At 69.6% G+C, this 57,671-nt stretch carries 46 protein-coding genes and 8 tRNA genes (1 of these 54 running past the window's edge); 26 read left to right on the top strand and 28 right to left on the bottom strand.

Features of this window, described 5'->3' with window-relative positions; genetic code table 11:
- From ACIP6U_RS20815 to ACIP6U_RS20795, 5 genes are all read left to right on the top strand, one after another.
- Positions 1-678, top strand: partial view of a DNA polymerase III subunit gamma and tau gene (locus tag ACIP6U_RS20815; RefSeq protein ID WP_401719748.1) — the 3' end only. It extends 1,737 nt beyond the left edge of the window; only the last 678 of its 2,415 coding nucleotides appear in the window; the start codon falls outside the window, past its left edge; its stop codon occupies positions 676-678.
- A gap of 155 nt (positions 679-833) precedes the next feature.
- Entirely contained in the window at positions 834-2,090 is a 1,257-nt protein-coding gene (gene purD / locus ACIP6U_RS20810) for a phosphoribosylamine--glycine ligase (protein WP_401719745.1), read from the top strand.
- 564 nt (positions 2,091-2,654) lie between these two features.
- Positions 2,655-4,826 carry a hypothetical protein gene (locus ACIP6U_RS20805; protein WP_401720571.1) on the top strand — a complete coding sequence of 724 codons (2,172 nt, stop codon included), beginning with the start codon at positions 2,655-2,657 and terminating at the stop codon, positions 4,824-4,826.
- Positions 4,827-5,079: 253 nt separating this feature from the next.
- Positions 5,080-6,615, top strand: a complete 1,536-nt coding sequence (locus ACIP6U_RS20800; protein ID WP_401719743.1) for a N,N-dimethylformamidase beta subunit family domain-containing protein — start codon at positions 5,080-5,082, stop codon at positions 6,613-6,615.
- Positions 6,616-6,709: 94 nt separating this feature from the next.
- On the top strand, positions 6,710-7,609 hold the full coding sequence (locus ACIP6U_RS20795) for a phosphoribosylaminoimidazolesuccinocarboxamide synthase (protein ID WP_401719741.1): 900 nt from the start codon (positions 6,710-6,712) through the stop codon (positions 7,607-7,609).
- Positions 7,610-7,674: 65 nt separating this feature from the next.
- On the opposite strand, the gene ACIP6U_RS20790 is transcribed toward ACIP6U_RS20795, so the two are convergent.
- From ACIP6U_RS20790 to ACIP6U_RS20755, 8 genes are all read right to left on the bottom strand, one after another.
- A tRNA-Gly gene (locus tag ACIP6U_RS20790) sits at positions 7,675-7,747 on the bottom strand.
- A 37-nt stretch (positions 7,748-7,784) separates the two neighbouring features.
- Positions 7,785-8,396 carry a response regulator gene (locus ACIP6U_RS20785; protein WP_401720569.1) on the bottom strand — a complete coding sequence of 204 codons (612 nt, stop codon included), beginning with the start codon at positions 8,394-8,396 and terminating at the stop codon, positions 7,785-7,787.
- 11 nt (positions 8,397-8,407) lie between these two features.
- Positions 8,408-9,832, bottom strand: coding sequence for a sensor histidine kinase (locus tag ACIP6U_RS20780; protein WP_401719738.1), 1,425 nt, complete (start codon positions 9,830-9,832; stop codon positions 8,408-8,410).
- 19 nt (positions 9,833-9,851) lie between these two features.
- Positions 9,852-10,631: an ABC transporter permease gene (locus ACIP6U_RS20775; protein WP_401720566.1), complete on the bottom strand. Its 780-nt coding sequence runs from the start codon at positions 10,629-10,631 to the stop codon at positions 9,852-9,854.
- A 44-nt stretch (positions 10,632-10,675) separates the two neighbouring features.
- Complete coding sequence (locus tag ACIP6U_RS20770) at positions 10,676-11,623, bottom strand: ABC transporter ATP-binding protein (RefSeq protein WP_401719735.1); 948 nt, start codon at positions 11,621-11,623, stop codon at positions 10,676-10,678.
- Between the two features lie 143 nt (positions 11,624-11,766).
- Positions 11,767-11,839, bottom strand: a tRNA-Gly gene (locus ACIP6U_RS20765).
- Between the two features lie 98 nt (positions 11,840-11,937).
- Positions 11,938-12,009: transfer RNA gene (locus ACIP6U_RS20760), tRNA-Gly, on the bottom strand.
- 127 nt (positions 12,010-12,136) lie between these two features.
- Positions 12,137-12,454 (bottom strand): Lsr2 family protein, encoded by a 318-nt coding sequence (locus tag ACIP6U_RS20755; RefSeq protein WP_123999134.1) that lies wholly within the window; start codon positions 12,452-12,454, stop codon positions 12,137-12,139.
- 291 nt (positions 12,455-12,745) lie between these two features.
- On the opposite strand from ACIP6U_RS20755, the gene purS reads away from it, so the two are divergent.
- Genes purS through purL form a run of 3 tightly spaced genes read left to right on the top strand, consistent with a single transcriptional unit; the run spans position 12,746 to position 15,941 of the window.
- Positions 12,746-13,009: a phosphoribosylformylglycinamidine synthase subunit PurS gene (purS, locus tag ACIP6U_RS20750; protein WP_123999135.1), complete on the top strand. Its 264-nt coding sequence runs from the start codon at positions 12,746-12,748 to the stop codon at positions 13,007-13,009.
- Complete coding sequence (purQ, locus tag ACIP6U_RS20745) at positions 13,006-13,686, top strand: phosphoribosylformylglycinamidine synthase subunit PurQ (RefSeq protein ID WP_123999136.1); 681 nt, start codon at positions 13,006-13,008, stop codon at positions 13,684-13,686. The genes purS and purQ overlap by 4 nt, the downstream gene beginning before the upstream one ends.
- A complete protein-coding gene (purL, locus tag ACIP6U_RS20740) occupies positions 13,683-15,941 on the top strand; it encodes a phosphoribosylformylglycinamidine synthase subunit PurL (protein WP_401719731.1) in 2,259 nt (752 codons plus the stop codon). Before purQ ends, purL begins: the two co-directional genes overlap by 4 nt.
- A gap of 64 nt (positions 15,942-16,005) precedes the next feature.
- Here purL and ACIP6U_RS20735 read toward each other — a convergent pair whose 3' ends face one another.
- Positions 16,006-17,139, bottom strand: a complete 1,134-nt coding sequence (locus tag ACIP6U_RS20735; protein ID WP_401719729.1) for an FAD-dependent oxidoreductase — start codon at positions 17,137-17,139, stop codon at positions 16,006-16,008.
- Positions 17,140-17,359: 220 nt separating this feature from the next.
- On the opposite strand from ACIP6U_RS20735, the gene ACIP6U_RS20730 reads away from it, so the two are divergent.
- Entirely contained in the window at positions 17,360-17,959 is a 600-nt protein-coding gene (locus ACIP6U_RS20730; RefSeq protein ID WP_401719726.1) for an O-methyltransferase, read from the top strand.
- Here the strand turns inward: ACIP6U_RS20730 and ACIP6U_RS20725 are convergent.
- Positions 17,903-19,405 (bottom strand): MFS transporter, encoded by a 1,503-nt coding sequence (locus ACIP6U_RS20725; protein ID WP_401719724.1) that lies wholly within the window; start codon positions 19,403-19,405, stop codon positions 17,903-17,905. The genes ACIP6U_RS20730 and ACIP6U_RS20725 overlap by 57 nt on opposite strands.
- Before the next feature lie 95 nt (positions 19,406-19,500).
- Between ACIP6U_RS20725 and ACIP6U_RS20720 the strand changes: the two genes are divergently transcribed.
- The 5 genes from ACIP6U_RS20720 (at position 19,501) to purM (ending at position 24,224) form a co-directional block, all read left to right on the top strand.
- Positions 19,501-20,145, top strand: coding sequence for a TetR/AcrR family transcriptional regulator (locus ACIP6U_RS20720; protein ID WP_401719721.1), 645 nt, complete (start codon positions 19,501-19,503; stop codon positions 20,143-20,145).
- Positions 20,146-20,212: 67 nt separating this feature from the next.
- Entirely contained in the window at positions 20,213-21,010 is a 798-nt protein-coding gene (locus ACIP6U_RS20715; protein WP_401719718.1) for a sterol carrier family protein, read from the top strand.
- 68 nt (positions 21,011-21,078) lie between these two features.
- On the top strand, positions 21,079-21,525 hold the full coding sequence (locus tag ACIP6U_RS20710; protein ID WP_401719715.1) for an META domain-containing protein: 447 nt from the start codon (positions 21,079-21,081) through the stop codon (positions 21,523-21,525).
- Positions 21,526-21,586: 61 nt separating this feature from the next.
- The gene (purF, locus tag ACIP6U_RS20705) at positions 21,587-23,113 is read left to right on the top strand and encodes an amidophosphoribosyltransferase (protein ID WP_401719712.1); all 1,527 of its coding nucleotides are present in this window, start codon (positions 21,587-21,589) and stop codon (positions 23,111-23,113) included.
- 34 nt (positions 23,114-23,147) lie between these two features.
- Positions 23,148-24,224 carry a phosphoribosylformylglycinamidine cyclo-ligase gene (gene purM / locus ACIP6U_RS20700; protein WP_401719710.1) on the top strand — a complete coding sequence of 359 codons (1,077 nt, stop codon included), beginning with the start codon at positions 23,148-23,150 and terminating at the stop codon, positions 24,222-24,224.
- Positions 24,225-24,318: 94 nt separating this feature from the next.
- Here purM and ACIP6U_RS20695 read toward each other — a convergent pair whose 3' ends face one another.
- Complete coding sequence (locus ACIP6U_RS20695) at positions 24,319-24,573, bottom strand: DUF3073 domain-containing protein (RefSeq protein ID WP_401719707.1); 255 nt, start codon at positions 24,571-24,573, stop codon at positions 24,319-24,321.
- A 281-nt stretch (positions 24,574-24,854) separates the two neighbouring features.
- Entirely contained in the window at positions 24,855-25,958 is a 1,104-nt protein-coding gene (locus tag ACIP6U_RS20690) for a Leu/Phe/Val dehydrogenase (protein ID WP_401719704.1), read from the bottom strand.
- A gap of 406 nt (positions 25,959-26,364) precedes the next feature.
- Here ACIP6U_RS20690 and ACIP6U_RS20685 point away from each other — a divergent pair, with 406 nt between their 5' ends.
- Together ACIP6U_RS20685 and bldC are read left to right on the top strand one after the other, a co-directional pair.
- Positions 26,365-27,207, top strand: coding sequence for a hypothetical protein (locus ACIP6U_RS20685; protein ID WP_401719701.1), 843 nt, complete (start codon positions 26,365-26,367; stop codon positions 27,205-27,207).
- 533 nt (positions 27,208-27,740) lie between these two features.
- Positions 27,741-27,947 carry a developmental transcriptional regulator BldC gene (gene bldC / locus ACIP6U_RS20680; protein WP_003949541.1) on the top strand — a complete coding sequence of 69 codons (207 nt, stop codon included), beginning with the start codon at positions 27,741-27,743 and terminating at the stop codon, positions 27,945-27,947.
- A gap of 424 nt (positions 27,948-28,371) precedes the next feature.
- On the opposite strand, the gene ACIP6U_RS20675 is transcribed toward bldC, so the two are convergent.
- The 11 genes from ACIP6U_RS20675 to ACIP6U_RS20625 form a co-directional block, all read right to left on the bottom strand.
- The gene (locus tag ACIP6U_RS20675; RefSeq protein WP_401719698.1) at positions 28,372-28,563 is read right to left on the bottom strand and encodes a DUF6274 family protein; all 192 of its coding nucleotides are present in this window, start codon (positions 28,561-28,563) and stop codon (positions 28,372-28,374) included.
- Between the two features lie 331 nt (positions 28,564-28,894).
- Positions 28,895-28,969: transfer RNA gene (locus ACIP6U_RS20670), tRNA-Asp, on the bottom strand.
- Positions 28,970-29,063: 94 nt separating this feature from the next.
- The gene (hrpA, locus tag ACIP6U_RS20665; RefSeq protein ID WP_401719696.1) at positions 29,064-33,008 is read right to left on the bottom strand and encodes an ATP-dependent RNA helicase HrpA; all 3,945 of its coding nucleotides are present in this window, start codon (positions 33,006-33,008) and stop codon (positions 29,064-29,066) included.
- Positions 33,009-33,095: 87 nt separating this feature from the next.
- Entirely contained in the window at positions 33,096-33,446 is a 351-nt protein-coding gene (locus tag ACIP6U_RS20660; RefSeq protein ID WP_401719693.1) for a hypothetical protein, read from the bottom strand.
- A 146-nt stretch (positions 33,447-33,592) separates the two neighbouring features.
- Positions 33,593-33,666: transfer RNA gene (locus tag ACIP6U_RS20655), tRNA-Phe, on the bottom strand.
- A gap of 27 nt (positions 33,667-33,693) precedes the next feature.
- Positions 33,694-33,768: transfer RNA gene (locus tag ACIP6U_RS20650), tRNA-Asp, on the bottom strand.
- 231 nt (positions 33,769-33,999) lie between these two features.
- Complete coding sequence (locus ACIP6U_RS20645; RefSeq protein ID WP_401719690.1) at positions 34,000-36,873, bottom strand: glycosyl hydrolase family 95 catalytic domain-containing protein; 2,874 nt, start codon at positions 36,871-36,873, stop codon at positions 34,000-34,002.
- Between the two features lie 26 nt (positions 36,874-36,899).
- Positions 36,900-39,593: a hypothetical protein gene (locus ACIP6U_RS20640; RefSeq protein ID WP_401719688.1), complete on the bottom strand. Its 2,694-nt coding sequence runs from the start codon at positions 39,591-39,593 to the stop codon at positions 36,900-36,902.
- A complete protein-coding gene (locus ACIP6U_RS20635; protein WP_401719685.1) occupies positions 39,590-40,471 on the bottom strand; it encodes a carbohydrate ABC transporter permease in 882 nt (293 codons plus the stop codon). Before ACIP6U_RS20635 ends, ACIP6U_RS20640 begins: the two co-directional genes overlap by 4 nt.
- A gap of 23 nt (positions 40,472-40,494) precedes the next feature.
- Positions 40,495-41,400 carry a carbohydrate ABC transporter permease gene (locus ACIP6U_RS20630; protein WP_401719683.1) on the bottom strand — a complete coding sequence of 302 codons (906 nt, stop codon included), beginning with the start codon at positions 41,398-41,400 and terminating at the stop codon, positions 40,495-40,497.
- Positions 41,401-41,410: 10 nt separating this feature from the next.
- Positions 41,411-42,682 carry an ABC transporter substrate-binding protein gene (locus ACIP6U_RS20625; protein WP_401719680.1) on the bottom strand — a complete coding sequence of 424 codons (1,272 nt, stop codon included), beginning with the start codon at positions 42,680-42,682 and terminating at the stop codon, positions 41,411-41,413.
- A 191-nt stretch (positions 42,683-42,873) separates the two neighbouring features.
- Between ACIP6U_RS20625 and ACIP6U_RS20620 the strand changes: the two genes are divergently transcribed.
- Positions 42,874-43,896, top strand: coding sequence for a LacI family DNA-binding transcriptional regulator (locus ACIP6U_RS20620; protein ID WP_401719677.1), 1,023 nt, complete (start codon positions 42,874-42,876; stop codon positions 43,894-43,896).
- Between the two features lie 100 nt (positions 43,897-43,996).
- Here ACIP6U_RS20620 and ACIP6U_RS20615 read toward each other — a convergent pair whose 3' ends face one another.
- On the bottom strand, positions 43,997-44,650 hold the full coding sequence (locus tag ACIP6U_RS20615; protein ID WP_401719674.1) for a TetR/AcrR family transcriptional regulator: 654 nt from the start codon (positions 44,648-44,650) through the stop codon (positions 43,997-43,999).
- A gap of 103 nt (positions 44,651-44,753) precedes the next feature.
- Here ACIP6U_RS20615 and ACIP6U_RS20610 point away from each other — a divergent pair, with 103 nt between their 5' ends.
- Both ACIP6U_RS20610 and ACIP6U_RS20605 read left to right on the top strand, forming a co-directional pair.
- Positions 44,754-45,521 (top strand): MBL fold metallo-hydrolase, encoded by a 768-nt coding sequence (locus tag ACIP6U_RS20610; RefSeq protein WP_401719672.1) that lies wholly within the window; start codon positions 44,754-44,756, stop codon positions 45,519-45,521.
- A 44-nt stretch (positions 45,522-45,565) separates the two neighbouring features.
- Positions 45,566-46,084: a cupin domain-containing protein gene (locus ACIP6U_RS20605; protein WP_401719669.1), complete on the top strand. Its 519-nt coding sequence runs from the start codon at positions 45,566-45,568 to the stop codon at positions 46,082-46,084.
- Positions 46,085-46,190: 106 nt separating this feature from the next.
- Here the strand turns inward: ACIP6U_RS20605 and ACIP6U_RS20600 are convergent.
- Together ACIP6U_RS20600 and ACIP6U_RS20595 are read right to left on the bottom strand one after the other, a co-directional pair.
- Positions 46,191-46,263 (bottom strand) — tRNA-Glu (locus tag ACIP6U_RS20600).
- An 81-nt stretch (positions 46,264-46,344) separates the two neighbouring features.
- Positions 46,345-47,931, bottom strand: coding sequence for a metallophosphoesterase (locus tag ACIP6U_RS20595; RefSeq protein ID WP_401719666.1), 1,587 nt, complete (start codon positions 47,929-47,931; stop codon positions 46,345-46,347).
- An 85-nt stretch (positions 47,932-48,016) separates the two neighbouring features.
- Between ACIP6U_RS20595 and ACIP6U_RS20590 the strand changes: the two genes are divergently transcribed.
- The 5 genes from ACIP6U_RS20590 (at position 48,017) to ACIP6U_RS20570 (ending at position 53,229) form a co-directional block, all read left to right on the top strand.
- Complete coding sequence (locus ACIP6U_RS20590; RefSeq protein WP_185146159.1) at positions 48,017-48,367, top strand: metallopeptidase family protein; 351 nt, start codon at positions 48,017-48,019, stop codon at positions 48,365-48,367.
- A gap of 76 nt (positions 48,368-48,443) precedes the next feature.
- A complete protein-coding gene (locus ACIP6U_RS20585) occupies positions 48,444-48,965 on the top strand; it encodes a hypothetical protein (RefSeq protein WP_401719662.1) in 522 nt (173 codons plus the stop codon).
- Positions 48,966-49,201: 236 nt separating this feature from the next.
- Complete coding sequence (locus ACIP6U_RS20580) at positions 49,202-51,331, top strand: DEAD/DEAH box helicase (RefSeq protein WP_401719659.1); 2,130 nt, start codon at positions 49,202-49,204, stop codon at positions 51,329-51,331.
- Between the two features lie 181 nt (positions 51,332-51,512).
- Positions 51,513-53,048, top strand: coding sequence for an amino acid permease (locus ACIP6U_RS20575; protein WP_401719656.1), 1,536 nt, complete (start codon positions 51,513-51,515; stop codon positions 53,046-53,048).
- A gap of 108 nt (positions 53,049-53,156) precedes the next feature.
- Positions 53,157-53,229 (top strand) — tRNA-Lys (locus tag ACIP6U_RS20570).
- 175 nt (positions 53,230-53,404) lie between these two features.
- Here ACIP6U_RS20570 and ACIP6U_RS20565 read toward each other — a convergent pair.
- Positions 53,405-53,986, bottom strand: a complete 582-nt coding sequence (locus tag ACIP6U_RS20565) for a DUF4352 domain-containing protein (protein WP_401719654.1) — start codon at positions 53,984-53,986, stop codon at positions 53,405-53,407.
- A gap of 155 nt (positions 53,987-54,141) precedes the next feature.
- Between ACIP6U_RS20565 and ACIP6U_RS20560 the strand changes: the two genes are divergently transcribed.
- Positions 54,142-54,309 (top strand): hypothetical protein, encoded by a 168-nt coding sequence (locus tag ACIP6U_RS20560; protein ID WP_401719651.1) that lies wholly within the window; start codon positions 54,142-54,144, stop codon positions 54,307-54,309.
- 92 nt (positions 54,310-54,401) lie between these two features.
- Here ACIP6U_RS20560 and ACIP6U_RS20555 read toward each other — a convergent pair whose 3' ends face one another.
- Positions 54,402-54,752, bottom strand: coding sequence for a hypothetical protein (locus ACIP6U_RS20555; protein ID WP_401719649.1), 351 nt, complete (start codon positions 54,750-54,752; stop codon positions 54,402-54,404).
- A gap of 423 nt (positions 54,753-55,175) precedes the next feature.
- Here ACIP6U_RS20555 and ACIP6U_RS20550 point away from each other — a divergent pair, with 423 nt between their 5' ends.
- Positions 55,176-57,626: an N-6 DNA methylase gene (locus ACIP6U_RS20550; RefSeq protein ID WP_401719646.1), complete on the top strand. Its 2,451-nt coding sequence runs from the start codon at positions 55,176-55,178 to the stop codon at positions 57,624-57,626.
- The last annotated feature ends 45 nt before the right edge of the window (positions 57,627-57,671 follow it).

Here is a 57,671-nt window from a genome sequence, read left to right as displayed (position 1 = left end):
GCCCCCACCCCGCACCACCAGCCCGCAGCCCCAGCCGCCGCCTCCTACGCTCCCCCGACCGGCGGCCTCGACCCCCGCATGCTCTGGCCGAACATCCTGGAAGCGGTCAAGAACCGGCGCCGTTTCACCTGGATCCTGCTCAGCCAGAACGCCCAGGTCGCCGGCTTCGACGGCACGACCCTCCAACTGGGCTTCGTCAACGCGGGTGCGCGGGACAACTTCGTCAGCAGCGGCAGCGAGGACGTGTTGAAGCAGGCGCTGGCGGAGCAGTTCAGCGTGCAGTGGAAGGTCGAGGCGATCGTCGATCCGTCCGGCGGCTCGGCCCCCTTGCCGCCCACCGCTCCTCCCGGCCCCTCCGGTTACAACGGCGCCGGCGGTACGGGTGGCACAGGCGGCGGAGGATACGGGGCGGGTACGTCCCCCACCGCACAGCGCCCCGCGTCCCCGGCGCCCTCGTCCACCTCGACGCCCCCCGCGCCCTCCTCGTCGACAAGCCAGTCGACTCAGGCCTCACCCCCCCGGCAGCCCGCCCCGGAACCACCCCCGCCCCCCGTCTCCCCGGAGGACGACACCCCGGAGGACGACGACCCCGACCTCGTCGACTCGGCCCTCTCCGGTCACGAACTGATCGTGCGGGAGCTGGGCGCGACGGTGATGGAGGAGTTCACGAACGAGTAGCGGCCGCCTCCTCGATGCCGGTCCGCATCTGTGTTTTCAGCCCGTCCGGCGTTTGAGGACGAGGCCGTTCAGGCCGAAGCGGGGGCGTGGGGGCGGCAGCCCCCACAACGGACGCCCGCATCAGCACCCCGCACAACCCAGTTAGGCTGACCCCCGTGAAGGTCCTCGTCATCGGCAGCGGTGCCCGCGAACACGCCCTGTGCCGTTCTCTGTCCCTCGATCCCGACGTCACCGCGCTGCACTGCGCCCCTGGCAACGCCGGCATCGCCGAGGTCGCCGAGCTGCACCAGGTCGACGCGCTCGACGGCACGGCCGTAGCGGCGCTGGCCAAGGCGCTGGAGGCCGACCTCGTGGTGGTCGGCCCGGAGGCTCCGCTGGTCGCCGGGGTCGCCGACGCCGTGCGCGAGGTGGGCATCCCGGTCTTCGGCCCCTCCGGGGAGGCCGCACAGATCGAGGGTTCCAAGGCTTTCGCGAAGGACGTCATGGCGGGAGCCGAGGTCCCCACCGCGCGCTCGTACGTCTGTACGACGCCCGCGGAGGTCGACGTGGCCCTCGACGCGTTCGGCGCCCCGTACGTCGTCAAGGACGACGGGCTCGCCGCCGGCAAGGGCGTCGTCGTCACCGACGACATCGAGGCGGCCAGGGCGCACGCGAACTCCTGCGAGCGGGTCGTCATCGAGGAGTTCCTGGACGGTCCCGAGGTCTCCCTCTTCGCCATCACCGACGGCCGGACGGTCCTCCCGCTCCAGCCGGCCCAGGACTTCAAGCGCGCCCTGGACGGCGACGAGGGCCCCAACACCGGCGGCATGGGCGCGTACTCCCCCCTCCCGTGGGCGGACCCCAAGCTGGTCGACGAGATCCTGCAGACCGTGCTCCAGCCGACGGTCGACGAGATGCGCCGCCGCGGCACGCCCTTCTCGGGCCTGCTGTACGCCGGTCTCGCGATCACTTCGCGCGGGGTACGGGTCATCGAGTTCAACGCCCGCTTCGGCGACCCGGAGACCCAGGTCGTCCTGGCCCGCCTGAAGACCCCGCTGGCCGGCGTCCTGCTCGCCGCCGCGAACGGCACGCTCGCCGACCTGCCGCCCCTGCGCTGGAGCGACTCCGCCGCGGTCACCGTGGTCGTGGCCTCGCACAACTACCCCGGCACCCCGCGCACCGGCGACCCGATCACCGGCCTCGACGAGGTGGCCGCCGAGGATGCCCCGCACGCGTACGTGCTGCACGCCGGCACCCGGCACGACGGTGACGCCGTCGTCAGCGCCGGTGGCCGCGTCCTGTCCGTCACGGCAGCCGGCAAGGACCTCACCGAGGCCCGCGACCGCGCCTACCGAGCGGTCTCCCGCATCCGCCTGGACGGCTCCCAGCACCGCACGGACATCGCGGCGAAGGCGGCGGGCGCGGACGCCTGACCCCTGACCGGTCGGGCGAGGACGCCTGACCCCTGACCGGTCGGCACGGACGTCTGACCGGCGACTCGGCCGGACCCGGACCCGGTACTGGCCCACCCCACCCCACTGGCCCGCCCCCATTGGCGCGCCCCCCACTGGCCCGCCCCCATCGGCCCGCCCCCGCTCACCCGCACCCACCCGGGTTCACCCACCCCTCGGATGAACCCCCCAGGCCCCGGATCCGTCTTCGGATGCGGGGCCCAGCGCCGTGTGCCCACCTCTCAGAACCCTGCAGAACGGCCGCCCGTCTCTTAGAACTTGGGTCAGTAATCGGGGCCTGATCATCGCTGTCCGTCATCCACCTCTCCCCAAAGCCATTCCATCGAGTGACCGCTGCCCTATCCGGCTGACGGGGGCCGGGGCCCCAACTAGGGTGCGGCGCAAGCGTTCGGGCACTTGGCCCACCGGCATTGCGATGTCAGTGGCGGGTGCCACAGTGGGGGAGTGAGCAACGCCAGGACAGCGACGCTGTCAGGACAGCCAGGGAGGGGGTGAGGACCGACCGTGACCGGTACCGGTACGGGTATGGGTGTCGAGGTGGGCGCGCAGGCCGCGCGCTCCCGGGCCCTCGCTGTGCTGCGCATCCGCAGCCGCGCACTTGCCGTGGCCCTGCTGCCCGCGGCTGTCGCCGTGGTGCTGCTGGCCGGCGGTTCCACGGGCCACTTGGTGGGCTCGTTCTGGCACGCCGCCCGGTGGGTCGTGACGCCCGTCGCGGTGGTCGTCCTGCTCGCCGCCGGCGCCATCGGCCTGGTCGTCGCCCGAGCCCGTCCCGCGGTCACTCCGACGGTCGCGATCGCCGAGGAGTCGGCCCCGGACCTGTACCGGATGGTGCGCGACCTGGCCGACCGCCTGGACGTCCCGGCCCCGTCCGCGATAGCGCTCACCCCGGACTGCGACAGCTGGCTGGAGGACCGTACCCACCCGGCCCACGGCCCGCCCCCGGCGGAGGACCGCGACGAGATAGCGGGCGCCGGCGCCCCGCACCGCCGCAGCACCGCCGCGCCCGTCCTCGTGATCGGCTCCCCGTTCCTGTGGTGGATGCGCGTCGGCGAACTGCGCGCGGTTCTCGCCCCGGTGGTCGCCGGTACGGGACCGTCGGCGCAGCCGGACATAGCCGCGGCCCGCCGTTTCGTGCGGGGTCTGGACGCCGCTGTCGCCGTCGCCTCGACGGCCGGCCGCTGTCCGCTGACCCGTGTGGTGTGTGCGGGCGTGGGCTGGGTGGCGAGGCTGCTGCTGCGCAGTTGCCGGGAGCACGCGGCCCTGATGGAGCGGGGCGTCGCGGCTGCCGCCGCCGAGCGTGCACAGGCTGTGGACTACGGTCTGCGGATCGTCGCGCAGGAACAGGTGGGGCTGGCGTACGCGGGTTGGGACCGTCTCCTGACCCGGGTCGCGCTTCCCGCCTGGCGGATGGGCCGCTGGCCGTCCCGGCTGGACGCGGGCGTGGTCGCCGCGCTCACGGAGCTGTCCCGCCGCGACCGCCTGGCCGAGGGCTTCGCGTCCCGGCTCGGCGAGCGCCCCGCCTGTGACCTGCTCGAAGAGCCCGGCGCGATCGACGAGGCCACCTCCCTGCTCGCCGCCCGCCTCTTCCACGGCGGCCCCGCCGAACCGAGCCCCGACTGGTCCCCAGTGGACTGGCAGGAGTACCCGGACGAGGTCGTCGACCGCAAATGGCGCACCGACGCGGCCCGCCTCCACCGCGTCCTGGACACGATGGGCGCGACCCGCTCCACCACCCGGACGCCCCCGTCTCCCAACGCCCCGACCCTGGCCCGAATCCTGGACCACCTGTCGACTCCGTCGGTTCAGCAGCCCCTGCCGGACCCGGCATCACCCCTGAGGTACGACACCTCAGACCTCGACAGCACGCCTGACGCCCCGACCGGAAGCGATGTCACACCCGAGGCCCCGAGCCCCGCCTCGACGGTCACCAACAGCGAGAGCCCGGCCTCCCCAACAGCCGAGTCCGCCGACGACAAGAGGCCAGTCACGCCGTCTGCCGAAGGCACCCCCCTCCGGCCGATCGCCGAAGGCACCCCCCTCCGGCCGATCGCCGAAGGCACCCCTGCTCCACTCCTGCCGATCGCCGAAGGCGCCGCCGCTCCTCTCCCGCCGATTGCCGAAGACACCGCAGCTCCCTTCTCACCCATCGCCGAAGGCGCCGCTGGCCCCCCTCCCAACCCCCAAGCCGCCGACGGCGATTCAGCCCCACAGGGGCCGCCCGCACCCGACGACGAAATCTGCACGGGTGGTGCGGGTGGGAACGAAAAAGCCGACGGCGAAGCCGAGGCGGACGAGCCGCCGATCAACGAACGCGCCGCCACCCTCGCCGCAGCCCTCACCACCGAGCTGGCCCGAGAGGGCACCCGCACCACCGCCGCCGCCAACCCCGCCCGCCCCGACAACCCCCTCTGGGACGACGCCACCTTCCCCCTCTTCCCGCTCCAACCCCCGCGCACAGCCCGGGAGTTGCTCACCGACCACGTCACCGCGATGGTCTGCTGCGCCGCCATGGACACCGCAGGCGCCACCCCGGGCCTGGACTGGCTGGACGGCCCCACCCTCCTGGTCAACGGCGAACGCGCCACCGACCTGACCCCCCGAGTCCTCAGCCTCGTGGAAGAAGGCGACCCGGCCCCGCTGTACGCCTGGCTGATCACATCCGGCATACGCCCCGAGAAGCCGGTCAGACTCGTGTGAAGCCGGCCCCGGCCACCACCCCGGACCTGCGCCCCCAGCCCTCCCCGTCACCCGCCAAACCAGGCGGAGCCCCCCGTTCCACTTTCGGCCAATTCGCAACGAGGTGTGACCGCATGGGTGCGTAATGTGATGTGCTGGGACCGATCGCGCACATGGCAACCGCATACGCCACCCAACGGCCACCCAGGGCCACCCACAGCGGCCGACATCGGCCACCCACGGCGGAGCAGACGCGCGAGGGAGGGGACCGACCATGGCACCGGAGCAGATCCGTCGCTGGGAGTCCGGCGCCCTGGCGCACGCCGTCAGCGACCCCTTCGGCCAGGGCCCCGTCCCCTGGCTGCGCGGTGCCGAGACGTACTTCGACGACACCGGACAGGTGGTCCCCTGGTACGTCGACCCGTCCGTGGAGCCGGACCACGCCGCCCCCGACGGCATCCCAAGGGTCCCCGCTCCCCGAACGACCGCCCCCCGGACCACCGCATCCCCGCGAACCGCCGGAGGCCCCCGCTCGGCCGACGACGTCCGCCGCCAGATCAAGGGCTTCATCTCCACCGGCGCCGTCGCCCCCGGCGAGGCCGTCGACTTCCACGTCACGGTCGACCCGCCCCAGGAGTTCGGCGTCGACATCTACCGCATCGGCCACTACGGCGGTGACGGCGCCGCGAAGATCACCACCAGCCCCCGCCTCTCGGGCATCGTCCAGCCCCCGCCGCTGACCGCGGACCGTACGGTCTCCTGCCACCACTGGTGGCTGTCCTGGCGGCTGCAGATCCCGAGCTACTGGAGCATCGGCGCGTACGTCGCCGTCCTCACCACCGCCGACGGCTACCGCTCGCACATCCCCTTCACCGTCCGCGACGACCACCCCGCCGACCTGCTCCTCCTCCTGCCCGACGTGACGTGGCAGGCGTACAACCTTTATCCGGAGGACGGCCGCACGGGCGCGAGTCTCTACCACGCGTGGGACGACGACGGCCGGCTGCTCGGCGAGTCCGACGCCGCCACGACCGTCTCCTTCGACCGCCCGTACGCGGGCGCCGGACTCCCCCTCCACGTCGGCCACGCCTACGACTTCATCCGCTGGGCCGAGCGCTACGGCTACGACCTCGCCTACGCCGACGCCCGCGACCTGCACGCCGGCGAGGTGGACCCCACCCGGTACCGCGGCCTGGTCTTCCCGGGCCACGACGAGTACTGGTCGGCCAACATGCGCCGCACGGTGGAGACGGCCCGCGAACACGGCACGTCTCTCGTCTTCCTCTCCGCCAACACCATGTACTGGCAAGTGGAGTTGGGCCCGTCCCCGTCCGGCGTACCCGACCGGCTGCTCACCTGCCGCAAGCGCCGGGGCCCTGGCCGGCCCGTCCTGTGGCGTGAAGTCGACCGCCCCGAACAGCAGTTGGTCGGCATCCAGTACGCGGGCCGGGTTCCCGAGCCGCACCCTCTGATCGTCCGCAACGCCGACCACTGGCTGTGGGACGCGACCGGCGCGCACGAGGGCGACGAGATCGACGGCCTGGTCGCCGGCGAGGCCGACCGCTACTTCCCGCGCACCCCGCTCCCCGAGCACGACAACCGCATCCTGCTCGCCCACTCCCCGTACGCCGACGCCCAAGGCGCCCTCCGCCACCAGGAGACGTCCCTCTACCGAGCCCCCTCCGGCGCCCTCGTCTTCGCGTCCGGGACGTTCGCGTGGACCCCGTCCCTGGACCGCCCCGGCCATGTGGACACCCGGATCCAGCGCGCCACCGCGAACCTCCTGGACCGCATCTGCAAGCGCGACTGACCCGGCGGCAGACTCCTCCCGCCGACCCCCGTCCTGAAGCCGCTCGCGCATACGGGACAATCAAGCCAGTTGGACAGATCCACTGGAGGAACCCGTGTCCGGATTCGTAGAAAAGCCCGAGCCGCTCCAGGTTCCGGGCCTGACGCACCTCCACACCGGCAAGGTGCGGGAGCTGTACCAGAACGAGGCGGGCGAGCTCGTGATGGTCGCCAGCGACCGTATGTCCGCGTTCGACTGGGTGCTGCCGACCGAGATCCCCGACAAGGGCCGCGTCCTCACCCAGCTCTCGATCTGGTGGTTCGACCAGCTCGCCGACCTGATCCCCAACCACGTCCTCGGCACCGACCTCCCGCCCGGCGCCCCCGCCGAGTGGGCGGGCCGCACCCTCATCTGCAAGTCCCTCCAGATGGTCCCGGTCGAGTGCGTGGCCCGCGGCTACCTCACCGGCTCCGGCCTGCTGGAGTACAACGCCTCCCGCACGGTCTGCGGCCTCGCCCTCCCCGAGGGCCTGGTCGACGGCAGCGAACTCCCCGCCCCGATCTTCACCCCGGCCACCAAGGCCGCCGTGGGCGAGCACGACGAGAACGTGTCGTACGAGGAGGTCGCCCGCCAGGTCGGCGCCGACACCGCCGCGCAGCTGCGCCAGGCGACCCTCGCGATCTACTCCCGCGCCCGTGACATCGCCCGCGAGCGGGGCATCATCCTCGCGGACACCAAGTTCGAGTTCGGCTTCGAGGGCGAGACCCTGGTCGTCGGGGACGAGGTCCTCACCCCGGACTCCTCCCGCTTCTGGCCGACCGAGGAGTGGCAGCCGGGCCGCGCGCAGCCGTCGTACGACAAGCAGTTCGTGCGCGACTGGCTGACCGGCCCGGAGTCGGGCTGGGACCGAAAGAGCGAGCAGCCCCCGCCGCCGCTGCCGCAGCAGGTCGTGGACGCGACCCGGTCGAAGTACATCGAGGCGTACGAGCGCCTCACCGGCCTGAGCTGGAGCTAGCCCTCGGCTCGGCGCGCTCGGCGCACGAAAAAGCCCCGGTCCGGTGGACCGGGGCTTTTCTCCCGAGCGGACGACCAGGTTCGAACTGGCGACCTCAACCTTGGCAAGGTTGCGCTCTACCAACTGAGCTACGTCCGCGTCGCGCCGTGGCGACTGTGCCGTGGCGCGAGAGCAACTATACCCAACCTCGCTCCCGTGCGAGACGCACTGCCGAGTGCCGGTTCTCCGCCCCGAGTTTCGAGACGGCCGACGACAGGTAGTTCCGTACGGTCCCCTGGGACAGCGCGGCCCGTTCGGCGATCTCCGCGACGGGCGCCCCGTCGGCGGCGAGTTCCAGTACCTCGGCCTCGCGGGCGGTCAGCGGTGAGTCCCCGGAGGCGATGGCGTCGGCGGCCAACTCGGGGTCGACGTAACGGTTTCCGGCGTGCACCGTGCGGATGATCTCCGCGAGCCGCTGCGCGCTCACCGTCTTCGGGACGAACCCGCGCACACCCGCCGCGAGCGCCCGTTTCAGATGCCCGGGCCGGCCGTGGCTGGTGACGATCAGGACCTGGCAGCCGGGCAGTTCGGTCCGCAGGGATGTGGCGACCTTCACACCGTCCGCGCCGGGCATCTGGAGATCCAGGACGGCCACGTCCGGCCGGTGCGCCCGTGCCATCGCCAGCGCCTCGGGCCCGCTCGCGGCCTCGGCGACGATCACCAGGTCGTCCTCCAGCGAGAGCAGCGCGGCGAGCGCGCCCCGGATCAGATGCTCGTCGTCGGCGAGCAGCAGCCGTACCGGAGTCATGCCCATGGGCGTCACGCGGTGACCTCGCTCACGTTCAGGGGCACTTCGGCCACCACCCGGAACACATCCCCTTCGGCCGGCCCCGCCGCCAGTGTCCCGCCCACCGCGGCCAGCCGCTCGCGCAGCCCGGTCAGTCCCGACCCGATGCCCCCGTCAGTGACCGTTCGCCCGGCGGACCTCCCGCCGTCAGCCGGTCCCGAACCGCTTCCGCCATCGGCCTCCGGTCCCGAGCCTCTCCTCCCACCAGCCCCCGGCCCCGAAGCGCCTCTCCCGTCAACTGCCGTTCCCGCCCCGCTCCTTCCGACGACGGCCCTGTTCGACCCTCCGCCCCCGCCGGCGGCTTTCGCACCGTCGTTCTCCACCGTGAGCACCACCCGCCCCTCCGCCACCCGCAGCAGCACCTCGCACCGTCGGGCGTCCCCGTGGCGCAGCACATTGGTCGTCGCCTCGCGGACCACCCACGCGAGCACCGACTGCACCTCACCCGGCAGTCCGCCCGCCTCCCCGGTCACCTCGCAGGTGATTCCGGCCGCGCTCAACACGCCCTGCGCACCGGCGAGTTCGATGTCCAGGTCGGCCTCCCGATATCCCCGTACGACCGCCCGTACCTCCCGTTGCGACTCCTGCGCGATCCGCTGCACCTCGGTCATCTGGTCCACGGCCTCGGGCCGGCCGCGCCGGGCGAGCTGCACGGCGAGTTCGCTCTTCAGCGCGATCACCGCGAGGTTGCGCCCCATCACGTCGTGGATATCCCGCCCGAACCGCAGCCGTTCCTCGGCGACGGCGAGCCGGGCGCGGGTCTCGCGGGCCGCGTCGAGTTCGTAGACGGCGTTCATCAGCCAGACGGAGAAGACGGCGGTGAAGGCGAGGAACCCGGCGCCGAGGAGCACGCCCAGCGCGGTGACCAGGGCGCCGGGCGCGGGGACGCCCAGCGGCAGCGAGAGGAGACCCGCGCCGACCGCGAAGCCGCCCACGATCAGGCAGACGCGCCGCCGGTCCGCCACACCGAGCGCGATCACCCCGGCGCCGGCGATCAGCATGATCGCGAAGATCGCGCTGCCCGTGCCCTCGGCGCCGTCGCCGTCCGGGCCCAGGTCCGCGATCAGCATGGCCGCGACCGCGGTCACCGCGCTGAGGGCGGCCAGCGCCCACAGCAGGCGCACGGGCTGCGGGTTCCGTCCCCGGGTCCAGTCCAGCGCCCGGGACACCGTCACCGTGCACAGCGCGGCATGTGCCGTGACCAGGCCCAGCACCACCGCGCCGAGCCCGACCCCCAGCGTGCCGAAGGCCGGCAGTCCGACCGCCACGAACTCGCTCACCCCGATGGTGTGGAACGACCACCGGGTGTACGTCTCGACCTTCGCCGGCGTGCTCTTGCGCCGCCACCAGCCGCCCGTCCGTCCGACCACCGTCGGGCCCGTCACCGTGCCGCCCATCTCCACGTGCCCCCGTAGGTCACCGCCGCGGTTCCCACCGGAACCACCGCCGTACAGCAAACACCGCGAGCACGGTCCAGGCCAGCGCGGTCGCCGCCGTGCCCAGCGCCTCGTACCCGCTCAGTTCACCGGTGAAGCCGCCGCGGACCAGCCGGATCACGGGGGAGAGCGGCAGATACGCGCACACCGCCCCCACGCGGTCCGGCAGGGCCTCCAGGGGGATCGCGATGCCCGAGCCGAGCATGGAGAGGAACAGCAGCGGCAAGGCGGTGACCTGCGCGCTCTCCACGGTCCGTGTGTAGATCGCGGTGAGCGCGGCCAGCGCCGCGCACAGCACCAGGCCGAGCAGCAGCCCCAGAACGGTGAGATACGGCGCCCGGGGCGCCCCCGTGTCGAAGAGCACCACGCAGGCGACGACGAGGACGAGGGACTGGGCGAGGCCGAGGCACACGGCCGGCAGTCCGGTGCCGACGAGGATCTCGGCGTCACCGACCTCGCCGGTGCGCAGCCGCTTGAGGACGAGCTCCTCGCGGCGGGCCACATAGGCGCTGACCAGGGACGAGTAGACGGCGAACAGGAGGGAGAAGCCGACGGCGGCCGTCAGCAGCACCGTGCCGACGCTCAGTCCCTCGGCCTTGAGGTCCATCTGGTCGAGCGTGGGCCGCACGCTGAACGGCAGCGCGAGCGGCACCAGCAGCGCCGTGACCACCGCACTGCGGTTGCGGCCGAGCAGCGTCAGCTCGGCCCGCGCCAGCGCCCGCAACCGCTGCCCGACGGGAGCGAGATCGAGGGCATTCATGCCGCGACGTCCGGTGGCGCTCGGGCCGTCACTTTCCAGGGCACTCATGCCGCCACCTCTTCCTTTTCCTTCTCGCGCGCGATCCCCAGGAACGCCTCCTCCAGCGAGGCCGACCGCACATCGAGGTTCCGCAACTCGACCCCCGCCCGCTCGGCCCACATCAGCAGCCCGGTGGCCGCCCGCTGCAGTTCCCTCGTCCGCAGCCGTACGACCCTGCCGTCCACCTCGTGACCGGTCACCCCGAGCCCGGCCAGCGGTGGCAGGTCGCCCAGGAAGTAGCCGTCCGGCAGCCGGAAGGAGATCCGGGAGGGCTGGGCGGCGGTCACCTCGGCCGGCGTCCCGGCCACCGCGATACGCCCCTCGCGCATGATCGCGAGCCGGTCGGCGAGATCCTCGGCCTCCTCCAGGTAGTGCGTGGTGAGCAGCACGGTCGTGCCGCCGTCGCTCAGCGAGCGCACCAGCTCCCAGGTGTCCCGCCGCCCTTCGGCGTCCAGACCGGTCGTCGGCTCGTCGAGGAACAGCACCTCGGGCCGCCCGAGCACCGCGAGCGCGAGGTCGAGGCGGCGCCGTTCACCGCCGGACAGCTGCTTCACCCGTACGTCGGCCCGCCGGTGGAGGCCGACCAGTTCCAGCGCCTCCTCCGGTGGCCGGGGCCGGCTCACGCATCCCGCCCACATCCGGGCGGTCTCGGTGACGGTCAGCTCGGACGGGAAGCCGCCCTCCTGGAGCATCACCCCGGTGAAGGGCCGTACGGCGGACCGCTCCTCGTAGGGGTCGTGCCCGAGCACCCGCACCCGTCCCGCGGCCGGCTTGGCGAGCCCCTCCAGCACCTCGACCGTCGACGTCTTGCCGGCGCCGTTGGTCCCGAGCAGCGCGAAGACCTCACCCCGGTCCACATGGAAGGAGACCCCGCGTACGGCCTCGAACCCGCCCCCGTAGACACGTCGTAGGTCAGTGACCTCAATCACGTGTTCGTGTTCGTTGTTGTCCATGCCTCCAGCGTTCCGGCGATCCGGAGGCGGGAGCAGTGCGCGCTGTCATCGCCGCGCATGACAAATGTCAGTAGGGCCGCGGCCGGTGATCCGCCGGAGACACGACGAAGGCCCCGGTCATTGACCGGGGCCTTCGTGAAGTGAGCGGACGACCAGGTTCGAACTGGCGACCTCAACCTTGGCAAGGTTGCGCTCTACCAACTGAGCTACGTCCGCACTGCCTCCGACCGGCTCCCACCGATCGGCGCGGGCATCAGCTTACCTGATCCACCGGAGTGAATCCGATCCGCCGAAGTGGATCTGAAGCGATGCAGAGCGGGTGACAGGAATTGCACACTGCGCCTTCCCCCTGGAAGGGGGATGTTCTGCTACTGAACTACACCCGCGTGTACCTCGGGGGTTCGGCCTTTCGGCCTCGCCCCTCGGCGTGCTCCGAACTCTAGCTGACCATCAGGGGTGCAGCGCAAGTCGGGTCTCCCGAGGGGCGGATGACCCGTCGTCGGGCGCGGCGGCTCACTGTGCCGCGCTGAACGCCTCGTAGACCTTCTTGGGGATCCGGCCGCGCGCGGGCACGTCCATCTTGTTCGCCTGGGCCCAGGCGCGGACGGCCGCCGGGTCGGGGGCCACCTCCGTCTGCCGGTACGCCTTGCCCGACTTCGAGCGCTTGCGGCCGGCGTCCACGTAGGGCGCGAGCGCCTTACGCAGTTTCTTGGCATTGGATTCATTCAGGTCGATCTCGTACGACTTGCCATCCAGTCCGAAGGCGATCGTTTCCGCCGCTTCCGAGCCGTCGATGTCGTCAAAGAGAGTGACCACGACCTTCTGCGCCACGAATATCGGTCCCTTCGTACGGCACGTTGCCAATTCATTTGTACAGTGCTCAGCAATGCAATGTGAAGCTTGACTAAATCCTCCCGCGCGTCCTGAGCGCAATAGGTATCGGGTGTCGATCTGGGATCTTTCCTGGATCTTTTCGTGAACGGGCGTCGGCGCGCCGGGCCGTGACGGCCATCACGTAGCTTCCTCCAACGCTACCCGCGTAGAAATTTTGTGCGGGTAGTCTGAAGCCACCTGTCGAAGACCCGCAGGAACCTGCTCAGCACCACAACACCGGGAGTGCCAGTGGCACGCGTCGTAGTCGACGTCATGCTCAAGCCGGAGATCCTCGACCCCCAGGGCCAGGCGGTCCAGCGTGCCCTGCCGCGCCTGGGTTTCGAAGACATCTCCGATGTACGTCAGGGAAAGCGATTCGAACTGGAAGTTGACGGACCGGTCGACGAGGCCGTGCTCGCCCGCATCCATGATCTTGCGGAATCCTTCCTCGCCAACACGGTGATCGAGGACTTCACGGTCAAGGTCGAAGAAGTGGCGGAGGCCGCGAAGTGACCGCTCGTATTGGCGTCGTCACTTTCCCGGGAAGTCTCGACGACCGCGACACCCAGCGCGCGATCCGCCTCGCGGGTGCCGAACCGGTCGCTCTCTGGCACAAGGACAAGGACCTTCACCAGGTCGACGCGGTTGTCCTTCCCGGCGGTTTCTCCTACGGCGACTATCTGCGCGCCGGAGCCATCTCCCGGTTCTCGCCGGTGATGGAGACGGTCATCGAGCAGGCGAAGTCGGGACTCCCGGTCCTGGGCATCTGCAACGGTTTCCAGATCCTCACCGAGGCCCACCTCCTCCCGGGCGCGATGCTCGGCAACAACCACCTCCACTTCATCTGCCGCGACCAGAAGCTGCGGGTGGAGAACGCGGGCACGGCCTGGACCAGCGACTACGCGTCCGGCCAGGAGATCCACATCCCGCTGAAGAACATGGACGGCCGGTACGTCGCCGACGAGCGCACGCTGGACGAGCTGGAGGCGGAGGGGCGGGTCGTCTTCCGCTACCTCGACTTCAATCCCAACGGTTCGCTCCGCGACATCGCCGGCATCACGAACGCTGCCGGGAACGTCGTAGGCCTCATGCCGCACCCGGAGCACGCCGTCGAGCCGCTCATCGGCTCCGGCCGCACCGACGGCCTGCCCTTCTTCACCTCGATCCTCAAGAAGCTGGTCAACGCATGAGCAGGACGCCTCTGGACACGGTCGAGCACGCGGCCGAGACCCCCGACGTCGAGCTGCCCTGGGCCGAACTCGGCCTGAAGAAGGACGAGTACGAGCGGGTCGTGGAGATCCTCGGCCGCCGGCCCACCGGTGCCGAGCTCGCCATGTACTCCGTCATGTGGTCCGAGCACTGCTCGTACAAGTCCTCCAAGGTCCACCTCCGCCAGTTCGGCGAGAAGGCGCCCCAGTCGGACGCCCTGCTCGTCGGCATCGGCGAGAACGCCGGTGTCGTCGACGTCGGCCAGGGCTACGCGGTCACCTTCAAGGTCGAGTCGCACAACCACCCCTCGTACGTCGAGCCCTACCAGGGCGCGGCCACGGGCGTCGGCGGCATCGTGCGCGACATCATCGCGATGGGCGCGCGGCCGGTGGCGGTCGTGGACCCCCTGCGCTTCGGTGCGGCCGACCACCCCGACACCAAGCGTGTGCTGCCCGGTGTCGTCGCCGGCATCGGCGGCTACGGCAACTGCCTCGGTCTGCCCAACATCGGCGGCGAGGTCGTCTTCGACGCCTGCTACCAGGGCAACCCGCTGGTCAACGCCGGTGCCATCGGCGTGATGCGGCACGAGGACATCCACCTCGCGAAGGCGTCCGGCGCGGGCAACAAGGTCATCCTGTACGGGGCCCGGACCGGCGGCGACGGTATCGGCGGCGCCTCGATCCTCGCGTCCGAGACCTTCGACGACGCGAAGCCCTCGAAGCGCCCCGCCGTCCAGGTGGGCGACCCCTTCCAGGAGAAGCTCCTCATCGAGTGCACCCTGGAGGCCTTCAAGGAGAAGCTGGTCGTCGGCATCCAGGACCTCGGCGCGGCCGGACTGTCGTGCGCCACAAGCGAGTTGGCGTCCAACGGCTCCGGCGGCATGACGGTCACCCTGGACGACGTACCGTTGCGCGACTCCACGCTCTCGCCCGAGGAGATCCTCATGAGCGAGTCGCAGGAACGGATGTGCGCGGTCGTCGAGCCGGCGAAGGTCGAGCGCTTCCTGGAGATCTGCGAGAAGTGGGACGTCATCGCCACGGTCATCGGTGAGGTGACCGACGGCGACCGCCTGGAGATCTTCTGGCACGGCGGCAAGATCGTCGACGTCGACCCGCGGACCGTGGCCCACGACGGCCCGGTCTACGAGCGCCCGTACGCCCGTCCGGAGTGGCAGGACGCGCTCCAGGCGGACGACGCCAACAAGCTTGCCCGGCCCGCGACTTCGGAGGAACTGAAGTCCCAGGTCCTGGCCCTGGTGTCGTCCCCGAACCAGGCCTCCAAGAAGTGGATCACCTCTCAGTACGACCACTTCGTGCAGGGCAACACGGTGCTGGCGCAGCCCGAGGACTCGGGCATGATCCGCATCGACGAGGAGACCGGGCTCGGGGTCGCCATCGCGACGGACGGCAACGGCCGGTACGCGAAGCTGGACCCGTACACGGGTGCGCAGTTGGCGCTGTCCGAGGCGTACCGGAACGTGGCGACGACCGGCGCGAAGCCGCTCGCCGTCTCCGACTGCCTGAACTTCGGTTCGCCCGAGGACCCGGCGGTGATGTGGCAGTTCGCGGAGGCGATCCGTGGACTGGCCGACGCCTGCCAGCAGTTGGGCACGCCGGTCACGGGCGGCAACGTCTCCCTCTACAACCAGACGGGCGAGGCGGCCATCCACCCGACGCCGGTCGTCGCGGTGCTGGGCGTCATCGACGACGTGGCGCGGCGCACGCCGGTCGCCTTCCAGGAGGAAGGCCAGCTGCTCTACCTCCTCGGCGACACCTGTGAGGAGTTCGGCGGTTCGGCCTGGTCGCAGGTCGTCCACGACCACCTCGGCGGGCTGCCGCCGAAGGTCGACCTGGAGCGGGAGCGGCTGCTGGCCGAGATCCTGATCTCCGCGTCCCGCGACGGCATGATCGACTCCGCGCACGACCTGTCCGACGGCGGTCTGATCCAGGCGGTCGTGGAGTCGGCGCTGCTGGGCGAGAAGGGCGCGCGCCTGGTCGTCCCGGACGGGCTCGACGCGTTCACCTTCCTCTTCTCGGAGTCGGCCGGCCGCGCGGTCGTCGCGATCCCGCGCTCGGAGGAACTGCGCTTCAACGACATGTGCGGCGCGCGAGGGCTGCCGGTCACGCGCATCGGTGTCGTGGACGGCGACTCCGTGGAGGTCCAGGGCGAGTTCGCACTGTCCCTGGCAGAGCTGCGCGAGGCCCACGAGGCGACGATCCCGGCGCTGCTGGCATAACACCCGAGTACGGAGAAGGCGTTCGTGGGACGGTCACGGTGACCGTCCCACGAACGCTTCTTTGTTATGCGGTCTGTTCGTTCTGGGTGAAGAAGCCGATCAGGTCCTGTCCGATGGCTTCGTTGGTGGCCACCGCCGCGGTGGCGGCCGCGGCGCTACGGGGGAACAGCACATCCTCGTACGCGGTGAGCGCGGCCTCGATGTCGTCGGGGTGCGCGGCGATGGCCAGACCGAGTTCGGCGCCGTCCTGCATGGCCAGGTTGGCGCCTTCGCCGTCCGGCGGTGAGAGATGGGCGGCGTCGCCGACCAGGGTCGCGCCGGGCACTCGGTCCCAACGGTGGCCGATCGGCAGCGAGTTGAGGGGGCGCACGACCGGGGCGGTGTCGCTGTCGGTGATCAGGGCGGTGATCTCGGGGGCCCAGCCGTCGAACTCCGCGGCGATCCGGGCGGTGGCCGCGGCGGAGTCGGTGAAGTCGATGCCGGCGAACCACTCCTGCGGCTTGGCCAGCGTCACATAGGCGTGCAGCGTTTCGCCGCTCTCGCGGTGCGCCCCGATCCACTTCCCGCTCGCTCCCGTGTCCGGGGCGAGCACGAACAGCGACCCGCCGCCGACCGTCTTCGCGGCGGTCGGGTGCCTGGTCTCGCTGTCGAACAGATAGGTCTCGACGAACGACCGCCCGACATACTCGGGAGTGGCGTCGGACAGCAGCGGCCGGACCCGCGACCAGGCGCCGTCCGCGCCGACGAGCAGGCCGGTGACGACGATGCCGCCGTCGGCGAAGGTGACTTCGTGCCGGCCGTCGTCGAGGGTGCGGGTGCCGCTGACCTTGTGGCCCCAGCGGACGGTGCCGGCCGGGAGCGAGTCGAGCAGGATCTGCCGCAGCTCGCCGCGCTGCACCTCGGGGCGGCCCCCTGTGCCGTCGTCGGGCTCGTCCATCAGGAGGGTGCCGTCCCGGTCGAGGACGCGGGTCGCCTGGCGGCCCTCCAGGACGATGGCGCGGAACTCGTCCATCAAGTCCGCTGCCTGTAGAGCGAGTTGGCCGTTGTAGTCGTGGATGTCGAGCATCCCGCCCTGCAACCGGGCCATCGGTGAGTCCTCCGCCTCGTAGACCGTGGCCGGGATGCCGTTCACGTGCAGGACGCGGGCGAGGGTCAGTCCGCCGAGTCCGGCGCCGATGATCGTGACGTGCGTGGTCATGACGACTCCTTGTGTGCCTTGCGTGTGGCGGGCCTGCCGGACGGTCGCCCGGCGGGTACTCCGAAACGGTTCCAGCGCGCACCGACAGTCCGCCGACGCACGATCGACACGGCCGACAACCGTCCGACAGCCGACCGACACCGACGACAACCCGCCGGACACGGCCGACAATCGCCCGACCGCTGTTGCACGCGAGGCGAGGCGCTTGCATCATCCCTGGATGGACGACACCCCGATCACCTCGCCAACTGCCCTTCCCGCGTTGCGTGTTGCGGCCCAGGAGGCGGGCTTCACCATGTCGTGCGAGGAGCGGACCGGCAGTCTGCTGGCCGTGCTCGCGGCGGCCCGTCCCGGTGGCCGCGTTCTCGAACTCGGCACCGGCGTCGGCGAGGGCACCGCCTGGCTCCTGAGTGGGATGGACGGAGCCTCCCGACTGGTCACGGTCGAACTCGACGCCGGCGTCCAGGCGATCGCCCGTGAGCAATTGGGGTCCGATCCGAGAGCGACCTTCGTGACGGCGAACGCGGGGCAGTGGCTGGAGGAGTACGACGGGGAGCCCTTCGACCTCGTGTTCGCCGACACCTGGCCCGGCAAGTTCACCCACCTCGAACAGGCCTTGGACCTCGTGGCACCCGGCGGCACCTACCTGATCGACGACCTGCTCCCCCAGCCGGACTGGCCGGCGACCCACGAGGCCGCCGTGAAGCGCCTGTTGAGCGAACTGGAGGGACGTCCGGACTTCCGGTCCGTGCGCCTGGCCTGGTCAAGCGGCCTGGTCATGGCGGTGCGGGGTACGCCGGAGCGGACGTCCCTCTCCTGAAGATCCCCCCGTCGGAGTGGAGCCGGCGGGACCCGGACGCTTCGGCAGCCGCAACCCCATCACCACGCACAACCCCATCAGCACCGCCCCGCACAGGAAAACCGTGTCCGTCGCGTCGACGTACGACGCCACCCCCGCCACCCGCTCCGCGCCCGTCAGTGACGTGAGCGGGCCAGGGCCGTCGTACAGCCGGGTGATCACCGTGCCGAAGAGGGCCGCGCCCAACGCCGTGCCCAGCGTCTGGAAGAAGCGGATGGCGGTCGTGGCCACGCCCAGCTGGTGGCGGGGGGCCGCGTCCTGGACCAGTTGGATCAGCTGGCCGAGGAGGAGGCCGAAGCCCATGCCGACCAGGAGCAGATCCCCGCGCAGCAGCCAGAGGGACGTGTCCGTGCCGAGGGTGGACAGCGACAGGAACGCCACCGTGCCGATCGCCGAGCCGGCTGTCGCGAACGTCCGCTCCTGCCAGCCCCGTTCCGCGAGCTTGGCGGAGAGGACGCCGACCGCGGTCATGCCGAGGGCCATGGGGAGCAGATAGAGGCCGGCCGAGGAGCTGGTGAGGCCACGGGCCACCTGGAGATAGACCATGACGTAGTACATGGCGCCCACGATCGCCGCCCCCATCAGCCCCTGGATGGCGAAGCCCCACCGCAGCTCCGGTACCCGGAACAGGGACAGCGGGAGGATCGGCTCGGGCGCTGTCCTCTGACGCCGGAGGAAGAGCGCGAGCGCGGCCGCCGCGGCCAGGGCGAGCCCGACGATCTGCGGTGACGACCAGGCGTACTGCTTGCCGCCCCACTCGGTCACCAGCAGCAGGGCCGCGGAGAACGCGGCGGCCAGGGCCGCGCCCAGGAAGTCGATGCGGTGGCGGCGCGGCTGCCGGGGCAGTTTCAGGACCAGCGCGCCGAGGGCCAGCACGGCCAGGCCGAGCGGCAGGTTGACGTAGAAGATCCAGCGCCAGCTCGCGTGGTCCGCGAGCAGGCCGCCGATCCACGGGCCCACCGCCATTCCGCCGCCGGAGACGACCCCGCCCATGCCCGCGCCCTTGGCGTCCTTCTCGCCGGGGCCTCTCAGCTCGGCGATCACCACCATCGTGACGCTCATCAGGCCGCCGGCGCCGATGCCCTGCACGGCCCGCGCGGCGATCAACTGCCCTATGGACTGGGCCGCCCCGCACAGCGCGGAGCCGACCAGGAACACGCCCACGGCCGTCAGGAAGACGCGCTTGGCGCCGAGGGTGTCGCACAGCTTGCCGTACAGGGGGAGCACCGCGGCCGACGCCAACGCGAACGCGCTGACCAGCCACAGGATCTTGTCGATGCCGTGGTCGGGGTCCAGGTCGCGGACGATCGGCACGGTCGCCGCGGACACGATCTGCATGTCCAGGACGGCCAGGACGATCGTCACCAGACAGACGAGGAAGCCGATTCGGCGCTGGGTCTCGGTCATGTCTCCACGATGAGGCAGCGATGTGTACCGGGTCAATCTTTTTTCTGGGATTATTTTTCGTCCCGGCTCATAATTCGGCTTGGTACAGTGATGTCATGGCTGCTGAGGCGATGGGGCTGCGCGAGCGCAAGAAGATCCAGACCGAGCTGCGGATCTACCGCACCGCCGTGGAGCTGTTCCTGGAGAAGAGCTTCGACGCGGTCTCGGTGCAGGAGATCGCGGACGCGGCCGAGGTGTCGAAGATGACCGTCTTCAACTACTTCGGGACCAAGGAGGACCTGGTCTTCCGCCCGATCGAGGACCACTTCTCCGACTCCGCCCGCGCCGTGCGCGACCGCGCCCCCGGCGAGTCCGCGGTGGCCGCCGTGCGCCGGCAGTTCCTGGAGATGATCGAGACCCGCGACCCGTCGATAGGCCTCCACGTCGAGCCGTTCGGGCGCCGGATCCGCCGGCTCATCATGGAGACCCCGGTCCTGATGGAGCGCGCCTACCTCACCTCCGAGAAGGGCGCCCGCGAGCTGGCCGACCTGCTGCGGGACGAGACCGGCGACCCGGTCCTCGCCCTGATCGCCGCCGCCACCCTCACCGCCGCCCGCAACGCCCTCGTGGAGGACCACCACCGCCGCCTCGACGCCGGCGAATCCGTCGAGGAGGTCACCGCGGACGCCGCCGAACGTGCCGCCCGCGCCTTCGACCTGGTGGAGCACGGCCTGGGGGACTACGCCCGCAAAGCCCTCTGAGCCGCCCACAAGAGGCGGGACCGAAAACGCCGTGAGCCGTTCCGCCCCGACGATTAGGCTCACCGCCATGCCCACGGCCAAGAAGCGCGCGCGTACGTACGACCCCGTCAAGACCCGTACCGCGGTGCTCGCGCAGTTCGGGAACGTACGTCTGGCCGTGGCGACGCTCACGACCGAGCAGCTCGCGCTCCCCACCCGGCTCGGGGAATGGACCGTACGAGAGCTGGTCGCGCACATCGGGATGGCGGTCACCGCCGTCCACCGCTCCCTGGACCGGCCCGCCCCGCCCGCGCAGGACGCCGTGATCCTCGACTGGCCCTTCGCCACCGCGGCCAACTCCGCGGCCATCGCCGACTTCACGCGGACGCTCGCCGAGCAGCACCCCGACCTCGACGCCTACCTCGCCGACATCGAGCGGACCCTCACCGGGCACCTCGACACCCACCCCGGCACCCGGCTGCTCGAGACCAACGCCGGCGCCATGCCCCTCGCCGACTACCTGGTCACCCGTACCGTCGAACTGGTCGTCCACACCGACGACTTGAACGCCGCCGTGCCGGGCCTCGACATCCCGTACGACCGCCAGGCACTCGCTGCCTGCACCCGGCTCCTCGCCGACGCCCTCGCCGTGAAGGCCCCCGGCGCGACGACGGAGGTGCGGATCCCGCCGTACGCCGTCGTCCAGTGCGTCGAGGGCCCCCGGCACACCCGCGGCACCCCGCCGAACGTCGTCGAGACCGATCCGCTGACCTGGCTCAGGCTCGCGACCGGGCGCACGGGGTGGAAGGACGCCGTGGAAGAGGCGAAGGTCAGCGCGAGCGGCGAGCGGTCGGATCTGGGCGGACTGCTGCCGATCATGGGGTGAAGCGCCCAAGAGCGAGCCCGAAGTCATCCCGCAGGGAACCCGTCCCGCGTCCCTCCCGTCCCATCCCCATGGACAAACAGCGATTCACCCTCGCCGTCCTGACCATCCTCCCGCTCGTCGTGGCGTGCGGCAGCGAGAAGGCGACCGGCGGCAGCGGCTCGGTCGATGCCGAGCGGCCCGTCACCGGTGTGGACTGGCGGGTCCAGGACATCACCGCGGACGGCGCGACCAAGAAGGTGCAGGGCAAGCCGTACCTCGCCTTCGACGCCAAGAACGGCAAGGTCGGCGGCCGGCTCGGCTGCAACGCCGTCAACGCGACGGCCACCGTACGCGCCGGACACATCACGCTCGGCCGTCCGTCCACCACCCGAATGATGTGCGACGCCTCACTCATGGGCACCGAACGCTCGCTGCTGACCCTCTTCGACGGCCGGGTCGACTACCGAGTCGATCACGACACCCTCACGCTGACCAGCGAAAACGGCACAAGCGTCCGCGCCGTCGCCGCCGAGTGATCCACTACCGGCGAGTAACCCCAATTCGGACCAGTGGTCGATCTCGCCTACACTCGGTGCCGTGCCACGTGGTGACGGTCGACTCAGTCATGATCTGCTCCCCGGCGAGAAAGGACCCCAGGACGCTTGTGGCGTCTTCGGAGTCTGGGCTCCCGGTGAAGAGGTCGCCAAGCTCACTTACTTCGGGCTCTACGCCCTACAGCATCGAGGCCAGGAATCCGCGGGAATCGCGGTCAGCAACGGCTCACAGATCCTCGTCTTCAAGGACATGGGACTCGTCTCCCAGGTCTTCGACGAGACCTCGCTCGGTTCGCTCCAGGGTCATATCGCGGTCGGTCACGCCCGCTACTCGACCACCGGCGCCTCCGTGTGGGAGAACGCCCAGCCGACGTTCCGTGCCACCGCGCACGGCTCCATCGCGCTCGGCCACAACGGCAACCTGGTCAACACCGCGCAGCTCGCGGAGATGGTCGCCGACCTGCCCAAGCAGGAGGGCCGTACCCCGCGCGTCGCGGCGACCAACGACACCGACCTGCTGACGGCGCTGCTCGCCGCCCAGGCCGACGAGGACGGCAGGCCGCTGACCATCGAGGAGGCCGCCCACACGGTCCTCCCCAAGGTGCGCGGCGCCTTCTCCCTCGTCTTCATGGACGAGCACACTCTCTACGCCGCCCGCGACCCGCAGGGCATCCGCCCGCTGGTCCTGGGCCGCCTCGAGCGCGGCTGGGTCGTCGCCTCCGAGTCCGCCGCCCTCGACATCTGCGGCGCCGCCTACGTCCGCGAGATCGAGCCGGGCGAGTTCGTCGCCATCGACGAGAACGGCCTGCGCACCTCGCGATTCGCAGAAGCGAAGCCCAAGGGCTGCATCTTCGAGTACGTGTACCTGGCCCGCCCGGACACCGACATCGCCGGCCGCAACGTCTACCTCTCCCGCGTGGAGATGGGACGCAAGCTCGCGAAGGAAGCCCCGGTCGAGGCCGACCTGGTCATAGCGACACCGGAGTCCGGCACCCCCGCCGCCATCGGCTACGCGGAGGCGTCCGGCATCCCCTTCGGCGCGGGCCTCGTGAAGAACGCGTACGTCGGCCGTACGTTCATCCAGCCCTCGCAGACCATCCGGCAGCTCGGCATCCGCCTGAAGCTGAATCCGCTCAAGGAAGTCATCAAGGGCAAGCGCCTGGTCGTCGTCGACGACTCCATCGTGCGCGGCAACACCCAGCGCGCCCTGGTGCGCATGCTCCGCGAGGCCGGCGCGGCCGAGGTCCACATCCGGATCTCCTCCCCGCCCGTGAAGTGGCCCTGCTTCTTCGGCATCGACTTCGCCACGCGCGCGGAGCTGATCGCCAACGGCATGACCATCGACGAGATCGGCATCTCGCTCGGCGCCGACTCCCTGGCGTACATCTCCATCGACGGCATGATCGACGCGACCACCATCGCCAAGCCGAACCTCTGCCGCGCCTGCTTCGACGGCGAGTACCCGATGGAGCTCCCGGACCCCGAGCTGCTCGGCAAGCAGCTCCTGGAGACCGAGCTGGCGGCCGGTCCGGCCGCCACGGCCGCGGCCGACGCGATCCGTCGCCCGTAAGCCTCGTAGAAACCAACCCGAAAGATCCCAGGCAATGTCTGAGACCCCCCTTTCCACCGGTGCTTCCTACGCGGCTGCCGGCGTCGACATCGATGCGGGCGACCGCGCCGTGGAACTCATGAAGGAGTGGGTGAAGAAGACCCAGCGCCCCGAGGTCCTCGGCGGCCTCGGCGGCTTCGCCGGCCTCTTCGACGCCTCCGCCCTGAAGAGGTACGAGCGTCCCCTGCTGGCCTCGGCGACCGACGGCGTCGGCACCAAGGTCGACATCGCCCGGCAGCTGGGCGTCTACGACACCATCGGCCACGACCTGGTCGCGATGGTCATGGACGACATCGTGGTGTGCGGCGCCGAGCCGCTGTTCATGACCGACTACATCTGCGTCGGCAAGGTCCACCCCGAGCGTGTCGCCGCCATCGTCAAGGGCATCGCGGAGGGCTGCGTGCTGGCCGGCTGCGCCCTGGTCGGCGGCGAGACGGCCGAACACCCCGGACTGCTCGGCGAGGACGACTTCGACGTCGCGGGCGCCGGTACGGGCGTGGTGGAGGCCGACCGGCTGCTGGGCCCCGATCGCATCCGTACGGGTGACGCGGTCATCGCCATGGCGTCCTCCGGTCTTCACTCGAACGGGTACTCGCTGGTCCGGCACGTCCTGCTGAACCAGGCCGGCCTGTCCCTGGACGCGCGGATCGACGAGCTCGGCCGCACGCTCGGCGAGGAGCTCCTGGAGCCCACCAAGATCTACTCGCTGGACTGCCTGGCGCTGACGAGCACCGCCGACGTGCACGCCTTCTCGCACGTCACCGGCGGCGGCCTCGCCGCGAACCTCGCCCGTGTCGTCCCCGACGGTCTGCACGCGATCGTGGACCGCGCGACCTGGACCCCGGACCCGATCTTCGACCTGGTCGGCAGGACCGGTCAGGTCGAGCGCCTGGAGCTGGAGAAGACCCTCAACATGGGCGTGGGCATGATCGCCATCGTCCCCGAGGAGTCCACGGACGTGGCCCTGGCGACCCTGGCGGACCGCGGCGTCGAGGCGTGGGCGGCCGGCGAGATCACCGACCGCGGCGACCACGGCACGGGCGCGGCGCTCATCGGCGACTACGCGAGCTGAACCGCGCCCCTACCCGGGTCGAACCGCACCAAGCAGCGCAAAACCCGGTCCGGCGGGGGTAACCGCATGGACCGGGTCAAGCAACGCTGGGTCGTCAAGCGCCGCGGCGTTGAGACGTAGGGCCGGACTCGTCGTCCTCGTCCTCGTCGTCGTTATAGAGATCCGCGTACTGCGAGTACGGGTCGTCGTCTTCCTCGTCCTCGTCCTCGAACGGCTCGCCATTCGGCGGCTGGTTCGAAGTCGAAGCGCCCAGCTCGTTGGCCAGACGCGACAGGTCAGTCCCGCCGCTGTTGTACTTCAGCTGGCGGGCGACCTTCGTCTGCTTGGCCTTGGCCCGGCCGCGCCCCATGGCTCGACCCCCTCGGTGACGGGGCTCGACGGCCCCAGAGTCTTGACACGCGTTCATGATCTGGAACGGGCTCTCCGTGGAGAGACCGGTCCGTAGGGCTTCCACGGTACCTGAGCCCGCGCCCATACGGTACGTCGCCCGCACGACGGGCCCGGGTCCACCCCCTGCGAGGCGCCCCGTCCCCGCTGGTCAACCGCGATTTTAACCACTTCTTCGCGGGCGACCCGCCGACGGACGTGAGAGTTCTCTCTAACTGCCCGCCGACGGGTACCGGCCAAACCTCAGCGGGCCCTTTTCAGCGCCGCCTCGTGCATCCGCTGCTCGGCGATCCGGTCGGCCGCGGCGGCCGGCGGAATACCGTCTTCCTTCGCACGCGCGAATATAGCCAGCGTGGTGTCGAAGATCTTCGCGGCCTTCGCCTTGCACCGCTCGAAGTCGAACCCGTGCAGTTCGTCGGCGACCTGGATCACCCCGCCCGCGTTCACCACGTAGTCCGGCGCGTAGAGGATCCCGCGGTCGGCGAGGTCCTTCTCGACGCCCGGGTGCTCCAGCTGGTTGTTGGCGGCGCCGCACACGATCGAGGCGGTCAGCACCGGCACGGAGTCGTCGCTGAGGGCCCCGCCGAGCGCGCAGGGCGCGTAGACGTCCAGCCCCTCCACCCGGATCAGCGCCTCGGTGTCGGCGACCGCGCTGACACCGGCCGGGTGCGCGTCGAGGATCCGGCGTACGGCCTCCTCGCGCACGTCCGTGACGACGACCTCGGCGCCCTCTTCCAGCAGGTGCGCCACGAGGTGGTGGCCGACCTTGCCGACGCCCGCGACGCCGACCTTGCGGCCGCGCAGCGAGGGGTCGCCCCAGAGGTGCTGGGCGCTGGCCCGCATGCCCTGGTAGACGCCGAAAGCGGTCAGCACCGAGGAGTCGCCGGCGCCGCCGTTCTCGGGTGAACGCCCCGTCGTCCAGCGGCACTCGCGGGCGACGACGTCCATGTCGGCGACATACGTACCGACATCGCACGCGGTGACGTACCGGCCGCCCAGCGAGGCCACCATCCGCCCGTAGGCGAGCAGCAGGTCCTCGGTCTTGTCGCGGTCCGGGTCGCCGATGATCACGGCCTTGCCGCCGCCGTGGTCGAGACCGGCCATGGCGTTCTTGTACGACATCCCGCGGGCGAGGTTCAGCGCGTCGGCGACGGCTTCCTGCTCGCTCGCGTAGGGGTAGAAGCGCGTACCGCCGAGCGCGGGGCCCAAAGCGGTGCTGTGAATGGCGATCACGGCCTTGAGGCCGGAGGCGCGGTCCTGGCAGAGCACGACCTGCTCGTGACCGCCCTGGTCCGTGTGGAACAGGGTGTGCAGTGCGTCAGCAGGTGCGCCGGTTACGTCGGTCACTGTAGTGACTCCTGGGTAAGTAGCGGCGGTTGGAGACCAGCTCCCATGGGTGGCGGGGGCTGTGAGACGACATTAGGGCCTGTCTTTCGGATCAGTCCGGCGTCGCGGGGTCTGGCACGCACATCTGCGGCGTTGTCGTCGGTTGTCGACGCTCCGCGTCGCCGCCCTCCTCCGCCTTGCAGCTGCACGCACCAGACCCCGCTCGGGTCGGCCAAGAGGCACCGAGCCTCACAGCCGACCTGATCCGAAAGACAGACCCTAGGGCCTTGGGGTGTCCGGCCACCGCGCAGTGCTCAGGATCACGTACTCATGTGATGCGTCCGTGCGACGATTTGGATAGTTTTCCCGCCCGTTTGTGAGCGGGTTCCGCAGGTTTTCCCGTTGGTGGGCGGGGGATGGAGCAGGCGTGCCCAAGGTGTCCTCGGTGATCGTCCCGTATGCGACGTATCTGCGCGTGTACGAACCGCTGGCCGCCTTCCCGGAGCCGGAGCGCACCCACTGGGCGCGCTACGCCCGCCGGCCCGACCGTCCCTCCTACCAGGACGAGCTGCGCCGCTCCCTGGCCGACCTGCTGCCCACCCCGCCCATCCCGGTGCCGGTGCACGAGAGCGGCGACGCCTTCGTGCTCGACGCCGACGGCGTGGTCTGCGTCTGCCCCTGGCGCACCCGGCTGCGCGGCTGGCAGGCCCTCCAGGAGTTGGCCGGGGAACTGCCGGCGCCGGTCCTGGAGGCGGTCCTGCCCGAGGTCGTACGACGCCAGGCGACCCAGGACTACGAGCGCTGGCTGCTGCGCAACCCCGACGCCCGCCCGTGGATCCGCATGGCGACCTGGCAGGTGCCGCTGCACTGGTTCGTGCTCGTCTCCGACGAGGAGCGGCGCTTCGACAAGGGTTCCGGCGAGATCCCGCCCGCGCTGCGCTACCGCACGCCGATGGTGCAGGCCCGCCGGCGCGTGGCCCGGGCCCTGCGGACGCTGCGGGACACCCTCGACGAGGGGCCGCTGATGGACGGTCTGCTGGATGTCGGGCGCTGGTTGGAGGAGTTCCATCCGCGCTCGCTGGTGGAGCTGGACTACGGCGGGCTCGTGCACACGCTGCCGCCCGGCGAGCTGGAGGACGACCACTCGGCGGCGGACGTCGCCGAGGGCATCGAGGCCCTGCGGCACGGCGACGGGGCGGCCGCGGGGGCGGCGTACGCGCGCCTCGTGGACCGCTGGCGGTCGGTCAGGGATCGGCGCTCGGCGAACTGACGTTTGACGAATCGCCCGTTTTGGGGTTTCGTCCTGACACCGGCTCGTGCATTCGTGCGAGTCGCCCTTGCCTTCTGATGCCGCGTCCACATGGGACGTAGGTCCCGATCCGGGCTTATGTGTCAACAACGCGTCAACAAGGGGCAAGCGTGACGGACCGCACGTACGCGGCCCTTGCGTCCCTTACCCCTCCTCATGCCAAAATAGGACAAGGAGTCCGGGGAGGACTCCGCTCGCATTGCACGCTTTGGGGGGTCTGATGACTCCTGATCGCCCTGTGACTGATCGTCACAGTGGCGTGACTGTCCGCTATGGCATGGTCCATCGGCTTCCGTCGCTGATGGATACCTGGAGGGGCAATTCCATCGGTTTGGCCTACGTGGTTGGACAGATGGTGTAGTTGTAGTGCCGAGGACAAGCCGTTCGTCCTATAACCGACTCGACTCGCGTCCGCCATTTCGGGCAACGCGGGTCAAGGTGCAGAATTTAGAGGAAAGAACCGAGAAGGTTCGGTTCTCCCGAGGAGGCCGCTCATGACCGCTCGCACCCCTGATGCCGAGCCGCTGCTGACCCCGGCTGAGGTCGCCACGATGTTCCGTGTTGACCCCAAGACGGTCACGCGGTGGGCGAAGGCCGGCAAGCTCACGTCGATCCGTACGCTCGGCGGGCACCGCCGCTACCGCGAGGCGGAGGTCCGTGCTCTGCTCGCGGGCATCCCGCAGCAGCGCAGCGAGGCCTGAACAACTGGATAACCGGGCAAACCGGCAGGTCCCCCAACTTGTCGATACGTCCGATCACTAGCTCCAAACGACGCGGGTTCTGCCCCAACAGAGCCCACGCCCAAGCCCCTCCGGGCTTTCCCATTACGTGACAAGGGTGCGTCGTCGATCGCGCTGGACTCCGCCGGGTCCAGCGCGATCTTTTTTGTGCGCGTGCGGTGGATGAGGTGGGTGGGGCCGGTGGGGCTGTGAGCGACCTTGTCGGAGTCTGAGAAGGGACCCTGACGGGAGGCTGACGGAGACCCCGGGCGCTGGTGCAATTGCACATATAAAATTGACCAGTTGTAGGAGAGGGGTAAATTCCTCGGTTTCAGAAACTCATGCAGTGACACCCGTCACATGCCAGAGTCCTTGTTACCCCGCCTACGCGTGCGCTAAAGGAGCGTCACGCACTGGCGGGACTCTCGTCCTCGACGGCCTCATCGGTCACCGCGCCGGTCGGTGGCGCGGAGTCCAACTCCTGCCACAGCAGGCGATGGCAGATCGGACAGTGACGCATCAGATGCCGGTAGGACGTGGCGGCCGCCAGGTGCGCACGGAGCAACGCCCGCGTCTCATGCCTGACCGAAGCCGCCATACGCCACCTCCAGGGGCCGCACGGGCCGCACGGGAATGTGCCCTGGTTTCTGGGTACCGAGCGAATGTGACGCCGTCAAGACGGCATGAGGCGATGAGGGACTCTTGAGGGGTCTGAACCGGAAGTGGCGCCCCAACGGACACCGGAACGCGTAAGAGCCCGGATCCGAAGACCCGGGCTCTTACTTACTGCGGTCCTGACGGGATTTGCTGTGTCTGATTGCGGCTCCGCCGCGGGCGCGGCCTCCACCTTGACAGGCCGGCGAGCGGCTTTGAGGCGCGGCATGAAGAGGGGCCCGCACTCTTGTCGAGTGCGGGCCCCTCCTCTACTGCGGTCCTGACGGGATTTGAACCCGCGGCCTCCACCTTGACAGGGTGGCGAGCACTCCAAGCTGCTCCACAGGACCTTGTTTCGCAGTGCGATTGGTGCGTTGCGCTGCGAGAAGAGACTGTACAGGAGGGTTGGGGCGCTGGTCGAACTCACCCACCGTGCAGGGGTGATTACGGGACCGCCGCGTCGATCGCCTTCACGATCCGCTTGTCCGAGACGGGGTACGCCGTGCCCAGCGCGTGGGCGAAATAGCTGACCCGCAGCTCCTCGATCATCCAGCGGATGTCCAGCACGGAGGACGGGATCGGCCGGCCCTGGGGCAGTTGCTCCAGCAGCCACGCGTACTCGTCCTGCATCTCGTGGACCTTCTCCATCCGGGACGTGTCCCGCTGGACGCCCGTCGGCATCTGCTGAAGGCGCCGGTCGGCCGCGGTCAGGTAGCGCAGCAGGTCCGGCAGGCGTCGCAGCCCCGCGGCCGTCACGAAACCCGGCCTCACAAGGGCGTCCAACTGCCCTCGTACGTCCTGGAGGTTGGGCAGCAGGGTCGGACTGTTCGTGCCCTTCAGTCGGCGCTCACAGGACTGCCAGGCGGTGAGCACCTGCCGTACCTGCTCCACCGCCCGCACGGTCGTGTCGACGATCTCCGCCCGCACCTTGTCGAACAGCTTCCGGTACGACTCCTCGTCCCACGCGGGACCCCCGAAGTCACCGATCAGCCGGTCCGCCGCCGCCATCGCGCAGTCGTCGAACAGGCCCTGGATCGACCCGTGCGGATTCGACGACAGCGCCAGCTTCTGGACGTTGGTCAGCTTCTCCGACGCGAACTTCGCCGGATTGACCGGGATGTTGCGCAGGATCAGCCTCCGCGTGCCCTTCCACATCGCCTCCGCCTGCTCCGCCTCCGTGTCGAAGAGGCGTACGGAGACCGTGTCGCCGTCGTCCACCAGCGCCGGATACGCCTTCACCGGCTGCCCGGCCCGACGCGTCTCGAAAACCCGGCTCAGCGTGCCGATCGTCCAGTCCGTGAGGCCCTTGCGCTCCAGCGACGGGCCGCCCTCGCGCTCGGCGGTGGCCGCGGCGGCCTGCGAGAGCGCCTGGCGCGCCTTCGGCTTCAGCCGCAGCCGCAGCGCCTCCAGGTCCTTGTCCTCGGCCAGATTGCGCCGCCGCTCGTCCACGATCCGGAACGTGATGCGCAGATGGTCCGGCACCTTCGACCAGTCGAAGTCGTCGGCGGTGAACGGGACTCCGACCATCCGCTTCAACTCGCGCGCCATCGTCACCGTGAGCGGCTCCTGCAAAGGAACCGCCGTGTCCAGGAAACGCTTCGCGAAGTTCGGCGCCGGCACGTAGTTGCGGCGGATCGGCTTGGGGAGGGAACGGATCAACTCCGTCACCACTTCCTCCCGCAGGCCCGGGATCTGCCAGTCGAAGCCCTCGTCCGTGACCTGGTTGAGCACCTGCAACGGCACATGGACCGTCACACCGTCCGCGTCCGCACCCGGCTCGAACTGGTACGTCACCCGGAACTTCAACTGCCCCTGCCGCCACGAGTCCGGATAGTCGTCCTTCGTGACCGCCTGGGCCGACTCCCGGATGAGCATCTCCCGCTCGAAGTCCAGGAACTCCGGCTGCTCCTCCCGCTTCCGCTTCCACCACGAGTCGAAGTGCGCCCCGGACACGACGTGTTCGGGCACCCGCTCGTCGTAGAAGTCGTACAGCGTCTCGTCGTCGACCACGATGTCCCGGCGCCGCGCCCGGTGCTCCAACTCCTCGACCTCGCTGAGGAGTCGGCGGTTGTCGGCGAAGAACTTGTGGTGTGTGCGCCAGTCGCCCTCCACCAGCGCGTTCCGGATGAACAGCTCACGGCTGACCTCCGGATCGATCCGGCCGTAGTTCACCTTCCGCTGCGCGACGATCGGTACGCCGTACAGCGTGACCTTCTCGAAGGCCAGCACGGCCGCCTGGTCCTTCTCCCAGTGCGGTTCGCTGTACGTCCGCTTGAGCAGGTGCTCGGCGAGCGGCTCGACCCACTCGGGCTCGATCTTCGCGTTGACGCGGGCCCACAGCCGCGAGGTCTCCACCAGCTCCGCCGACATGACGAACTTGGGCTGCTTCTTGAACAGCGCCGAACCCGGGAAGATCGCGAACTTGGCGCTGCGCGCGCCCAGATACTCGTTCTTGTTGCCGTCCTTCACGTCCTTCATGCCGACGTGCGAGAGCAACCCGGCCAGCAGCGAGACATGGACGCGCTGCTCGGGCGCGTCCTCCTCGTTCAGCTGGATCCCCATCTGCTTGGCCACCGTGCGCAGTTGGGTGTAGATGTCCTGCCACTCACGGATCCGCAGGAAGTTCAGGTACTCCTGCTTGCACATGCGACGGAACGACGACGAACCCCGCTCACGCTGCTGCTCGCGGATGTACCGCCACAGATTCAGATACGCGAGGAAGTCACTGCTCTCGTCCTTGAACCGGGCGTGCTGCTGATCGGCCTGCGTCTGCTTCTCGGCAGGGCGCTCGCGCGGGTCCTGGATGGACAGCGCGGCGGCTATGACCATGACCTCCCGCGCACAGCCGTTCCGGTCGGCCTCCAGCACCATCCGGGCCAGGCGCGGGTCCACCGGCAGCTGGGCCAGCTTGCGGCCGGTCTCCGTGAGCCGCTTGCGCGGGTCCTTCTGCGCCGGGTCGAGCGCGTTCAGCTCCTGCAACAGCTGTACGCCGTCACGGATGTTGCGGTGGTCCGGCGGGTCGATGAACGGGAACTTCTCGATCTCGCCGAGGCCGGCCGCGGTCATCTGGAGAATGACGGAGGCGAGGTTCGTACGAAGGATCTCCGCGTCCGTGAACTCCGGCCGCGAGAGGAAGTCCTCCTCGGTGAAGAGCCGGATGCAGATGCCGTCGGAGGTACGCCCGCAACGGCCCTTGCGCTGATTGGCACTTGCCTGCGAGATCGCCTCGATCGGCAGCCGCTGGACCTTCGTGCGATGGCTGTAGCGGCTGATGCGGGCGAAGCCCGGGTCGATCACGTACTTGATGCCGGGGACCGTCAGCGAGGTCTCCGCGACGTTCGTAGCCAGAACGATCCTGCGCCCGCTGTGCTGCTGGAACACCCGATGCTGCTCGGCGTGCGAGAGCCGGGCGTACAGCGGAAGCACTTCCGTGAAGCGGTACTTCTTCTTCTCCAGCGCGTCCGCGGTGTCGCGGATCTCCCGTTCCCCGGAGAGGAAGACGAGGATGTCCCCCTTGCCCTCGGCCATCAACTCCTCGACTGCGTCCGTGATCGCGGTGATCTGGTCCCGGTCGGAGTCCTCGGAGTCCTCCTCCAACAGCGGCCGGTACCGCACCTCCACCGGATACGTCCGCCCGCTGACCTCGACGATCGGGGCGTCCCCGAAATGCCGGGAGAACCGCTCGGGGTCGATGGTCGCGGACGTGATCACGACCTTCAGATCGGGCCGCTGGGGCAGCAACTGCGCCAGATAGCCGAGCAGGAAGTCGATGTTCAGCGACCGCTCGTGGGCCTCGTCGATGATGATCGTGTCGTAGGCGCGCAGCTCACGGTCGGTCTGGATCTCGGCGAGCAGGATGCCGTCCGTCATCAGCTTCACGAAGGTCGAGTCCGGACTCACCTGGTCGGTGAACCGCACCTTCCAGCCGACGGCCTCACCGAGCGGGGTGTCCAGCTCCTCCGCGACCCGCTCGGCCACCGTGCGGGCGGCGATCCGCCGGGGCTGGGTGTGCCCGATCATGCCCCGGACACCGCGCCCGAGCTCCAGACAGATCTTCGGGATCTGCGTGGTCTTCCCGGACCCCGTCTCACCGGCCACGATCACGACCTGGTGATCACGGATGGCCGCCGCGATCTCGTCCTTCTTCTGGCTGACCGGCAACTGCTCCGGATACGAGACCGCGGGCACCCGCGCCCGCCGCACCCCCATCCGCTCTTCGGCCCGGCCGACCTCCGTCTCGATCTCGGCGAGGACGGCAGCCCGAGCCTCGGGCTTACGGATCTTGCGCGCACCTTCGAGCCTGCGCCCGAGCCGATGCGCATCGCGCAACGACAGCTCGGTCAGGCGGGGGGCGAGGGCGCCGAGGGCGGGGGCAGGGTGCGTAGACATACGGGATCCAGGATCTCATCCCGGAGAAATCCGTGGCGAATGATTTGCCGCGCGGTGCCCCGACCCGTACCGGTTCCTGAACCGGTTCTAGGAAGTGCGCTGCTCAGGAGGCCCAGGCGTGACGGTCGGCGTGGCTTCCGGGGCGGATGCGGGCGTGGCCGCCGCCGGCGCCGGCTGTTTGCGCGCGTCACCGTCCCCCATGGCGAAGGACTGGGCTGTGTTGGAGACGGCCTTGATCCCCAGATAGGCCGTGGTCATGCTGCTGACCGCGGTGAACGCGGACGTCAGTACGCCCACCATCACCGCCTTGTCCCCGTCCAGCCGCCACACCCCGAACAGCGCCACCCCGGCGATCGCGAGATTGCTGAACACCACGGCCATCAACCCGAACCGAGCCCGGTCCCGCTCCAGCGCAAGAGCCCCGGCGGTCCCGGCCATATCCCGCTTCATCGTCGTCTGCCCCACCCGCATCAGCCGGTGCCCTCGGTCACCGATCAGCCCAGAAGGTAGCGCCGGGCGGGGGTGCTGCCAAGCCGGACGCGCACGACGAAGACCCCGTCCATCTGGACGGGGTCTTCGGGAGGTGGCTGGGGCCGGGATCGAACCGGCGACCTATCGCTTTTCAGGCGATCGCTCGTACCAACTGAGCTACCCAGCCACGAGGTTCCTCGAAAAGAAACCTCAGCGGTCCTGACGGGATTTGAACCCGCGGCCTCCACCTTGACAGGGTGGCGAGCACTCCAAACTGCTCCACAGGACCATGCTGTTGCGTACGACAGTCTCGCACACGGTGTCGCGTGTTCCCAACGGGATTGAATTCTCGTGGGGAGGGACGCTGCGACCTTCGATTCGCACTGGCCGGCGGCCGATGTCGCTGGAAAAGCGTATCAGACCACGGGGTGTGCCCCGGCCCATGTGAGCAGGGGTCCGGACCCCTCGGAGGTGGTGGGCCGGGCGGCTGTCACCGGCCCACCTGGTGGCTGCTCCGGGGTCAGCCGATGGTCACGTCGTCGATGTAGCCGCGGTAGCCGCCCGTGGCGCCCGAGCGGTCGTAGCCGACGAGGATCTTGCTGATCGAGGTTCCCTTCTTGATCGAGCCCAGGTTCACGGTGACGTGGTTCCACCGGTCGAGTGCGAGCCGGCCGCAGTGGGCGCTCGGATGGAGGCCGTCGGCCGCGTCCCGCAGGTTGCTGCCGTCGGTGAAGATCAGGTCGACGGCGACGCAGGTGCTGTCGTCCGAGCCGGCGGGCACCCAGGGGGTGGTGGCGTCGGACTGCGGGAAGATCCAGTAGCTGAGGGTCGTGTCGTCGTCGACCGTGAGCGGTGCGCCGTTGAAGCCGTAGACCTGCATGTACGCGTGGTCGTAGGGGCCGCCGTTGGCGTGGCCCGAGTACATGAGTGAGGCGTCGCCCGTGTGGGCCTGTTCGCCGGTGCGTACGGCTGCCTGGGGGCCGGTGAGGCCGCAACACAGCCCCGTGATGCCGTAGTTGCCGTCGCCGTTGGTGTCGACGTTGTCGACGGTGTCGGTCCAGGTGGGCTGGGGCTGGCCGGTCTCGAAGCCCGTGGTGAGGGAAGCGGTCGTCGCGGTTTTCGACGGCTGGGAGAGTTCGTACCGGATGGTGGACAGGCTGGTGCCCGCCGGTGCGAAGTCGATCGTTTCGCCGACCGTCGTGTGCAGCTTGATCCTGGTACCCGTGAGGGTGCCCTTGTGGACGCCGTTCGCGTAGTACTCCACGCGCTTGCCGGGCCAGGGGTTGGTGAGGGTGAGGTCGCTGCCGGAGCGGCTGGTGGTCCGTACGTATTCGACCGTGTTGTTCCGGATGCTGCTGGAGACCTCGAAGTTGCCGTAGGCGAGCAGGCCGCCGAACTTGGCGTTGGAGTCGGTGGGCCAGTTCGGGAAGACCTTGATGTCCTTCTGGAAGGACTGGAGGAGCATTTCGTTGAGGCCCGAGGTGGTGACGTTGAGGTTCTCGACGCCGCCGCCGTAGTGGTGCACGGCCATGTTCGGGTAGGAGTGCTTGGTGGCTTCGGAGTGCAGCTCCTCCATCAGGGTGCTGGGGTTGTAGCCGACGATCGCCGCCGCCGCGTAGAGGGTGGCGGGCGCGTTGTCGCTGTGCCAGTTGTTGAGTTGCTCGACGGTGTTGCGGGCGGTCCGCAGCAGGTCGGGGGAGTCATTCAGGCCGACCTGGAGGCCCGGGTAGACGGCCTGGATGGCCACGTCGTTGCCGTCGGTGACCCAGCCGGAGCCCTCGGAGGTCTGGCGGAAGACGGTCTGGCCGTTCCTCGTCATCGTGGGCAGCGGCGCGAGGTGGCTGTCGATGTGCTGCCAGGTGGGGATGAGCTGGGCGTTGATGTGCAGGTCGTTGCTCATGTCGATCAGGCCCTGGAACAGCAGGTGCACCAGGCCGAGGGACAGGATGCTGTTGGTCTGCGGATACGCGTTGCCCTCCTGCGGCGCGTCGTTCTCGATGGTGTACGTGCCCGTGGCCGCGTCCCAGGTCAGGTAGTTCTCCCAGAACAGGCCGACCTGCCGGAGATAGGGGAGGACCTTGCGGGCGTAGGAGGCGCTGCGGGTGTACTCGTACTTCATGACCATGTCGCCGGCGAAGTTCACGGCGTCGGACTTCTGGTTGTAGAGGTCGTCGGCGGCGCTGGTGCCGTTGGGGGAGATGCCCACCGGGTAGAGCACGCCCTGGTAGCCGGCCGCGGCGGCCTTCGCCTTGCCTCTGGGCATCCAGTCCAGGATCGGGTCGTCGTAATTGCCCATCTGGGCCACATGGTTGGTGGACAGGGTCGGGTAGAACGCCGCTTCGTAGTTGTAGTTGGCGTGGTAGTCGCCGTACCAGTTCATCGGCCCGGTGATCCAGTTGCCCCACAGGCCCGGGGCGTACTTCCCGGCGCGCGAGACCGAGCCGAGGAGGTAGAGGGAGCCGTACCAGCTCTTCTCCACGGCCTGGTCGGGGATCTGCACGAACGACCGCGACCAGTACGCGCGCCACCAGGACTCGTGGGCCGCGTACAGCTGGGCCAGCGATCCGTCGGTGACCGCGGCCGCCGCCGCGTGGGCCACGGATTCGTAGCGGGGGGTGTCGTGGCTGCTCCGGACGGCGGTTGCGAGGGTGTACGTCACGCCGGGCCGCAGGGTCAGGCTGATGCGGTTGCCCGACGGTCTCGCGGTGGTGCCGCGCACGCTTGTCGCGATACGGGCATGGGGGTTGCCCGGAGCGTCGGTGGTGCCGGCCTGTACGTCCGCGTCAAGTACGCCGTTCCTGCTGGAGGTCGGCGGGGTCTTGCCCTGGCCGTCCTGCACGGTGACGGTCGCGTCCTGCGGGCGCGAGCCGGACAGGCGCAGGGTGGTGACGAAGAGGTTGTCGGTGGCGGAGACCCAACTCCTCGACGATAGCGTCTGGTTGCCGAGCCTGTAGGTGCCCTCGACCTGTGCCTGGGCGATGTTCTGTACGACGTGGTGGTCGGCGCCGGCCAGGCCCGGGACGGCGAGCACGATGCGGCCGAGCGGTTCGATGCCGTTGGTGGCGGTGGAGAAGAAGTCGTTCTTGCCGAGGTAGAAGGTCTGGTCGTCGATGGAGCCGCCGACCGCGACGCCGACGTCGCCGTTGCCCATCAGCGGGGCGTCGACGGTCTCGCCGTTGGCCAGGACGGTGGGCGGGGAGTCCCACTCGCCCTTGAACCGCGCGACGGTGCGCAGGGCTTGGGCCGCTGTGGGGTTGCCGGTGGTCTGCGGGGATGTCGGTGGTGGGGATGCCGCGGCGGGCGTGCCGCCTTGGAGGGTTGTCAGGCCCAGGGCCACCAGGGCGGAGGCCAGCAGGGTGCTGATGCGGCGCCGGTGACGAAGTGAGGATGCCACTGGGGTGCGACCTTTCTTCTCGTTTCTCATCCGGTCCCCTCTCCTTCGCCCGGTCGGCCGCCGAGCCTCGTGAGCGTGCCGACGCCCTCGACGGTCAGGGCGGCGGGCAGAGTGGTGGAAGGGCCGTTCCTGAACGTCGGGTTGATGTCGAACAGGGCCGAGAGCACCGCCTCGGCTCCGGCCGCGCCCGCGATGTTGTCCCGGGTGGCGGTGCCGCGTTCGGCCACGCGGGCCCGGTGCTGCCCGTCCGGAGCGGTGACGATCTCCATGGCCTGGCCCCACAGCCCGCCAGAGGCGGCGTCGGACAGGCCACGCAGGAGAGCGGTCGCCCGGTCGCGGTGGCCGAGGCGGGCCAGACCGTGGGCGGTGACTCCGGGCCAGGCGGCGAACGCGCCGGCCGCGCCGTGGTCGGGGCGGTCGGAGGCGGCGGCGATCGGGTCGTCGGGACTGAGCGCCCGCATCCAACTCCCCACCAGCAGACGGTCGGTGACGAAGTCGGCCATCTCCCGACGCGTCCCGTCCGGGAGTTCGCGGTGGAGGGCCGCTGCGACCAGACCGAAGTCCAGGCAGTGGCCGATCGTGTCGGTCCCGTCCGAGCGGAGGACGCGCCAGCGGCCCGACCCGGCGTACAAGTCCAGGAGTGCGGCAGCCAGTTGGTCTGCTTCGGCCTCGGTCCGCTCGGCCTCCTCCGCGCGGCCGAGGCGTCGGTACAGGCCGGCCAGTGAGCGCGTCGAGGAGACGTAGGCACCGTTGAAGGAGGCGACGACTCCGGTGTACGTGGGCACGCACTCCAGCAACTGCCATGGATCGGGGCCGAAGTCGGCGAGTACGCCGCCGGTGGCCGGGGTACGGCGGTAGCGCCAGCCCAGGCCGAGCCGCTCCAGGTGGGCGAGGACCGTCGTTCCGTCGGTCGGTCCGCCGGGTGTCTCTTCGAGGAACGCGAAGTCGCCCGTGACGCAGACGTAGTGCTCGATGAGCCGGAACAGGGCGTAGTCGGTGGAGCTGTAGGCGTTGCCCAGGGGCCCGCCGCTGAGGTTCTCGACGCCGAAGGAGTCGCGGTAGGGACCGGCCAGGACCCGGAGCAGCCAGGAGCGCAGTCCGGCCGGTTCCAGCAGGGCGTAGAGGCGGCTCCACTCGCAGTGGTCCCAGAAGTAGGTGGTGGTCGGGCCGAGTCGGGGGCCGCCGGTGAGGAACACCGGCTCGTCGGGGCGGATGCGGGTGCTGCGCATGTACAGCGTCTGGAGGGCGCCCATGTAGTAGGTGCGCGCGAGTCCCGCGTCCTCAGTGGTGAAGGTCGGCAGATGGCCGGAGAAGTCCGGGTTGCCCGGCGTGAACATGCTGGCCCACAGTCGCCGCCAGCCGTCCTCCCCGGCCCGCGTCGTCGCCTCGAAGTCCTCGGCGGCGGCGCGGGCTCGGGCCGAGACGGCGTCGAGATCGGTGCCGTATGCGCAGGCGATCCCGATGGTCACGCTCCCGCCGGGTTCGATCCGGCAGATCCACCTCGCCCGCGCCCCGGCGCCCTCGGCCCGCAGCTCGCCGGGTGGTCCGGCGAAGGCGTGGACGGCGTGCGCCGGTGATCGGGAGTCCGCGGAGGTGACCGTGCCGTCTTCGATGCGGGACATCCAGCGGCGCGACTCGGTCCAGTGCCGGGTGCGGGCGATCTCCGAGCCCGCGAGACGGAGTACGACGTGGTCGGCTTCGACGTCCACGCGGACGTGCTGCCAGTCTCCGATGGGGAGTTGGGCGTCGGTGGCCTCCCGCTCTCCCGTGATGCCGAGCCACAGCCGGCCGTCGTCGACGCCGATGTGGAGCGAGTCGGGGTGGTTGCCGTGGGTGAGGACCGTCCCGGACTGACCTGCCGTGTCGAGTCGTAGCTCGAAGTCGATCGTCAGGCCGGGGGAGAGGGCGAAGGTGTCCAGGCCTGTCTCGCCGTCGGGTGTCAGCGTGATCGGCTCGGCGGCGGCGGCCCGCAGGATCGCCTCGCCGTCGGCTCCCGTCACGCGGAGCCCACGCACCGCCCCGGACACCCCCGCCCGCGTCTCCGGCGCCTTGTCGTGGCTGACGTGGGCCGGGAGCGCGTCGTCCAGGAGCATCGGGCCGTGGTCCTCGTCGCGCTGGATGCCGGGGACGCGGGGTTTGCCGAGGCGGAGCCGACGAGGTGCGGGCGAGAGCAGGTAGTGCGGTTCGCCGCCGCCCGTCGTGGCCCGGATGCGCTCAAGTGCCATGAAGTCGTGGTGCATTCCGTGGTTCCACGGGCCGTCGTAGAGCCAGCCGTAGCCGACCTCGGAGTGGGCGACCATCGCGAAGAGGTCCTGGGTCAGTTCGACCGTCCGTACCTCGGCGCTGTCGTTGGTGACCTCGATCCGCCACAGGAGCAGGTCCCGGTTCAGGGCCATGCGCGTGTCGGTGGTAACCGACAGGCCGTCCTCGCGGCGGTGTTCGCGCACCACACCCCACGGCTTCCACAAGTACCGCTGTGCGGCCGGGACTTGGCCGTCCACGCGCAGCTCGCCGGTGTGATAGCCGAAGGTGAACGGCGGGGCGGCCAGCCAGGACAGGGAGGTCAGGTCGTGGTTGACGTGGGCCTGGCCCTGCTGGTTGCGCAGGGAGGGCAGGTGGGCGATCTCGTCCGCGTCGACCCAGTGCCCGGCGACGTCGGCCAGGTCCGGGACGCCTGTCCTGCCGATGCCCACGGACTGCACGTCGGTCTTCGTGGTCACTTGGTCGCTCCCGAGGTCAGTCCGGCGATGAACTGCTTCTGCAGCGCGAGGTATCCGGCGACGGGGATGACGGCCGCCAGCAGCATCACGCCGAACAACTGGGCGTAGTCCGTGGAGAACTGACCGACCGACAGATACAGCCCCGTGGTGATCGTCTGGCCGTGCAGCGGGCCGAGGATGAACTGCGGATTCATGAAGTCGTTCCAGATCCATAGCGAGAGGAAGATCGTGACGGTCGCGGTGGCCGGGCGCAGCAGCGGCATGACGATCGTCCACCAGACCCGCAGGCGCCCGGCGCCGTCCACGGTCGCGGCCTCGATGATCTCGCCGGGGATCGACCGCAGGAAGCCGGAGTAGACGAACACCGCGAACGACAGATAGCCGCCGCCGACGTTGGCCAGGACCAGGCCCGGATAGGTGTGGTCCAGGTGCAGGAAGGTCAGGATGCGGATGGTGGGCAGCAGGATCACCGCGGGCGGGATCATCAGGCCGGCGGCGAAGGCCGCGAGGACGATCCGGCGCAGGCGCGCCGAGCGGCCGGACAGCCAGAAGCTGAGGGCCGCGCCCAGCGGGATGATCAGCAGTACCGAAGCGACCACGGTGACCGCGGAGTTGGTCAGGCCGATCTGGACGATCCGGTCGGGCCGGGAGAGGGCGTCCGTCAGGTTGTGCGTGGTCGGCGGGGCCGGGGGTGCCGCCGGGTCGCGGACGATCTGGTCCTGCGTCTTGAAGGCGTTGACGATCGTGAGATAGACGGGGCTGACGAAGGCCAGCGTGAGCAGGGCGGCCACCAGGAGGTGGCCCCGCGTGGCCCAGGGGCGGCGGCTCGCGCGCGGCGCGGGGACGGCCGGTGGTGGTGCGGTTCGCCTCCGTGCCATGGGCCGTTGCGAGGTCGACGTGCTCACAGGTCCACCTCCCGGCGGCGCAGCAGGGCGGTCACGGACAGCGCGATGGCGATCGAGACGACGAGGAGCAGCATCGCGACGGCCGAGGCGTAGCCGTAGCGGTCGTCCGTGAAGGCGAGCTGGATGATGTAAAGGGCGGTGGACTGGGTGGAGTTGGCCGGGCCGCCGGAGGTGAGGACCGCGATGATGTCGTAGAGCTTGAGCATCGTGATCAGCGAGATGGTGACGCTGATGGTGGTGCCCGGGGCCACCATCGGGAACGTGATCCGGCGGAACCGCTGCCAGCGGCCGGCGCCGTCGACCATCGCGGCCTGGTACAGCTCGACGGGGATCGACTGGAGCGCGGCGAGGTGGACGACGGTGGTGAAGCCCGTCAGTACCCAGGCCGCGACGATCCCCACGGACAGGACGGCCAGGTGCGGACTGCCCAGCCAGGTGACCGGCTTGTCGATGACGCTCAGGGAGACCAGGACGTTGTTGAGGATGCCGTCCTGGGCCAGGATGTAGCGCCAGACGAAGCCGACGATGACACCGGAGAGCACCTGCGGCAGAAAGGCGACCGTACGCATCATCCGGAAGCTCAGCGAGGTCCGGTTGAGCAGCATCGCGAACCCGATGCCGGCGGCGTTGGCGACGATCGTCACCGCGCCGGCCAGCAGGAGCGTGAAGCCGAGGCTGTCGGCCAGCGCGCTGTCGTGCGCCATCTCCCGGTAGTTGGCCAGGCCCACGAAGTCGGCGCGCGCCAGCAGCGGGTTCTCGTTGGTGAGGCTCTTCCAGGCGCTCATGATCACGGGTACGACGATGAAGAGGGCGTACAGGCCGAGCGCGACGACCGCGATCGTGCCCAGGGCGGGATCGCCTCGGCGTCGGCGGACGCGGTGGATCATGGTCGGGGAGGTCATGGCCGCGTCCTTACTTGGTCGCCGAGTCCCAGGCCGCGTCCAGCTTGGCCAGTTGTCCGTCGATGTCGTCGGAGGAGAACAGCGCCTGACTGGCCGCGTAGAAGGCGTTGTTGAGCCCTGAGGGCATGGAGTCGTCGTTGGTCGCCCAGCCGAAGGAGGAGACCTTCGTGTTCTGTCGGGTGACGTAGGAGTAGGAGTCCTTGAAGACCTTGGTGACGTTCACGCCGTAGTCGTCCAGGGTCTTGCCCTTGAGCATGGGGAACGCGCCGTCGCCCTCGATCAGGGCCTTGTAGTTGGCGGGGTCCAGGGACCAGGCCTGCGCGAACGCGGTCGCCTTGGCGGGGTCCTTCGTCCTGGCGCTGACGGCCATGGAGCCGCCCACCGAGAACGGCACCACGAGCGAGCCGTCCTCGGTCGGGGTGAGGAAGGCGCCGAAGTCGTCGGCGTGGTCCTTGGGCACCGCACCGAGGAACCAGCTGTCCATCATGTACATCGCGGCCTTGCCGGACGTGAAGTTCGTGATGGAGTCGGCGTACTTGACGCCCAGGGCGCCGTCCTCGAAGTAGCCGTTCCTCACCATCGTCCGGTACTTGCCCACCGCCGCCTTGACGTCGGGATCGGTGAACTTGACCTTGCCCGCGTAGCGTTCCTTCAGCCAGTTCGGGTTCTTGCCCAGCACGTCGGCGGAGAGGATGCCGACCAGGGGCATCGAGGCCGAGAACGGATCGCCGCCGCCCAGTTCGACCGGCGTGACCCCGGCGGCCTTGAGCTTGGCGCACACGGCCATGAACTCCGCCCAGGTCTTGGGCGGTTGGGTGATGTGGGCCTTGGCGAAGAGCTTCTTGTTGTAGAAGACCTCGGGGATGATCTGCGAGTTCGTCGGCGGGATGTAGACCTTGCCCCGGTAGGCATTGCCCTCGGGCAGCAGGAAGTTGGCGTCCACCCACTTCTGGTCGTACGGCTTCAGCAGCCCGGCCGTCGCGAACGTCGACGGGGTGATCGACTGGAGCAGGTCCGGGAACTGCCCGGAGGCCTGCAACTGCTTGGCGTACGCGTCCCGGTCCGTGCTCGGGGCGACGATCTTCTTCACCGTGACGCCCGGGACCTTCTTCTCGGCGCCCGCGATCGAGGTGTTCCAGAACGACGCGGTCAGGCTCGGGGTCTCGAAGGTGAGATAGGTCAGGGTGCTGCCACCCTTCGTGCCCCCGGTCGACGCGGCGGAGCAACCGGTGAGGGCGAGCGCCGCGGCGAGGCAGACAACGGTCGGACGTTTGCGCCTCATGGAAGTCTCCTGACGGGACGATGCGGCCCGAGGGACGGGGCGGACCGGAGAGGATCGACGCCACGGCATCCTTCGAGATAACGTTATCGCGAGGATAGGAGCGCGTTGCGGGAATGTGTCAAGGGCCGGTCTGATATCGGTCCGATGTTTCGAGGGATCCGGAGTTCAGGGATCCGAGAAGGAGCTGCCGGATGACGCAAGCACGGCGAGAGAGCGGGGGACGGCCCAGGCGCCCGACGATGGTCGACGTCGCGCGCGCGGCCGGCGTGGCCCTGCGCACCGTCTCCCGGGTGGTCAACAACGACCCCACGGTGGGGCCGGAGTACGTCACCAAGGTCGAGGCCGCGATCGCCGCGCTGAACTACCGCCCGGACGACCGCGCCCGCCAACTGCGCACCGGCGTCACCGGCACGATCGGCGCCGCCGTGCGCAGGATCGCCGAGGTCAACCCCGAACTGGCCGCCATCGAACGGACCGCCCGGGACGCGGGGTTGACCCTCTTCGCCGCGTCCACGGACTTCGACGAGACCAGGGAGCACGACATCCTGATCTCCATGTGCCGGCAGCGCCTGGACGGCATCATCGTCGAGCCGTTCGGCGAGAACCACGCCTATCTGCAGCCGGAGTTGGACGCGGGCGTCCCGCTGGTGGCCATGGACCGCCCGATGAGCGGGGTCTCCGTGGACTGCGTGATGTCCGACAACGCCTCCGGCATCGGCATGGCCTTCCACCACCTCCACCAGCACGGCCACCGCCGGATCGCCTACGTCGGCGACAGCGAGCGCGTCTTCTCCGGCCGGGAGCGCGCCGCCGCCTTCCGCGCGGCCCTGCGCGCCCACGGCGAGGCGGTCGAGGGTCTGGTGCACCCGGGCGAGATCACCCCCGAACGGGTGGCCGCCGCCCTCGACACCGCACTGCACGGCCCGGACCCGGCGACCGCCCTGGTCACCGGCAACATGGACACCACCCTCGCGGTCCTACGGCACCTGGGCCCCAAGGAAGCCTCGCGCCTGGCCCTCGTCGGCTTCGACGAGGTGCCCCTGGCCGACCTCCTGCAACCGGCCCTCACCGTCGTCGCCCAGCAGACCGCCGAGATCGGCCGCACCGCCGTGGAACTCCTCCGCGCCCGCATCGCCGACCCCGGCCGCCCGGTCCAGTCCGTGATCGTCCCGGTCACCTTGACGGTCCGCGGCTCGGGGGAGGTGCGCGGCTGAGGGGCAGGGCGCGGGTGCACCGGCCCGGGCGTGGGGATCGTACGCGATAACGTTATTCGAAACGGGTCGATGAGCGACCCCGAGGTGTGAGGCTCACTGCCTACGGCAGCCGTCGCGAGGCCGGCAGGAGCGTCGCCGTCAGCGTGGCGGCCAGCCACTCCTCGTACGTCTCGGTCGACCAGCCCCGTCCGGCCGTCAGCTGGTTGTACAGCTGTGGCCCCGCCAGGGCCCAGAGCGCGTCCGCCACGCGGGCCGGATCGGCGTCCGGACCCAGCGCGCCGGTCTCGTCGAGGTGGGTGACGAACGCGGTGACGCCGATGAGCCGTTCCCGCTCGGCCGTCTCCAGGACCTCCCCGACGTCCGGTCCGGCCTGTGTGAGCAGTGCGAACAGCTCGGCGACGCGTTCATGGATGCCGCGCACGAACGCGGCGTAGAGCCGGAGCTTGGCGTGCGGTTCGTCGGTCCGCAGGATCGCGCGGGTCTGGGGGCGGTCCCCCATGGGCACCGGGTCGTCGTCGCCGGCCAGCGTGATGTCCCAGAGGGCCTTGAGCATGCCCGGCTTGCCGCCGAACGTCTTGTAGACCGTCTCCGCGGAGACGCCCGCCCGTTCGGCCACGGCGCGCACGGTCATGGCGTGGTAGCCGTCCCGGAAGAGCAGCTCGCCGCAGGCCGCCAGGACCGCGGCCCGGTTGCGGCGCGCGGCCTCCTGCCGGCGCTCGGAGTTGTAGGTCCGGCGTGGCGTCTCGCCTGCCATCGAGGGACTCCCCCAATCTGTTACAGTCCACTGTATTGAATGCACCGAAGCGCATCGAATTGCTTCGACCGTATCGAACGAACTTCGGTTGCCGGAGGCACGTATGTCCCGTCCCGCGCCCACACTGGTGGCACCCGGCGTCCATCGCCTGGGCGATCACGCCGTCAACTTCTACCTGGTCGAGCACCCCGACGGCCTGGTCCTGATCGACGCGGGACTGCCCGCCCATCTGGACCAGCTGCGCGGACTGCTGACCGACCTCGGCCGCTCCCTCGCCGACGTCCGTGCCGTCCTCCTGACCCACGGCCACCTCGACCACACCGGTCTGGCGCACCCCCTCAAGGAGGCCGGCGCCGACGTCTGGATCCATGACCGGGACGCCGTCATCCTGCGCGACGGCCCGCGCAGCGCGATGCGCCATGCCAAGCCCGAGCGGTCGATGGTCCCCTACCTGCTGCGCAGGCCCGCCGCGCTCGCGGTCCCCCTGCAAATGGCCCGCGCGGGCGCCTTCACCGCGCCCGCCGTGCAAGGCGCGCGGGTCTTCCACGCCGACCAGGTGCTGGACGACGTCCCCGGCGCCCCGCAGGCCGTCGTGCTGCCCGGCCACACGCTCGGCAGCGCCGCCTACCTCTTCGCCGACCGCGGGCTGGTCTTCACCGGCGACGCGCTGGTCACCGCGGACGGACTCGTCGGCCGTACCGGACCCACGATCGTGAGCCGCTGCTTCACCCAGGACAGCCGGGCCGCGCTCGCCGCGCTCGACCGCCTCGACGAACTGCCGGCGGACGTGTTGCTGCCCGGCCACGGCGAGCCCTTCACCGACGGCATCCGCGCCGCCACCCGGCAGGCCCGCGAGTTCGGCGTCCACTGACCTCTGTCGCACTATCTCGGACTACCAACTCTCAAGGAAACGGCATGAGTTACTACACTCCGCGCGTCGTGCACGTCCCCGCCGGGAAGGGCGTCGTCAAGTGGATGTCGGGCGATGTCTACGAGACCATGGCCACGGCCGAGTCCACCGACGGCTCCGTGGGCTTCACGGTCTGCTGGGTGCCTCCGGGCAACGGCCCGGTGGCGCATGTGCACAAGAGCGCCGACGAATCCTTCTACCTGATATCGGGCTCGCTGGAGTTCCTGAACGGCGACCGGCTCTTCGAGGCGAACGCCGGTGACTTCGTCTTCGTGCCGAGGGGCACCCGGCACCGGTTCCGGAACAACACCGACGAGCAGGCGCACATGGTGTCCTTCTTCACCCCCGGCGGCGGCGAGGGGCTGTGGCTGGAGGGCGGGGACGATCCCGTGCCCGGCGGGAAGCCCGAGTTCTGGCCGCCGGAGCGCGGTATGGCGCTGGGCCCGCTGCTGGGCCGGACGGAGATCGACATGGAGATCCTGCCGGAGCAGACGGACCTCGGCGGCCCGGCGGACGAGGCCTGAGTCCGAGTGCCGCACCTGAGCCCGAGTACTGCACCTGAGCGCGACAAAGGCGATCGGCCCGAGGATTCCTCGGGCCGATCGCCTTTGTCGTTCAGCTGAAAGCCAGTACCCCCAACGGGATTCGAACCCGTGCTACCGCCTTGAAAGGGCGGCGTCCTAGGCCGCTAGACGATGAGGGCTCTCGGCTCGCCTGGGCGTCTCGCGACGCGTCAGGGGACGTGAGGAGCATATGGGATCCCGGGAGGGATCGCCAAAACCGTTTACGGGGCGGAGGACCCCGAGGAGGGCGGGGTGGGGACGGAAGGGGCCGGTGACGACGGGACCGCGCCCGGCTTGTTGTCGGCCGGGAGGTGCCGGGAGACCTCGGCCGTCGTCTCGCCCAGCCCGCCGAGCTTGATCGCGTCCCAGGCCTGGAGGCGCCGGGTGTCCCGGTCGAAGTAGAGGATCGAGGCCTCGATGGGGGCCGGGTACTTGTGTTCGAGGGCGCGCAGGCCGCTCCCGCCCGTCGAGCCCTCCATGCGCAGCCGGGTGCCGTACTTGAGGATCTCGTCGCCCTCGTGGTGCAGGTGCCCGCACAGGACCAGCGGCACCTCGCCGTCCGTCTCGCGGGCCGCCGAGGGTTCGTGGGCGACGGCGATGTCGACCGGGGTGCCGGCCACCTTCTGGTCGTGCAGGGCCGCGGCGAGGCGGGCGCCCGCGAGCTCCTCGGAGGCGTCGGCGCCCTCCGCGTTCGAGCGGTCGGGGGTGAACTGCGGGTCGCCGATGCCGGCGAAGCGCAGACCGGCGACGGTCTCGGCGCGACCGTCGTCGAGAACGTGGACGTTCTTCATGCGCTCCAGGTAGCGCTGGGTGGCCTGGGAGTCGTGGTTGCCGCGGACCCAGACGTAGGGCGCGCCGAGGTCGGCGATGGGGTCGAGGAAGCCGTTCTCGGCGGCGGTGCCGTGGTCCATGGTGTCGCCGGAGTCGACGATGACGTTCACCTTGTACTGCTCCACGAGCGAGGCGATGATCTTCCAGCTCGCCGGGTTCAGATGGATGTCGGAGACGTGCAGGACGCGGATGCTCGTCGGGTCCGGCTGGTAGGCCGGAAGCGTGGACGTGACGTCGTAGAGCTTGGTCACGTTCGTCACCAGGCGCGCCAACTCCTTCTGGTAGACGTCGAATTCGGTGACGATGTTGCGCGCGTTGCCGACCAGGGAGGGCGCCGAGGAGAGCAGCCCGGAGTACTTCGGCTCCAGGATGGATTCGGAGTTCCAGGTCGCGAACGCCGAGACGCCGCTGGCCAGCAGGAGGGCGAGGGCGGTGGTGCCGGCGGCGAGGGCGCGGCGGGGGCGGCGGTAGACGGCGAGGCCGAGGGCGGTGGCGCCGGAGACGACGGCGACGGCGGAGCGCACAGCGAGGTCGAGGGTGCCGTGCCCGACATCCTTGGCGACCTCGTCCTGGAGCCCGGAGAGGCGCTCGGGATGGTCGACGAGGGCCTGCGCGCGGACCGGGTCGAGCTGGTCGACGTTGACGTCGAGGCGGACGGGCGCCTGATGGCTGTCGAGCTGGAGGGCGCCGAGCGGGGAGATGTTGATCTTCGTGCCGCCGGTGAGGGAGGGACGCAGGGTCATCGTGGTGTTCATGGGGCCGACGGGGACGCGCACGTTGCCCACGACGAGCAGTCCCAGCCACGCGCCGAGCACCACGACGACGACCAGTCCGAGGGCGCGGAGCCACGGGCTGGTCTGGGTGACGAGAGCGGTGGTGGGCTGGGGGCGGTGTGCGCGCCGGCGGCGGGCGAGGGTGCGCGGAACCCTTCGTAGCCGGTGCAGGGCGGACAGTACGGCGGCGGGGACGCGGACCATTGGTCCCGTATGCCCAAGTCCGCCGTCGGATATGCGGGTGGGTCCATGTCTCTCGTACGGGCGTCCGGTGGCCGACAATGGGTGTGTGCTGGAGATGACGCGCGAGGAGTTCGAGGAACTGGTCGCCGAGTCGCTGGACCGGATCCCGCCGGAGCTGACACGGCTGATGGACAACGTGGCGGTGTTCGTCGAGGACGAGCCGCCGGCGAACGACCCCGAGCTGCTCGGGCTCTACGAGGGGACGCCGCTGACGGATCGCGGGGAGTGGTACGCCGGTGTCCTGCCGGACCGGATCACGATCTACCGCGGGCCGACGCTCAGGATGTGCGAGACGCGGGAGGAGGTCGTGGCGGAGACCGAGGTGACGGTGGTGCACGAGATCGCCCACCACTTCGGGATCGACGACGCGCGGTTGCACGCTCTGGGGTACGGGTGAGCGCGGTGCGTGTCCTCTTGTGGGCGGCGGGAGTTGGGGAGGTTGACTCCCTTTCCCCGCTCGGAGGTGGCTGCCCGTGCGCGCCTTGTACGTACCCGTTCGTCTCGCGGTCACGGTCGTCGCCGTAGCCGCTGTGGCCGGCTGTATGAGCGTGGGGGACGACGGTGAGGGCGGGGGCGCGAAGCCGTCACACTCGGCCGGCCGGCACGGCGGTGAGGCCCCGGACGGGGGCACCGGGCTGGCGGGCGGCGGTTCCGGGATCGGGGCGGCCGGGGACGCCAAGCACGGCGGCAGGAAGGGCCACGGGAAGCCGGGCGAGTCGGCGAGTCCGTCCGCGTCGCCGTCGGCCGACGCGAGCGCGTCCGCTCCGGTGAAGGGCAAGCCGGGCCGGACCGAGAAGCCGGGGGACCCGGCGCCGACCAAGGCGCCGCCCACGCCCACCCAGTCCGAGGAGCCCCCGCCCCCGCCCGCCTCGCCCGAGCCGCCCGCCTCGCCGGAGCCCCCGCCGTCCGCCGAGCCCTCCTCGTCGGCGCACCCCGAGGCGGGACCGCAGTTGGCGGACCGCGAGCCGGCCCCCACGGCGGGTACACCGGCGTAGACCTGCGGCCCCGGCGGATGTGAGCTACGTCAAGTCAGGCTGACTTCGTTTGCCGTCGGGGGTGCAAGGTGCGTATGGTGGTAGATCGTTTGATCCCATTGCCCGGCGCCACTGCAGAGCGCGCCGTGTGGCGCGTACTCTCCCTTGCCGTGGCGGACCGCATTGAGGCGGTCGATAGCGAATCACGGAGTTGACGGGCGCGTGCCGACGGATACTCCGGAAGGTTTCGCATTCGCATGTCCATTTCCAGTACTGATCACGTCGTCATGCCCGAGAACGAGGGCGACGAGACGACCGTAGACACCGCCGTGGAGGCGCCCGAGGTGACCTTCGCGTCCCTCGGCCTCCCCGAGGGTGTCGTGCGCAAGCTCGCGCAGAACGGCGTGACGGTCCCCTTCCCGATCCAGGCGGCGACCATCCCGGACGCCCTGGCCGGCAAGGACATCCTCGGCCGTGGCCGCACCGGCTCCGGCAAGACCCTCTCCTTCGGTCTGCCGACCCTGGCCCAGCTGTCCGGCGGCCGCACCGAGAAGCACAAGCCGCGCGCCGTCATCCTCACCCCGACCCGTGAGCTCGCGATGCAGGTCGCGGACGCCCTCCAGCCCTACGGCGACGTGCTCGGCCTCAAGATGAAGGTCGTCTGCGGCGGTACGTCGATGGGCAACCAGATCTACGCCTTGGAGCGCGGCGTCGACGTCCTCGTCGCCACCCCGGGCCGCCTGCGCGACATCATCAACCGCGGTGCCTGCTCCCTGGAGAACGTCCAGATCGCGGTCATCGACGAGGCCGACCAGATGTCCGACCTGGGCTTCCTGCCCGAGGTCACCGAGCTGCTCGACCAGGTCCCGGCCGGCGGCCAGCGCATGCTGTTCTCGGCCACGATGGAGAACGAGATCTCCACGCTGGTCAAGCGCTACCTGACCGACGAGGTCACGCACGAGGTCGACAGCGCGCAGGGCAACGTCACGACGATGTCCCACCACATCCTCATCGTGAAGCCCAAGGACAAGGCGCCGGTCACCGCCGCGATCGCCTCCCGCAAGGGCCGCACGATCATCTTCGTCCGCACCCAGCTGGGCGCCGACCGCATCGCCGAGCAGCTGCGCGAGTCCGGCGTGAAGGCCGACGCGCTGCACGGCGGCATGACGCAGGGCGCCCGTACGCGGACGCTGGCGGACTTCAAGGACGGTTACGTCAACGCGCTCGTCGCGACCGACGTCGCCGCCCGCGGTATCCACGTCGACGGCATCGACCTGGTCCTGAACGTGGACCCGGCCGGCGACCACAAGGACTACCTGCACCGTGCGGGCCGTACCGCTCGCGCGGGCCGCACCGGCACCGTCGTATCGCTGTCCCTGCCGCACCAGCGGCGCCAGATCTTCCGGCAGATGGAGGACGCGGGCGTCGACGCCGGCCGTCACATCATCAACTCCGGTACGGCCTTCGAGCCCGAGGTCGCCGAGATCACCGGTGCCCGTTCGATGACCGAGGTCCAGGCCCAGTCGGCGGGCGACGCCGCGCAGCAGGCCGAGCGTGAGGTCGCCCAGCTCACCAAGGAGCTGGAGCGGGCCACGCGCCGCGCGTCCGAGCTGCGCGAGGAGTCCGACCGCCTGATCGCCCGCGCCGCCCGTGAGCGGGGCGACGACCCGGAGACCGCGGTGGCCGAGGCCGCTGCCGCCGTCGTGGAGGCCGCGGCCGCGCAGGCCGTCGCCGAGGCGCCGGCCCGTGAGACGTCCTCCTCTTCGTATGAGCGTCCGCGTCAGCAGCGTGACGAGCGCGGCAACTACGAGCGCCGTGACCGCCGTGACGACCGCCCGTCGGGTGGCTTCCGCCGCGACGACCGCGGTGGCAACGACCGTGGTGGCCGTTCGTTCGAGCGTCGTGACGACCGTCCGTCCGGTGGCTTCCGCCGGGACAACGACCGTCGTGACGGCGGCCGTTCCTTCGAGCGCCGCGACGACCGCCCGTCGGGTGGCTTCCGCCGCGACGACCGCGGTGGCAACGACCGTGGCGGCTTCCGTCGCGACGACCGTCCCTCCGGCGGCTTCAACAGCGACCGTCGTGACGGCGACCGCGGTGGCCGTTCCTTCGAGCGTCGCGACGAGCGTCCCGCGGGTTCGGGCGGCTTCCGTCGGGACAACGACCGTCGTGACAACGACCGTGGCGGCTTCCGCCGCGACGACCGTCCCGCGACCGGTCACCGGGGCAGCGACCGTCCGTTCAACCGTGACCGCCAGGGCGACCGCCCCGGCTTCCGCGCCGGCGGCCACGACCGTCCGGGCCACCGCGGCACCACCGGCACGGGCACCGGCACCGGTTCCTTCGGCCGCCGCGACGACAAGCCGCGCTGGAAGCGCAACGGCTGAGATCGTGTGAACTGAGGACAGGGCCCGTACGACTTCGGTCGTACGGGCCCTGTCCTTTTGCGCTTCCGGCTTCCCGGTGAAGGCGCGGGTGAAGATCGCGCCGGGGTGGAGGGGCTGCAAGGGCCTTTTCTAGCCAAGTTGTGACGTGTGTCACGCCCCCGGCGGGGGAATTGCTGGGGGCATGACAGATGACGCCATAGCGAGTGGGCTGTCTGACGAAGAGCGACTGGCCCAGCTCGGCTACACGCAGGTTCTCGCCCGCCGCATGTCGGCGTTCTCCAACTACGCGGTGTCCTTCACGATCATCTCGGTCCTGTCGGGCTGCCTGACGCTCTACCTCTTCGGCATGAACACCGGCGGCCCCGCCGTGATCACCTGGGGCTGGGTCGCGGTGGGCCTGATGACCCTGTTCGTCGGCCTGTCGATGGCCGAGATCTGTTCGGCGTACCCGACCTCGGCGGGCCTGTACTTCTGGGCCCACCGACTCGCGCCACCCCGCACCGCGGCCGCCTGGGCATGGTTCACGGGCTGGTTCAACGTGCTGGGCCAGGTCGCGGTGACCGCCGGCATCGACTTCGGCGCCGCGTCCTTCCTGGGCGCGTACCTGAACCTTCAGTTCGACTTCGAGGTCACGCCGGGCCGGACGGTCCTGCTGTTCGCGGGCATCCTGATCCTCCACGGCCTCCTCAACACCTTCGGCGTCCGCATCGTCGCCCTGCTCAACGGCGTCAGCGTGTGGTGGCACGTGCTGGGCGTCGGCGTGATCGTCGGCGCGCTGGCCTTCGTACCGGACCACCACCAGTCCACGACCTTCGTCTTCACCGAGTTCGTGAACAACACGGGCTGGGGGAGCGGGGTGTACGTGGTCCTGATCGGCCTCCTCATGGCCCAGTACACCTTCACCGGCTACGACGCGTCGGCCCACATGACGGAGGAGACGCACGACGCGTCGACGGCGGGCCCGAAGGGGATCGTGCGCTCGATCTGGACGTCGTGGATAGCGGGATTCGTCCTGCTGCTGGGCTTCACGTACGCGATCCAGGACTACGACAAGGAGCGGGAGTCGGCGACGGGCGCCCCGCCGGCCCAGATCCTCCTGGACGCGCTGGGCGCGACGGCGGGCAAGCTCTTGCTCCTCGTGGTCATCGGCGCACAGCTGTTCTGCGGGATGGCCTCGGTGACGGCCAACAGCCGCATGATCTACGCCTTTTCACGCGACGGCGCGCTGCCGTTCTCGCGGGTCTGGCACACGGTGAGCCCGCGCACGCGGACGCCGGTCGCCGCGGTATGGCTGGCGGCGGGCGGAGCGCTGGTCCTCGGCCTGCCCTACCTCATCAACTACACGGCCTACGCGGCGGTGACGTCCGTCGCGGTCATCGGTCTCTACATCGCGTACGTCATCCCGACGCTGCTGCGGCTGGGCAAGGGCGACGACTTCCAGCGCGGGCCCTGGCACCTGGGCCGGTGGTCGCGGGCGATCGGGATCGTGTCGGTGGTGTGGGTGGCGGTGATCACCGTGCTGTTCATGCTGCCCCAGGTCTCACCGGTCACATGGGAGTCCTTCAACTACGCGCCGGTGGCCGTCCTGGTCGTCCTCGGCTTCGCGGCGACCTGGTGGCGAGCGTCGGCCCGGCACTGGTTCCTGAACCCGGAACACGCACGCACGAAGGCACGGGAGGCGGCACGGTCGGGCGCGCCGGAAAAGGTGGATCCGTAACGGACCGGATCTTTCGCCCCCTGTTCAGCCGCCCGGCGCGGCCGTGTCTCCGATACCCGATCGGAGACACGGCCGGGTCCGGCTATGCTCGGGGAGGCAACATCACCTGGGCCCTTAGCTCAATTGGCAGAGCAGTGGACTTTTAATCCATTGGTTGTGGGTTCGAGTCCCACAGGGCCTACCGAACGGATCAGCGGGGAAGACCTTGTTGACCAGCGGCGCGGCGCCCCGGTTGGACTTGATCGTCCGGGGCGCTTTCGCTTGGACACCGCCTTGGGATGCAACCACAAGCTATCCCCGCGCTATGCAAGGAAGCCCCTGTGCAGCCTGCCACGGCCGCGCTAGAGGCCTTCCGGCTAGGGCTTCGGGATCGCCCACTCTGTCGGAGTGCCACTCCCGGGCTGGTACACCAGACGCTCTGGCCGCTTGCTGCTGGGGACGGGGAACGTGACGAGACCACGGGCGCAGCGCCCGGAAGTCAAGGTCTTGTCCATCGGGTACTCCGGCTTGGGCATGTCACCGCCGGAGGAGCCGGTCACCTCGATGCTGGTGCCGTCTGAGTAGGACAGCGACCACGGGAACTGATCGACGGTGAACTCAGCGCCCTTAACGTTGCAGACCTTCACGTCGGCCGTGGCCCAGGTGTCCCCGCCCTGGAAGTCCTCCGGTGCCTGTGGTTGCGGCCCTCTGTAGGGCTGCTGGTAGCTCAAGGCCCGCACGGTGGCGTGAACGTCAGTCTCGGCGTCGATGATGGTCTTCGTGGCGCCCATGTTCAGTACTCCGTGGTCGGCGTCTCTGACAGCCTCAGAGCTCGGCGCGGTGGTCACAGTCTGTGTGACGGTGACGTGGACGGTTTTCGGTTCACGGTTGTTGCTGCAGGCGGTAGCAGCCGCGGTGAGTAGTAGGCCGACGGCCACGACGGTGGTGCGGGTGTGCATGATCCCCCTTGGGTTGTACGTACTGAATGGGCATCATGTGTCCCGTGTGCCCGCTGTGTGGGGTATGTGACTGTGTTGTGATCCTGTGACTGGGTGACGCAGCGAACTCCCGCGCTCTACCGTGGCGCCCTCATCTCGTACGCCTTGGGGGTGCGATGAAGGTCTTCTGGTTGCTGCTCGCTGTCCTGCTCACTTGCCTCACCAGCGGTGGGCTCATGAGCGCCGCGAAGAGCGCTGACGGCCCGTCCGTGATCGGTGATCTCGTGATCAGCACGCTGCTTGGCGCGGGCGCAGTGGGCAGCTGGAAGCGCGCCGGGACCTGAGGTGCTCCCTGTGGTGGTGCTCTAACCGCACAAGGGATACGGCTTTTCGGGTCTGACCTGCCCCTGGCGATGTGCAGCACAATTCTTGCTGTTCAACTGATGATCAGCAAGAACGTCCACAGCACCACTGCGGCCGATGGGAGGAAGTAGGTGATGAGGCGCAGGGCGATCGGTCTGCGGTTCCAGCTCGCGTGAGTTGCGGCGTACTCCGGCAGGCGTTGCTGGGCGCGGTATCGGACAACGCTGAAGTAGCGGAATTGTCGGTGGCAGACGTACAGCCAGGTGATGGCCATTACGAGGCCGAAGCCGGCGATGAGGCGTGTGGCTGTGACGTGCTTCTCGGAGGTGAGAAGAGTCATGTAGGCCACGGCGAAGAGGGACTGCCCGACCAGAAAGAGATTGCCCTGCTCGAAGGTGGTTTTGTGCTCGTGGAGCAGGTGCATCCCAGATGCGTGAGTCCTCAGCCAGGCGTTGGGCCTCTATGTCTTCCGCCATGGAGACGGTGTGCCCGGCGATAAGGCGGAGTTACCAATTCCATGGAGGGGACGTATCCGTGTCGACGGAAGGAGCTGCCCCGTCTCGGTGTTCCCCGAGCGAGGCTTCCCGATTCTTGGAGGCGGTCAGTCGGCGTCCGAGTCTGCCCCAGGTAATTGGTCCTTGCTGGGGCACCTTGTGTGGTCATGGTCCCACCAGATCGGATAGAAGGTGCAGTGGCAATACCGGTCTGTCCGGAGGGAGTTGCCGCTCTTGCTGATGCTGTCTGTGCTGCGAACTGGTCTTTAAGCGGGGCGTGTTGCATCGATGCGCGCGCATCTGTGCGCCCCTGCATGCACCCTCCAGGCGCCCCGCGCTCCCCTCCTAACGTCATGGAACAGCGAGGGCCGGAAAGGTCTGGCCCCGACGGGGAGCAGGGCGCGGCAGATGACCGCGCTGACCTGATGTCGGCAGGATCTGTCCGCCTTGGAGATGAGGGCAGTATGGAGTCCCGTCGCAGGATTCATGACAGCTTCGAACAGGCAGTGCAGGCCGCCGTGTCCACGTTTGGGGCGGAGGCCACGCCGAAGCTGAGAGGCAGTGGGTGGCAGGAAGACCAGCTGCGGGGACCGCTGGAGAACATGATCCGATCCATATGTCGCGGGCTCGGCTTGGACGTCACCCTCATTGGCGAGGTCCCGCTCGTTGATATGGGCGCCCGCCCTGACTATGCCGTTGAGGTCGGGGGCGCCCTCGTAGGTTACATCGAGCTCAAGAAACCGGGTACCCAGGCCGACCCATCCGTCTATACAGGCCGCAACGCCGAGCAGTGGGCAAAACTACGACTGCTCAACAACGTCCTGCTCTGCGACGGGAACGAGTTCTCCGTCCACCAGGAGGGTCAACGGGTCGGCGAAGTGGCCCACATGAAGGGCTCGGTCCTCACCTCCGGATCACGGCTTGCTCCCGCCGACGGGACACTCGCACGAGTGTTACGCGAATTCCTCATCTGGGAACCGCAGACACCACGTACCACAAGTCAACTCATCCGAGCGGTCGCCGGGCTCTGCCAACTTCTGTCGGAAGAGGTCGGAGAGGCGATCGCACAGGAGAAGAGCCGTAGACGTCCCCCGGCGTTCACGACACTCGCCAAAGACTGGCGACACCTGCTGTTCCCGGAAGCAACCGACGCCCAGTTCGTAGAGCAATACGGGCAGGCAGTGGTGTTCGCGCTGTTGCTCGCGAGGGTGGAGGAGATCGCTTTCGAGGGCGAGACCGTGCATGAGATCGCCACGAAGCTCGGCAAGAAGCACTCGTTGATGGGGCAGGCCCTGGATGTCTTGGCCGGCGACTCTGTTGCTGGACTGTCCACCACGCTGAACACACTGCTTCGTGTCATCGGCGCCGTCAGGTGGGACGTACTGGACGATGGGACCGGGGACGCCTACTTCCTGCTGTACGAGCACTTCCTCCAGATCTACGACCCGGACCTGCGGATACGCACAGGCTCGTACTACACACCGCGCGGCGTCGTTTCGGCCATGACGCGGCTCGTCGAGGACGTCCTGAAGCGGGAGGGTTTCCGTATCCCATCCGGCTTTGCTTCTCCGGATGTGGTTCTTGTCGACCCAGCCATGGGCACCGGCACCTTCCTCCTGTCGGCACTGGAGCTGGCCGCCGAGACCATCACAGAGGCAGAGGGCCCAGGTGCGGTGGGCCCACGTTTGCGAGAGATGGTGGGTCGTCGGCTGGTCGGTTTCGAGATGCAGGTCGGTCCGTTCGCTGTTGCGGAATTACGCATGCACGCCATGCTCAAGCAGTACGGGTCCGCGGCCCCCTCCCAGGGACTCAGGCTGTTGGTGGCTGATGCCCTGGACAGCCCGACAGCCGAGTTCAACTGGATCCCCCACACCTACCGGGCGCTCGCGGAATCCCGCCGCCAAGCCAACCAGGTCAAGCGGGACGAGCGCGTCATGGTCGTCATGGGCAACCCGCCTCACGACGCCGTGAAACGGGGCGCTGGCAAGTGGGTGGAACGAGGGGAGCCTGAGGCGGACATCCCGGCCCCGCTGGGGGCCTTCCGGCAACCTGGCAACGGCAGGTACGAGTCGAAGATCGCCAACCTCTACGTCTACTTCTGGCGCTGGGCCACCTGGAAGGTCTTCGACGCACACGACGACGTGCCATTCGGTGTGGTCGCGCTGATCACTCCGAAGGCATGGCTCAAGGGGCGGGCGTTCGCCGGAATGCGGCGCTATCTACGCGAAACCGCCGACGAAGGCTGGATCGTCGACCTGTCCCCGGAGGGCCACCGTGCGGATGTCGCGACCCGGATCTTCCCCGAGGTCGCCCAGGAATTGTGCATCGCGATCTTTGTGCGGTGGCGGGACAGCCCCAGGCCACGGACGGACCAGCAGACTGCAAAGGTAAGACACCTCAAGGTCGGCGGGCGCCGAGACGAGAAGATCGAACGCCTGACGACACTCAGGCTCGACGACCCCGAGTGGCGCGAGTGCGCCACGGGTGAGACGGATGCCTTTCTGCCACCCGGCAGCGACCTGTGGGAGTCCTGCCCGCAGCTGAGAGATCTGATGCCGTGGTCGTCTCGTGGCGTCACGCCTGGGCGCATGTGGGTCTACGCGCCGGACGAGGACACACTTCATAAACGGTGGCAGCGCTTACTCGCCGCGGATACCGAGAGACGCGCCGAGATGCTCGGACGCTCTGGTGAGCGAGCGCCTTCAGACAATGTCCCGCCCCTGCCAGGAGTTGAGTCTCACGGGCGGATACCGCTGAGAAATTGTCAAGAACTGTGGATGGGGTCTCATCCTGGCTGTCTGTAGCATCAGCGCGTGCCGGAGATATGGATCGGTCTCGATGTCGCTGCC

Source organism: Streptomyces sp. NPDC088794 (assembly GCF_044750545.1).
Classification (GTDB): Bacteria; Actinomycetota; Actinomycetes; order Streptomycetales; family Streptomycetaceae; genus Streptomyces.
This window is presented reverse-complemented; position numbering and strand designations above follow the sequence as displayed.

Coding starts and splice junctions, on each gene's coding strand:
- ACIP6U_RS20805 (WP_401720571.1), top strand. CDS start 2,655: ATGGGTGTCGAGGTGGGCGCGCAGGCCGCGCGCTCCCGGGCCCTCGCT.
- ACIP6U_RS20800 (WP_401719743.1), top strand. CDS start 5,080: ATGGCACCGGAGCAGATCCGTCGCTGGGAGTCCGGCGCCCTGGCGCAC.
- ACIP6U_RS20785 (WP_401720569.1), bottom strand. CDS start 8,396: ATGACTCCGGTACGGCTGCTGCTCGCCGACGACGAGCATCTGATCCGG.
- ACIP6U_RS20780 (WP_401719738.1), bottom strand. CDS start 9,832: ATGGGCGGCACGGTGACGGGCCCGACGGTGGTCGGACGGACGGGCGGC.
- ACIP6U_RS20775 (WP_401720566.1), bottom strand. CDS start 10,631: ATGAATGCCCTCGATCTCGCTCCCGTCGGGCAGCGGTTGCGGGCGCTG.
- ACIP6U_RS20770 (WP_401719735.1), bottom strand. CDS start 11,623: ATGGACAACAACGAACACGAACACGTGATTGAGGTCACTGACCTACGA.
- purL (WP_401719731.1), top strand. CDS start 13,683: ATGAGCAGGACGCCTCTGGACACGGTCGAGCACGCGGCCGAGACCCCC.
- ACIP6U_RS20735 (WP_401719729.1), bottom strand. CDS start 17,139: ATGACCACGCACGTCACGATCATCGGCGCCGGACTCGGCGGACTGACC.
- ACIP6U_RS20730 (WP_401719726.1), top strand. CDS start 17,360: ATGGACGACACCCCGATCACCTCGCCAACTGCCCTTCCCGCGTTGCGT.
- ACIP6U_RS20725 (WP_401719724.1), bottom strand. CDS start 19,405: ATGACCGAGACCCAGCGCCGAATCGGCTTCCTCGTCTGTCTGGTGACG.
- ACIP6U_RS20720 (WP_401719721.1), top strand. CDS start 19,501: ATGGCTGCTGAGGCGATGGGGCTGCGCGAGCGCAAGAAGATCCAGACC.
- ACIP6U_RS20715 (WP_401719718.1), top strand. CDS start 20,213: ATGCCCACGGCCAAGAAGCGCGCGCGTACGTACGACCCCGTCAAGACC.
- ACIP6U_RS20710 (WP_401719715.1), top strand. CDS start 21,079: ATGGACAAACAGCGATTCACCCTCGCCGTCCTGACCATCCTCCCGCTC.
- purM (WP_401719710.1), top strand. CDS start 23,148: ATGTCTGAGACCCCCCTTTCCACCGGTGCTTCCTACGCGGCTGCCGGC.
- ACIP6U_RS20695 (WP_401719707.1), bottom strand. CDS start 24,573: ATGGGGCGCGGCCGGGCCAAGGCCAAGCAGACGAAGGTCGCCCGCCAG.
- bldC (WP_003949541.1), top strand. CDS start 27,741: ATGACCGCTCGCACCCCTGATGCCGAGCCGCTGCTGACCCCGGCTGAG.
- ACIP6U_RS20675 (WP_401719698.1), bottom strand. CDS start 28,563: ATGGCGGCTTCGGTCAGGCATGAGACGCGGGCGTTGCTCCGTGCGCAC.
- hrpA (WP_401719696.1), bottom strand. CDS start 33,008: ATGTCTACGCACCCTGCCCCCGCCCTCGGCGCCCTCGCCCCCCGCCTG.
- ACIP6U_RS20660 (WP_401719693.1), bottom strand. CDS start 33,446: ATGGCCGGGACCGCCGGGGCTCTTGCGCTGGAGCGGGACCGGGCTCGG.
- ACIP6U_RS20635 (WP_401719685.1), bottom strand. CDS start 40,471: ATGGCACGGAGGCGAACCGCACCACCACCGGCCGTCCCCGCGCCGCGC.
- ACIP6U_RS20630 (WP_401719683.1), bottom strand. CDS start 41,400: ATGACCTCCCCGACCATGATCCACCGCGTCCGCCGACGCCGAGGCGAT.
- ACIP6U_RS20625 (WP_401719680.1), bottom strand. CDS start 42,682: ATGAGGCGCAAACGTCCGACCGTTGTCTGCCTCGCCGCGGCGCTCGCC.
- ACIP6U_RS20620 (WP_401719677.1), top strand. CDS start 42,874: ATGACGCAAGCACGGCGAGAGAGCGGGGGACGGCCCAGGCGCCCGACG.
- ACIP6U_RS20615 (WP_401719674.1), bottom strand. CDS start 44,650: ATGGCAGGCGAGACGCCACGCCGGACCTACAACTCCGAGCGCCGGCAG.
- ACIP6U_RS20610 (WP_401719672.1), top strand. CDS start 44,754: ATGTCCCGTCCCGCGCCCACACTGGTGGCACCCGGCGTCCATCGCCTG.
- ACIP6U_RS20605 (WP_401719669.1), top strand. CDS start 45,566: ATGAGTTACTACACTCCGCGCGTCGTGCACGTCCCCGCCGGGAAGGGC.
- ACIP6U_RS20595 (WP_401719666.1), bottom strand. CDS start 47,931: ATGGTCCGCGTCCCCGCCGCCGTACTGTCCGCCCTGCACCGGCTACGA.
- ACIP6U_RS20580 (WP_401719659.1), top strand. CDS start 49,202: ATGTCCATTTCCAGTACTGATCACGTCGTCATGCCCGAGAACGAGGGC.
- ACIP6U_RS20575 (WP_401719656.1), top strand. CDS start 51,513: ATGACAGATGACGCCATAGCGAGTGGGCTGTCTGACGAAGAGCGACTG.
- ACIP6U_RS20565 (WP_401719654.1), bottom strand. CDS start 53,986: ATGCACACCCGCACCACCGTCGTGGCCGTCGGCCTACTACTCACCGCG.
- ACIP6U_RS20560 (WP_401719651.1), top strand. CDS start 54,142: ATGAAGGTCTTCTGGTTGCTGCTCGCTGTCCTGCTCACTTGCCTCACC.
- ACIP6U_RS20555 (WP_401719649.1), bottom strand. CDS start 54,752: ATGCACCTGCTCCACGAGCACAAAACCACCTTCGAGCAGGGCAATCTC.
- ACIP6U_RS20550 (WP_401719646.1), top strand. CDS start 55,176: ATGGAACAGCGAGGGCCGGAAAGGTCTGGCCCCGACGGGGAGCAGGGC.